The organism is Alcaligenes sp. DN25, from assembly GCF_023674485.1.
In the GTDB taxonomy this organism is placed as follows: domain Bacteria; phylum Pseudomonadota; class Gammaproteobacteria; order Burkholderiales; family Burkholderiaceae_B; genus Alcaligenes; species Alcaligenes phenolicus.
Window position 1 is genome coordinate 1,310,272 of sequence record NZ_CP098408.1, and the last position, 54,512, is coordinate 1,364,783.

58 protein-coding genes, 2 tRNA genes and 1 pseudogene (2 of these 61 only partly in view) are annotated in these 54,512 nt (G+C 55.9%); 39 read left to right on the forward strand and 22 right to left on the reverse strand.

Features of this window, described 5'->3' with window-relative positions; translation table 11 throughout:
• The 7 genes from NBV64_RS05985 to NBV64_RS06015 form a co-directional block, all read right to left on the reverse strand.
• A protein-coding gene (locus NBV64_RS05985) for a TerL (protein WP_250756887.1) crosses the window boundary here: on the reverse strand, positions 1-97 show its start. Its footprint begins 1,334 nt before the window's first position; the window shows 97 of its 1,431 coding nt (coding positions 1-97); its start codon is at positions 95-97; its stop codon lies off the left edge, out of view.
• Positions 94-585: a terminase small subunit gene (locus NBV64_RS05990; protein WP_250756888.1), complete on the reverse strand. Its 492-nt coding sequence runs from the start codon at positions 583-585 to the stop codon at positions 94-96. The genes NBV64_RS05985 and NBV64_RS05990 overlap by 4 nt, the downstream gene beginning before the upstream one ends.
• Positions 582-1,007 carry a hypothetical protein gene (locus NBV64_RS05995; protein WP_250756889.1) on the reverse strand — a complete coding sequence of 142 codons (426 nt, stop codon included), beginning with the start codon at positions 1,005-1,007 and terminating at the stop codon, positions 582-584. Before NBV64_RS05995 ends, NBV64_RS05990 begins: the two co-directional genes overlap by 4 nt.
• The gene (locus NBV64_RS06000) at positions 1,008-1,460 is read right to left on the reverse strand and encodes a RusA family crossover junction endodeoxyribonuclease (RefSeq protein WP_250756890.1); all 453 of its coding nucleotides are present in this window, start codon (positions 1,458-1,460) and stop codon (positions 1,008-1,010) included.
• Between the two features lie 223 nt (positions 1,461-1,683).
• Positions 1,684-2,763 (reverse strand): YdaU family protein, encoded by a 1,080-nt coding sequence (locus NBV64_RS06005; RefSeq protein ID WP_250756891.1) that lies wholly within the window; start codon positions 2,761-2,763, stop codon positions 1,684-1,686.
• Positions 2,760-2,987, reverse strand: coding sequence for a hypothetical protein (locus NBV64_RS06010; RefSeq protein WP_250756892.1), 228 nt, complete (start codon positions 2,985-2,987; stop codon positions 2,760-2,762). Before NBV64_RS06010 ends, NBV64_RS06005 begins: the two co-directional genes overlap by 4 nt.
• Positions 2,988-2,991: 4 nt before the next feature.
• Positions 2,992-3,288, reverse strand: coding sequence for a DNA-binding protein (locus NBV64_RS06015; protein WP_376913186.1), 297 nt, complete (start codon positions 3,286-3,288; stop codon positions 2,992-2,994).
• A 200-nt stretch (positions 3,289-3,488) separates the two neighbouring features.
• Between NBV64_RS06015 and NBV64_RS06020 the strand changes: the two genes are divergently transcribed.
• The gene (locus tag NBV64_RS06020; protein WP_250756893.1) at positions 3,489-3,965 is read left to right on the forward strand and encodes a hypothetical protein; all 477 of its coding nucleotides are present in this window, start codon (positions 3,489-3,491) and stop codon (positions 3,963-3,965) included.
• Positions 3,966-3,972: 7 nt separating this feature from the next.
• On the opposite strand, the gene NBV64_RS06025 is transcribed toward NBV64_RS06020, so the two are convergent.
• On the reverse strand, positions 3,973-4,215 hold the full coding sequence (locus NBV64_RS06025; protein WP_250756894.1) for a transcriptional regulator: 243 nt from the start codon (positions 4,213-4,215) through the stop codon (positions 3,973-3,975).
• Between the two features lie 55 nt (positions 4,216-4,270).
• On the opposite strand from NBV64_RS06025, the gene NBV64_RS06030 reads away from it, so the two are divergent.
• The 3 genes from NBV64_RS06030 (at position 4,271) to NBV64_RS06040 (ending at position 5,974) form a co-directional block, all read left to right on the forward strand.
• Entirely contained in the window at positions 4,271-4,711 is a 441-nt protein-coding gene (locus NBV64_RS06030) for a hypothetical protein (RefSeq protein ID WP_250756895.1), read from the forward strand.
• A gap of 88 nt (positions 4,712-4,799) precedes the next feature.
• On the forward strand, positions 4,800-5,327 hold the full coding sequence (locus tag NBV64_RS06035; protein ID WP_250756896.1) for a hypothetical protein: 528 nt from the start codon (positions 4,800-4,802) through the stop codon (positions 5,325-5,327).
• Positions 5,328-5,797: 470 nt separating this feature from the next.
• Positions 5,798-5,974, forward strand: a complete 177-nt coding sequence (locus NBV64_RS06040) for a hypothetical protein (RefSeq protein ID WP_250756897.1) — start codon at positions 5,798-5,800, stop codon at positions 5,972-5,974.
• On the opposite strand, the gene NBV64_RS06045 is transcribed toward NBV64_RS06040, so the two are convergent.
• Positions 5,955-6,146: a hypothetical protein gene (locus NBV64_RS06045; RefSeq protein WP_250756898.1), complete on the reverse strand. Its 192-nt coding sequence runs from the start codon at positions 6,144-6,146 to the stop codon at positions 5,955-5,957. The two genes, NBV64_RS06040 and NBV64_RS06045, sit on opposite strands and share 20 nt — an antisense overlap.
• 403 nt (positions 6,147-6,549) lie before the next feature.
• Here NBV64_RS06045 and NBV64_RS06050 point away from each other — a divergent pair, with 403 nt between their 5' ends.
• From NBV64_RS06050 to NBV64_RS06070, 5 genes are read left to right on the forward strand one after another with little or no spacing between them, the layout of a single operon-like run.
• Complete coding sequence (locus NBV64_RS06050; RefSeq protein ID WP_250756899.1) at positions 6,550-6,843, forward strand: hypothetical protein; 294 nt, start codon at positions 6,550-6,552, stop codon at positions 6,841-6,843.
• A gap of 13 nt (positions 6,844-6,856) precedes the next feature.
• Entirely contained in the window at positions 6,857-7,672 is an 816-nt protein-coding gene (locus NBV64_RS06055; protein WP_250756900.1) for a RecB family exonuclease, read from the forward strand.
• A gap of 5 nt (positions 7,673-7,677) precedes the next feature.
• The gene (locus tag NBV64_RS06060; protein WP_250756901.1) at positions 7,678-8,811 is read left to right on the forward strand and encodes a hypothetical protein; all 1,134 of its coding nucleotides are present in this window, start codon (positions 7,678-7,680) and stop codon (positions 8,809-8,811) included.
• 5 nt (positions 8,812-8,816) lie between these two features.
• Positions 8,817-9,503 (forward strand): cell division protein FtsK, encoded by a 687-nt coding sequence (locus NBV64_RS06065; protein WP_250756902.1) that lies wholly within the window; start codon positions 8,817-8,819, stop codon positions 9,501-9,503.
• Positions 9,504-9,555: 52 nt separating this feature from the next.
• Entirely contained in the window at positions 9,556-11,280 is a 1,725-nt protein-coding gene (locus NBV64_RS06070; RefSeq protein ID WP_250756903.1) for a hypothetical protein, read from the forward strand.
• Between the two features lie 198 nt (positions 11,281-11,478).
• On the opposite strand, the gene NBV64_RS06075 is transcribed toward NBV64_RS06070, so the two are convergent.
• Positions 11,479-12,165: a hypothetical protein gene (locus tag NBV64_RS06075; protein ID WP_250756904.1), complete on the reverse strand. Its 687-nt coding sequence runs from the start codon at positions 12,163-12,165 to the stop codon at positions 11,479-11,481.
• Between the two features lie 153 nt (positions 12,166-12,318).
• Between NBV64_RS06075 and NBV64_RS06080 the strand changes: the two genes are divergently transcribed.
• From NBV64_RS06080 to NBV64_RS06090, 3 genes are all read left to right on the forward strand, one after another.
• A complete protein-coding gene (locus tag NBV64_RS06080; RefSeq protein WP_250756905.1) occupies positions 12,319-12,798 on the forward strand; it encodes a hypothetical protein in 480 nt (159 codons plus the stop codon).
• A complete protein-coding gene (locus NBV64_RS06085; RefSeq protein ID WP_219235836.1) occupies positions 12,795-12,983 on the forward strand; it encodes a helix-turn-helix domain-containing protein in 189 nt (62 codons plus the stop codon). Before NBV64_RS06080 ends, NBV64_RS06085 begins: the two co-directional genes overlap by 4 nt.
• A gap of 75 nt (positions 12,984-13,058) precedes the next feature.
• Positions 13,059-14,639, forward strand: a complete 1,581-nt coding sequence (locus NBV64_RS06090; RefSeq protein WP_250756906.1) for a recombinase family protein — start codon at positions 13,059-13,061, stop codon at positions 14,637-14,639.
• Here NBV64_RS06090 and NBV64_RS06095 read toward each other — a convergent pair.
• Together NBV64_RS06095 and NBV64_RS06100 are read right to left on the reverse strand one after the other, a co-directional pair.
• A tRNA-Met gene (locus NBV64_RS06095) sits at positions 14,618-14,694 on the reverse strand. The genes NBV64_RS06090 and NBV64_RS06095 overlap by 22 nt on opposite strands.
• A gap of 831 nt (positions 14,695-15,525) precedes the next feature.
• Positions 15,526-15,602 (reverse strand) — tRNA-Met (locus NBV64_RS06100).
• A 132-nt stretch (positions 15,603-15,734) separates the two neighbouring features.
• Between NBV64_RS06100 and scpB the strand changes: the two genes are divergently transcribed.
• The 10 genes from scpB (at position 15,735) to NBV64_RS06150 (ending at position 28,985) form a co-directional block, all read left to right on the forward strand.
• Positions 15,735-16,694 (forward strand): SMC-Scp complex subunit ScpB, encoded by a 960-nt coding sequence (scpB, locus tag NBV64_RS06105; RefSeq protein ID WP_235484337.1) that lies wholly within the window; start codon positions 15,735-15,737, stop codon positions 16,692-16,694.
• Positions 16,695-16,696: 2 nt separating this feature from the next.
• The gene (rluB, locus tag NBV64_RS06110) at positions 16,697-18,514 is read left to right on the forward strand and encodes a 23S rRNA pseudouridine(2605) synthase RluB (RefSeq protein ID WP_250756907.1); all 1,818 of its coding nucleotides are present in this window, start codon (positions 16,697-16,699) and stop codon (positions 18,512-18,514) included.
• A 323-nt stretch (positions 18,515-18,837) separates the two neighbouring features.
• Entirely contained in the window at positions 18,838-19,329 is a 492-nt protein-coding gene (rimP, locus tag NBV64_RS06115) for a ribosome maturation factor RimP (protein WP_009457607.1), read from the forward strand.
• A complete protein-coding gene (nusA, locus tag NBV64_RS06120) occupies positions 19,326-20,810 on the forward strand; it encodes a transcription termination factor NusA (RefSeq protein WP_009457606.1) in 1,485 nt (494 codons plus the stop codon). Before rimP ends, nusA begins: the two co-directional genes overlap by 4 nt.
• 67 nt (positions 20,811-20,877) lie before the next feature.
• Positions 20,878-23,934, forward strand: a complete 3,057-nt coding sequence (gene infB / locus NBV64_RS06125) for a translation initiation factor IF-2 (RefSeq protein ID WP_009457605.1) — start codon at positions 20,878-20,880, stop codon at positions 23,932-23,934.
• Positions 23,935-23,937: 3 nt separating this feature from the next.
• Positions 23,938-24,351: a 30S ribosome-binding factor RbfA gene (gene rbfA, locus NBV64_RS06130; RefSeq protein ID WP_009457603.1), complete on the forward strand. Its 414-nt coding sequence runs from the start codon at positions 23,938-23,940 to the stop codon at positions 24,349-24,351.
• Between the two features lie 33 nt (positions 24,352-24,384).
• A complete protein-coding gene (gene truB / locus NBV64_RS06135; RefSeq protein WP_022983561.1) occupies positions 24,385-25,137 on the forward strand; it encodes a tRNA pseudouridine(55) synthase TruB in 753 nt (250 codons plus the stop codon).
• Positions 25,138-25,140: 3 nt separating this feature from the next.
• On the forward strand, positions 25,141-26,958 hold the full coding sequence (gene typA / locus NBV64_RS06140; RefSeq protein WP_009457601.1) for a translational GTPase TypA: 1,818 nt from the start codon (positions 25,141-25,143) through the stop codon (positions 26,956-26,958).
• Between the two features lie 363 nt (positions 26,959-27,321).
• Positions 27,322-28,512, forward strand: a complete 1,191-nt coding sequence (locus NBV64_RS06145; protein WP_022983562.1) for an NAD(P)/FAD-dependent oxidoreductase — start codon at positions 27,322-27,324, stop codon at positions 28,510-28,512.
• A 14-nt stretch (positions 28,513-28,526) separates the two neighbouring features.
• A complete protein-coding gene (locus NBV64_RS06150) occupies positions 28,527-28,985 on the forward strand; it encodes a DUF1641 domain-containing protein (protein ID WP_009457599.1) in 459 nt (152 codons plus the stop codon).
• A gap of 84 nt (positions 28,986-29,069) precedes the next feature.
• On the opposite strand, the gene hisM is transcribed toward NBV64_RS06150, so the two are convergent.
• The 4 genes from hisM to NBV64_RS06170 form a co-directional block, all read right to left on the reverse strand.
• Complete coding sequence (gene hisM / locus NBV64_RS06155) at positions 29,070-29,771, reverse strand: histidine ABC transporter permease HisM (RefSeq protein WP_022983563.1); 702 nt, start codon at positions 29,769-29,771, stop codon at positions 29,070-29,072.
• Positions 29,771-30,460, reverse strand: a complete 690-nt coding sequence (locus NBV64_RS06160) for an ABC transporter permease (RefSeq protein WP_009457595.1) — start codon at positions 30,458-30,460, stop codon at positions 29,771-29,773. The genes hisM and NBV64_RS06160 overlap by 1 nt, the downstream gene beginning before the upstream one ends.
• Before the next feature lie 16 nt (positions 30,461-30,476).
• Positions 30,477-31,271 (reverse strand): ABC transporter substrate-binding protein, encoded by a 795-nt coding sequence (locus NBV64_RS06165; RefSeq protein WP_009457593.1) that lies wholly within the window; start codon positions 31,269-31,271, stop codon positions 30,477-30,479.
• A gap of 102 nt (positions 31,272-31,373) precedes the next feature.
• Positions 31,374-32,042, reverse strand: coding sequence for an LOG family protein (locus NBV64_RS06170; protein WP_009457591.1), 669 nt, complete (start codon positions 32,040-32,042; stop codon positions 31,374-31,376).
• On the opposite strand from NBV64_RS06170, the gene polA reads away from it, so the two are divergent.
• Complete coding sequence (gene polA, locus NBV64_RS06175; protein WP_250756908.1) at positions 32,041-34,758, forward strand: DNA polymerase I; 2,718 nt, start codon at positions 32,041-32,043, stop codon at positions 34,756-34,758. The genes NBV64_RS06170 and polA overlap by 2 nt on opposite strands.
• A gap of 94 nt (positions 34,759-34,852) precedes the next feature.
• Here polA and NBV64_RS06180 read toward each other — a convergent pair whose 3' ends face one another.
• Both NBV64_RS06180 and NBV64_RS06185 read right to left on the reverse strand, forming a co-directional pair.
• A complete protein-coding gene (locus NBV64_RS06180) occupies positions 34,853-36,517 on the reverse strand; it encodes a Na/Pi cotransporter family protein (RefSeq protein ID WP_026484327.1) in 1,665 nt (554 codons plus the stop codon).
• Between the two features lie 60 nt (positions 36,518-36,577).
• Positions 36,578-37,027, reverse strand: coding sequence for a MarR family winged helix-turn-helix transcriptional regulator (locus NBV64_RS06185; RefSeq protein ID WP_250756909.1), 450 nt, complete (start codon positions 37,025-37,027; stop codon positions 36,578-36,580).
• Between the two features lie 175 nt (positions 37,028-37,202).
• On the opposite strand from NBV64_RS06185, the pseudogene NBV64_RS06190 reads away from it, so the two are divergent.
• The 4 genes and pseudogenes from NBV64_RS06190 to NBV64_RS06200 form a co-directional block, all read left to right on the forward strand.
• A pseudogene (locus tag NBV64_RS06190) lies at positions 37,203-38,382 on the forward strand (transketolase-like TK C-terminal-containing protein); the annotation flags it as partial.
• A 41-nt stretch (positions 38,383-38,423) separates the two neighbouring features.
• Positions 38,424-38,558 (forward strand): hypothetical protein, encoded by a 135-nt coding sequence (locus NBV64_RS19170; RefSeq protein ID WP_425541749.1) that lies wholly within the window; start codon positions 38,424-38,426, stop codon positions 38,556-38,558.
• A gap of 186 nt (positions 38,559-38,744) precedes the next feature.
• Positions 38,745-39,689: an alpha/beta hydrolase gene (locus NBV64_RS06195; RefSeq protein ID WP_250756910.1), complete on the forward strand. Its 945-nt coding sequence runs from the start codon at positions 38,745-38,747 to the stop codon at positions 39,687-39,689.
• Between the two features lie 64 nt (positions 39,690-39,753).
• On the forward strand, positions 39,754-40,212 hold the full coding sequence (locus NBV64_RS06200) for a GNAT family N-acetyltransferase (RefSeq protein ID WP_009457575.1): 459 nt from the start codon (positions 39,754-39,756) through the stop codon (positions 40,210-40,212).
• 133 nt (positions 40,213-40,345) lie between these two features.
• Here NBV64_RS06200 and htpX read toward each other — a convergent pair whose 3' ends face one another.
• Entirely contained in the window at positions 40,346-41,227 is an 882-nt protein-coding gene (gene htpX, locus NBV64_RS06205) for a protease HtpX (RefSeq protein ID WP_009457574.1), read from the reverse strand.
• Here htpX and NBV64_RS06210 point away from each other — a divergent pair.
• The 12 genes from NBV64_RS06210 (at position 41,226) to NBV64_RS06265 (ending at position 50,868) form a co-directional block, all read left to right on the forward strand.
• Entirely contained in the window at positions 41,226-41,384 is a 159-nt protein-coding gene (locus tag NBV64_RS06210; protein WP_155624324.1) for a hypothetical protein, read from the forward strand. The genes htpX and NBV64_RS06210 overlap by 2 nt on opposite strands.
• 89 nt (positions 41,385-41,473) lie before the next feature.
• Entirely contained in the window at positions 41,474-42,382 is a 909-nt protein-coding gene (locus NBV64_RS06215; RefSeq protein WP_250756911.1) for a DMT family transporter, read from the forward strand.
• A complete protein-coding gene (locus tag NBV64_RS06220; protein WP_022983567.1) occupies positions 42,375-43,226 on the forward strand; it encodes a sulfurtransferase in 852 nt (283 codons plus the stop codon). The genes NBV64_RS06215 and NBV64_RS06220 overlap by 8 nt, the downstream gene beginning before the upstream one ends.
• Before the next feature lie 179 nt (positions 43,227-43,405).
• Positions 43,406-43,672 carry an exodeoxyribonuclease VII small subunit gene (locus NBV64_RS06225; protein WP_003802451.1) on the forward strand — a complete coding sequence of 89 codons (267 nt, stop codon included), beginning with the start codon at positions 43,406-43,408 and terminating at the stop codon, positions 43,670-43,672.
• A 1-nt stretch (position 43,673) separates the two neighbouring features.
• Complete coding sequence (locus tag NBV64_RS06230) at positions 43,674-44,582, forward strand: polyprenyl synthetase family protein (protein WP_022983568.1); 909 nt, start codon at positions 43,674-43,676, stop codon at positions 44,580-44,582.
• 113 nt (positions 44,583-44,695) lie between these two features.
• Positions 44,696-46,561: a 1-deoxy-D-xylulose-5-phosphate synthase gene (dxs, locus tag NBV64_RS06235; protein WP_022983569.1), complete on the forward strand. Its 1,866-nt coding sequence runs from the start codon at positions 44,696-44,698 to the stop codon at positions 46,559-46,561.
• Between the two features lie 149 nt (positions 46,562-46,710).
• On the forward strand, positions 46,711-47,514 hold the full coding sequence (folE2, locus tag NBV64_RS06240; protein ID WP_022983570.1) for a GTP cyclohydrolase FolE2: 804 nt from the start codon (positions 46,711-46,713) through the stop codon (positions 47,512-47,514).
• A 143-nt stretch (positions 47,515-47,657) separates the two neighbouring features.
• Positions 47,658-48,056 (forward strand): 30S ribosomal protein S6, encoded by a 399-nt coding sequence (gene rpsF, locus NBV64_RS06245; protein WP_009457573.1) that lies wholly within the window; start codon positions 47,658-47,660, stop codon positions 48,054-48,056.
• Positions 48,057-48,069: 13 nt separating this feature from the next.
• Positions 48,070-48,387, forward strand: coding sequence for a primosomal replication protein N (gene priB, locus NBV64_RS06250; protein WP_009457572.1), 318 nt, complete (start codon positions 48,070-48,072; stop codon positions 48,385-48,387).
• 89 nt (positions 48,388-48,476) lie between these two features.
• The gene (gene rpsR / locus NBV64_RS06255) at positions 48,477-48,749 is read left to right on the forward strand and encodes a 30S ribosomal protein S18 (RefSeq protein ID WP_003802444.1); all 273 of its coding nucleotides are present in this window, start codon (positions 48,477-48,479) and stop codon (positions 48,747-48,749) included.
• Between the two features lie 18 nt (positions 48,750-48,767).
• Positions 48,768-49,223 carry a 50S ribosomal protein L9 gene (rplI, locus tag NBV64_RS06260; RefSeq protein WP_009457571.1) on the forward strand — a complete coding sequence of 152 codons (456 nt, stop codon included), beginning with the start codon at positions 48,768-48,770 and terminating at the stop codon, positions 49,221-49,223.
• A 274-nt stretch (positions 49,224-49,497) separates the two neighbouring features.
• Positions 49,498-50,868 carry a replicative DNA helicase gene (locus tag NBV64_RS06265; protein ID WP_009457570.1) on the forward strand — a complete coding sequence of 457 codons (1,371 nt, stop codon included), beginning with the start codon at positions 49,498-49,500 and terminating at the stop codon, positions 50,866-50,868.
• 144 nt (positions 50,869-51,012) lie between these two features.
• Here NBV64_RS06265 and NBV64_RS06270 read toward each other — a convergent pair whose 3' ends face one another.
• From NBV64_RS06270 to NBV64_RS06280, 3 genes are all read right to left on the reverse strand, one after another.
• A complete protein-coding gene (locus NBV64_RS06270; protein WP_022983571.1) occupies positions 51,013-51,984 on the reverse strand; it encodes a bile acid:sodium symporter family protein in 972 nt (323 codons plus the stop codon).
• On the reverse strand, positions 51,981-52,973 hold the full coding sequence (pdxA, locus tag NBV64_RS06275) for a 4-hydroxythreonine-4-phosphate dehydrogenase PdxA (protein WP_009457568.1): 993 nt from the start codon (positions 52,971-52,973) through the stop codon (positions 51,981-51,983). The genes NBV64_RS06270 and pdxA overlap by 4 nt, the downstream gene beginning before the upstream one ends.
• A gap of 115 nt (positions 52,974-53,088) precedes the next feature.
• Positions 53,089-54,512: the 3' portion of a PhoH family protein gene (locus NBV64_RS06280; RefSeq protein WP_022983572.1), read on the reverse strand. The gene runs 301 nt beyond the window's last position; 1,424 of the gene's 1,725 nt are visible here — the last part of the coding sequence; the start codon falls outside the window, past its right edge — the gene reads right to left on this strand; it ends in the stop codon at positions 53,089-53,091.

The following is a 54,512-nucleotide window of genomic DNA, read 5'->3' on the forward strand; positions in this document are numbered from 1 at the left end:
GTCCCATGATCATCGTACGAGGTGCACGGGAGGCGATGTATTGAGCCAAGGTCTCGCCTTGGGCGGCATAGTCGTAGTGGATCTCTGGCTGACTCATTTTGTGCCGTTTTCCTGCTTTCTCCCCGTCAGGTCGCGCCGGACAACACGAGGCCGCTGCAGGGTGAGTTTGTCATTGAACAGGCCAAGGTGACGCATGGCCATACCGCTGGCATTGAGTTTGTCTGCAAGCTTGAGAGTGAAGTTACCGGCCTTGTCCCATGACCACCCGACTACGCAACGTCGTAGCTCTTCCGGCAGTTTTTCGATGTCGCTCGGTTGATTAATTTCGTAGCGCCCAATTTCGCCAGCGTCATAGAACGTCATGGCCGCCAGCTCGCGCAACACATTGTCGGCGGTAATCTTTGTACGCTCAGAGCGTTGCTTCATGGCTTCCTGTAATGCAGCCTGGACCTCAACATCCTTCAACAGGCGTTCACCTTGAGAGTACGCGGTTCTTGCGCTGTATCCAGCTCGTATAGCGGCTTGTGTGGCGTTCAAATCCTTGATGTATTCCTCGACAAATCGCCACTTCTTCGCGGTCATCATTCTTCAAATCCAGGCAAAGAGAGGTTATGGCCAGCATCGGTACGTCCAGCTGGTTTTTGCTTGGCCAGCATCTGGAGTAGGGCGGGCACAGTTATTCCGTAGGCTTGGGCAACGGCTGGCAGGTGCTCAGTAGGCATCAAAGCTGCTGGGCGTTGTCGTGGACGACGAGCTGTTGTTGCTCTGTGCATTTCTGCAGGACGACGCGGGGCCTTATCGCGTGGCTGTCCTGTTCTTCGTTCCCAGATTTCCAGCAGCATTTCCCCACGCCAGTGAGCGGGTGAAGCGCCAGCCAGATACTGACGTACCATCGCTTCCCCTACAGCGTGGCCCATTTCTCGGGCGATCTCGTTCTGGCCCATCCCTGCACGGCGCAGGTCCAGGATGATTTCAGACCAATCGAAATCGACCAGAACTCCCCGCATTTAGCCCCCACGGTCCAAAGGTGTGATGATGGTTTGCACTCCCGGCATTGCGCCGTAGAGTTTGCGTACGTGCATGTCCACCACCTGGGTATCGTCGTTCCAGACAACACCGTTGATGGCATCGAAAACAGCTTTGACGACGTTGTCCGAATCGGGCTTGCCAGTGGGCAGCACAGAGCCTTCCAACGCCTGGGCTTGTTTCCGTTTTGACCAGGACGCTGCGATAGGCAGCACAATCCGCATAGTGACTTCGACCGGACCCGCGAGAAGGGGCTGTCCCGCCATAGCCTGTTGCGCAGCCAGGGCTACGGTCGATTCATAGGCGACGGTTTCTTTGGGTGTGTACAGCGTGATGTGCTTGCCGCGCTTTGCTGCTCGGGGACGGCCTTTCCCTCGTGGAGGGCCTGGAACGAAGAACGCCACACCGGCGCTTAGATCGGCATGAACTGTCATAGCCCTATCTCCAATCGAAATTTTTGACGCTGGGTTTCCAGCCAGTCCTGACGTGCTTGGACGGTCACACCATCGCTGGCCAGAAACGCCGCGCAGTTTCGGGCTGTATCTGCTCCGAAAAACGTGTGGGGGCGTTGGATGCGCTGGCAGTGTCCGAACCCATGTCGTGCCATGTGGCGAGCGTCACGCAGAGAAAAGTGGGTGCATTTCACGCATTGAACTGTCACAGCGATACCCCCCAGTCCGTACGCAAAGCAGATTTCTCTGTTTCGCTCAGTCCTGCCGCAGAAATCACCCTGGCTTTGAATGCTGGGGCCTGCTCCCCATCGTGCTGCGTGATTCCTAGCTCTTCGCCTTTGGCAACGATCCCAGACCAGGAACATGGCCAGGGTTTTGCTGCCAGCCCGGACTTGGCCAGTGCGCTTTCAGAGCCGGAGGCCGCAAGCACTTTGGCCAGCATGGTGTCAACGAATCCGGCATTGACGGCAGAGCTGTCCCCACTGTTGATGCGGTCAGTCACGGCGAGGTCATAGGCGGCACGCAGTTGGGTTTCACTGATTCCCCGGTCTGCCCACGTGGCAAGTCGAGCATCGTTTGCAGCAGCTTTGCACACCTTTCCTCGCACCAGTTCCCAGCTACGCAGTAGCTCCGCAAAGCGGGCTTGTGGTGTCGTTTGATCGGAAACAGGCAAATCCGGCGGCAGCGCGGTGTCACCCTCGTGCACGCGTGTATGTGCGTGCGTATGCGGGGGAGATGCTGCCGCTGCTGTTTCTTTATTTATTGGTTCTTGGTTATTGGGATTGGTTATTGGGATAGCCGTTGCAGGTGGTGTGACAGAGACGTTGCTGTCACCGCCTGTCACGCGTGACTGGTGCCGTGACAGGAGCGTTTCAAGGTCGGCTGTTTTGGTGTCCCAGGCAGGTACCACATCATGCTCACGTAACGCTGCAAATAACTCTTTGCGACGTTGCCGGTGACGTCTCTGGCGTTCTTTTTCGTTTTCCTTGCGAGCCTCGTCATCGTCACTTTTGTCTTGGTATGACTCAATCTCTTCATCGCAGCGCGTGTGGCGAAAGCCTTCCGGCGTGGCCGTAAAGTATTCGTCCAGAATGATGTCGATCGCTTTACGCTCAGCGGTAGCACTAGCACGGGCGAGCCTGTACACCTGTCGCTTATCAGAAGGAAGTGGCTTCTCATGCAGGTAATACAGGTCGATCAGACGACGGTAGGCCCCGTCCTCGATCATCGAGAGATGCGCTGTGTCTTTGAGGTAATCGCCAATATGGTGGGGGTAATAATTCATGGCAGGAAACCCTTGCTGATTCCAACTTCCTTTCCATAGGCAAACTGCCGCCGCAGCTCATGGAACCTTGCAGCGGCTGCGCCATTGCAATCCAATTCCCGACGGGAGCTAACTCTACAGCGGGTACGGATATGCACAGCGGCGTCCTCGGCGCTGGTAACGCCCAGGTAAGCCTGGAATCGTGGGTTCTGGCAAAGAATGGCGGAAGCAGTGGAGATCTTCATGGGGTCACCGGGTGGAGCAGTCGCCAAGCCCTTCGCGTGCACACCAACATTTCACGCCGGTACCGGCCAGCTCAGTAATTGCTTCAAGATAGCGACGGGTCACCGGGCGCAGACTCAGAGCAGATACGGCTGCATCCAGTTTGTCGATGGTGATTCCGGTATGCCCGGACAAGAAACGGCTGGCTTGGCTGTCGTCCCAGCCCAGAGCCTCGCGCACTTTATGGCGCTCGTCTGGGTCGGTAAGGGCCTCACGAAAAGCACGCTCCATGCTTGGGCGACGTATTGCTGTTTGAACATTCATTGCTATACAACCTTCAACAAAAAGACCTGAATGTCATTGCAGGTCGAATGCCGCACACTGGCGGTATGGAAAAAAACTCAAATATCAGTCGGGCCAATCAGGATCTTGTTGTCCTGGTCTGGCGTAGTAGGAGCGGGAGTCTCCAAATCGGTAGAATCAGTGGTTCCTACACCAGAAGATTCACCAATAGGGAGACCCCCATGGATGTAATGAGCTACCTGACGGGTATTACGCATGCCGTTAGTGCCTACAAAACCGCAGTACAGACACTTGATGATGCAAAGATCACGGCGGCCACCCATGAACTCACTGTTCAGCTCACTCATTTCGGGGCTGAGGTACTGTCCATGCAAAAGGATGGGGTTCAAGCCACCGAGCGCGAACGTGAGCTTTTGACGCGAATTCATAGGCTTGAAGATCAAGTGCAAGAGCTGGAAAAACTTCGCGCTGATCGGGACAGATACAAACTGGTCGAGCTTTCTGCAGATGTCTTTACTCTTGCGCTCAAAGAGGAACACTCGGGCGATGATCCTCCTCACCACCTTTGTCAGCCCTGTATGGATAATCGCGGTAAAAAAGCAGCTCTGCAGCGCACCGTGGAGGGGTTCTCGATCAAACTCGCATGTCCAGAATGTGGATACAAGTACCCTACCGGGAGGTCTGTGAACTTCAGCTAGTAAGCCCTTAAGCATTGATTATTCCGTCTTTCTCAGCCAGCTCGGGCCAGATGTGGTGCCAGTCGTCAGGACGTAGGTCGCGACGAGTTACTGCGCCATTGGTGGCGCGTTCAATTGCGGCGCATCGTTCCACCGGAACTGGGCGCATACCATTCGCCCAGTGATAGACCGATACCGGCGGCACCCCTATTGCACGAGCAATACGAGACTGCGATCCGCGTTCGAGTTGGGTGTATTCGATGAGTTTCATAGCGCCAAGAATAAGCGAATCGCTTAATTAAAGCAATAACTCTAGCGAATCGCTCATGCCTTTTTTAAGCGAAATGCTGTCAAATCACAATATGAAACCAGTTGCTGAAATCCGTTTGGACAATTTAGAACGTCTTGTCTCAGAGGCGGGGACGGCTGACGCCCTTGCTGAGCGAGCTGGAGTGTCGCCGGTTTATTTAAGCCAAATTCGTAGCCGTGCTATTGATGTGAAAACTGGTAGATCCAGGAATTTGGGAAGCGTAGCAGCCAGGAAGTTGGAGGCTGGTATGGGGAAACCGCAGGGATGGATGGACCGAGACAACAATGTCCCAGGTCCCGGCGGGCCTGGGTGGCCATTCCCAAACTTAGACCCTGCTGACTTTGAAAAGCTATCGGACTCTCAAAAAAGTGGCATTGAGGATTGGGTGATTAGTCAGGTTCGAGCATTCCTAGAGCCAGCGAAGATAAAAAGCCAGAACAACAAGACGGCAGCATAAAACAGGGCATTTGAAACTTGTTTGGATAGCTAAGAAGTAGATTTGTGGGCACTGGCCATTAAAAAATGAGGGTTCTAAGGTGATAAAAATGCCGATGCTCATATCGAGCATGTGTATAACATTTATTCTGACGCCAAGTTTATCCAAGGCTGCAGGACCGTCTGATGTGAGTCCAATAGTTTCAGAGGCGACCACTTTAAGCTTAAAAGCTGCCGAAAGATCACAAGTACTGCGAGGAATAACTACAGATAACTCCCTGAATTTCGCCTTACCAGTTGAATATCCGATCTGTTTCCATGCCGCGTCGATTGAAGCTCAGCAGCAAGGTAGGGGCGCCAATGAATATTTGCTGAAGCAAATTGATTTTTTGAAGTCTATAGGTCTGTCTGATGCAGCAATACGAGCTATCAACGCTTATGGCGATGCACTGCTAAGGCATGATTATTTTGTCAAAAATGAACTTGCAATTAATCAGTTAGACAAAGGCACTCAATCAGCATTGATAGTTTTCTCACGTACTGCATACACGGCTTTTGGATGTTCCGAACTTTTCGGTGGCACAGAACTTGATACGTCACTCAAAGAGCTTATTCAGACTGCTATTGGCGCCTTTTGACCCAAACTAGATCAGGGGTTAGGAGGGTTAAACATGCCGTCAGATCGACCTACACAACACCGCCGGAAGGCGGTTTTTTTTAATCTCGCAATAAGCGAATCGCTTTTATTTTAAGCGAAGCGCTTGGCTTATAATAAGCGATACGCTTAATATCATCCCAACACCTCCCAACCAACCCATAACGGCACCAGCCGGGGCAGAGAAGGGACGGGATGAAGGAAGCGCAAGCCCATGCGAGATCAGCAGTACCCGTTAAGACGGATCTGAACTGATGGAGCCGAAAGAGGAATGCCATAGCCCGAGCTGCAATCGGGTGGACGCGTAGAGGCGGGAGTAAACGGAGACCCGCTGAGCCGACAGAGCCGTGAGGTAGTAGCGAACAGCCCATCTGGGGCTACTGCCAACCAAACGCCTGGAAACAGGCCGCTTTGGTAAGCATCAATGGTGGTGCTTATTGAAGCGAGAGGATTATGTATCTGACAGAAGAAACGATCCGCGCCGTTCTGGTTGCGGCTATTAATACTTGCGGTGCTCGCGAGAGTGTTGATGAACTGATTAAAACGACGGTCGGCGCGTTGATTGCTGCCGACCGGGAACTACTTAATCACGAAGAGGTTAACCAGTCCGTTACTTCTGGAGCTCGTTAATTAGCTCTCGGTAAAGAGATCCAATATAAGCAGCATCGGATTTCCCACGATCTTCAGCAACGCGTAGATCGGAGTTTGCCTCAACACCACGCAACTGCAGCTTTCCGTTTTCAGCCAGCGCTATCAATACTCGGTTAGCTAGCCCTTGAGCATCATCAGTATCTAAAGCCATTTTTCCATCCATGTTGAGTTGTAAACGGAATTTCCAACTTAGCACGGAAGGTGACAGCCGGGAATAGACCGGCACTCTTCAAAGGCTATCCCCAAATATCTGCTCCCGACCAGGCGGGCCGCTTCGGCGGATCTCCTCAGGCTCGCGGCGGGCCACCTGGTAAAGCCGAAGCGGCACTGATACTGATCAGCTCCCTCTGCCAGACGAGGGCCTTCCAGCCGCAGCATTCCCATTCCCCTCACTTTTTCGATATCAGTACCGCCCAGGTCTGGGCGGCGGGAGTGCTGCGCCTGGAGGGTTTTGAAGAACTCCGGAAAACATCAACACCGCGCCGGTGCGCAACGGCCGTGACGGTGTGGCCTGCAAGCTTTTTCCCTCCAGCCCTCTAAATAAGGAGCGTTACATGCAAGTTCATTCACCTAACTTTCTGCTGGCGCGTCGTCGTCGGCAATTGCGTGACGCGGCGATTACTGACTCTCCTGCAATTGCCCGTCGCACCTATGGCGCCAACCGGCCCAAAGTAGTCATTGGCCGTCAGTGGCGTGGTGGTGCCATCCAGATCCAGCCTGCAGTATTTCTGCCAGCCCCGGCTGAGCGCTGGAGCTCGCTTCGCAAAGCAGCACGGTTTGCTGCCTGCGCATTCATCCCTGTTGTTGCCACTGTCGGCGGCTGGTTGTCGGCTGGCGGCTCGTTCTGATTTGAGATCCCCTATGCAAAACATCACTATCCGGGCCAGCTCGCTGAGCGACTTGTTTGACTGCCCGCAGCGCTGGTACGCCCGCAACATCCTCAAAATGTGGATGCCAACCAATTTCAAGGCTCGTCTGGGTACGGCCATCCATGCAGGTGCTGCAGCGTTCGACCAGGCGCGGCTGGATGGAACTCCTATCACTGCTGATGATGCTGCAGGCGCTTTGGTAGACACGCTCTATCGCAAGACCGACGAAAGTGGCGAGGACGAGCAGGTTGAATGGGAAGGGGAGGACCCCAGCCGTTACGAGCAAATCGGGTTGGCTCTGCACACCACCTACTGCAATGGCCTGGCGCTGGAGCAGGACTATGTGGCGGTGGAGCTTCGCTGCGAGAACCTGCATTTTCAGGATCTGGGTCTGACGCTCACCGGTACCACGGACCGTGTCTATCGTGACGCCGACGGCAAGCTGGGCATTGCGGACATTAAGTCTGGCGGTACCGCAGTCGCTGCTGATGGCACGGTCAATACAGGTGGGCATAAAGCACAGTTGGGGGTTTACACCGTGCTTGCTGAATATGCCATCGGCCATCCGCTTGACGCCCAGGCCAAGATCATTGGCATGCAAACCGGCAAGACACCAAAGGCCCAGCGCGTAGCCGAAGGGTATATCGACGGCGTCCGCCAAGCCTTGGTGGGCGATGACGATGACCCTGGCTTGTTGGAGCATGCCTCCAATCTTCTTCATGCGGGCAAGTTCTACGGAAATCCCCGCTCCATGCTGTGTAGCGAGAAATTCTGCCCAGCATTCGCAACCTGCAAATTCCGAGGATAAATCCCATGGCAACACAACAATCAGCCTCCACCAGCTTGGCTCAGGCGCGCAACGCCGCTGGCCGAACCGAAGTATCTATGGGCTTCGGTAACTCAGACAGTTTCGAGCTCATGCAACGCGCAGCCAAACTTCTCTCCAGCAGCACACTGGTACCAGCAGCGTATCGATCTGTGATCGAGAAGACCGATCGCTACGGCAATGTCACCGACAGCCGCCAGAACCCCAACGCATTGGCCAATGCTGTCGTTGCACTGAATATGGCTAATCGGATGGGTGCAGACCCATTGATGGTCATGCAGAACCTGTACATCGTTGAAGGCCGACCATCCTGGTCTTCGCAATGGATCATCGCCGCGATTAATGGCTGCGGACGATTCTCGCCGCTCCGATTCGATATCAAGAATCGCGGTAAACGCCAAATCGAGTACGTCACCTTTGTGTGGGAGAACAGACAGCGGCAGGAAGTACGCAACACCATTGAAGTTGAAGACAAGGTGTGTGTGGCCTGGGCCATCGAGAAAGAGACGGGTGAGCGGCTGGAGTCGCCCCCCGTCTCGATTGAAATGGCGGTGAAAGAGGGCTGGTACACAAAAAATGGCAGTAAGTGGCAAACGATGGATGAAGTCATGCTGCGTTATCGCACTGCAAGTTTCTTCGGCAAGCTTTACGCCCCCGAGTTGCTGATGGGCTTGCAGTCTGCTGAAGAAGCTCAGGAGGTTATTGAGGCATCGACTGCCCCCGACGGCACGATCCATGTAGACGTCGGATCTTTGCGGCCTGAGTCTGAACCGCGGGCTGAACAGACTGCAGCCAGTACTGCCAGTGAGAGTGTCACGGACGTTGAACTGTCCGAATCCAAGGACCAGAAGGCTCAGGAAGATAACTCGCAGCCGCCAGCCCAGGACTATCTGGATGCCGAAAAGGTGTTGGCCAACATTCAAGGCTCCAAGGATCACGAAATTCTTGGTCTGGCAGCCGACAACATTCAAGACTGCCATCCGGACGAGCAAGAACGTCTGAGCGCCGCATACCGCCAACGCCTGGACGAGCTGGACGGCGTTGTTCACGTGCCAGTGGATCAACCAACCCAAGCCCCCGCACAAACTCGCACCCGCCGGGCTGCAGCTGATATGGAGTAACCCCGATGACAACAGAGAGCAACATCTTGGAAATGACGGCTGACAGTGTTGGCCGAGACCTGCTGCAGGCCCTGGTGACAGAGTTGAAGCTACTGCCGAAACCATGGGTAGCTCTGACAAAGGCCAAGCAGGACGATGTGATCGACCGCTTACGTTCCCGTGTTGAATACCAGATCAATATGGCGGTCCACGTATTGGCCAGCGATGGCCGCACCACTATCGCTGCTGACCTGGAACAAGTCACTGCCAAGGATGGGATTAAAGCGCAGTTCAAGATTAGCCAAGCCAGCCAGGGCCGTCATGATTTGTTCGACAGTGTGGGACGAGCTTGCTTGATTGTTCTTGCCAATGCCGAAGATCACACCGGCGGCATGAATGATATTCAAGGGGAGCATGATCAGCGTGCTATGGACCTGGGGCGTGAATACACAGACGACGATGGTGACGGCATGCCTGATAGCAATGTGGTGGATGCTGAGGTCCGTGAGGTGCCTGCGATTGAACAGCAGCCATTGCAGGCCGATCTGAATCAAGCATATCTGGATGGCCGTATTGCTGCCGAGGAGGGCAGGGCACAGGCTGATTGCCCTGTAATGGCCGGTCCTCTGTGCATCCAGTGGATCAAGGGCTGGAAGGATTGGCATGCGGAACAACGAGAGCCGGAGGCAAGTGATGAAGATCAGCAAGATTGATGTCCAGGGCCTGCTGGGGGCCCAGCAGGTTACCTTGTCCCTGACCAGCCCCGTGGTGCTGGTCGCTGGCGACAATGCAGCAGGGAAGTCCAGCGTGCGTGAAGCTGTACGGGCAGCGTTTCTCGGTATGCCTGAGCGCGTTCTGAAAAAGAAAGACCTTGGCCAACTGGTGTATGAAGGGATGGCGGCGGGGTCGATCACCGTAGAGTTTGATTCTGGTACAGCCCAGTTCACCGCCCCCGGTGGTGACCAGGAGGTGCAGCATGATTTCAAGCAGCGGCAATGGGAGCAGATCAGTGCCACGCTACCTTATTGCATGGATCCTGCATTGTTTGCGGCCAGTGCATCTGATGATCGACGCAAACTGCTGTTCGGAATTACGGGGGCATCCAGCTCCCGTGAGGAGGTTCAAGCTTTGCTCCAGCAGCGGAATCTGGACCAGGACGTTATCAATGCGGTCATACCCATGTTGCGTTCTGGTTTCCCTGCTGCGGCCAAGTTTGCCGAGGAGCGTTGCCGAGATGCCAAAGCATCGTGGAAGGTAACCACAGGCGAAAATTACGGCCATGTGAAGGCTCAGGCTTGGCAGGCCCCGTTGCCTGCTGATGTAGATTTAAGCGGTCTGCAAGACCTTGAATCCAAGCGCTCGGCCGTTTCCGGCAAGATTGATTCAACTCGCACTCGTTTAGGAGCGGCAGAGCAGAAGCTAAAAGCTTGGTTGGCCTATCAAGAGAGCCGTCAGAATGATCAGGCTATTTTTGATCGCCTACCTAGCTTGGAAAAGAAGCTGGCTTTTGATGAAGCAGAGCTTGAAAAGTGGAAGGCGGAGCTTGAGCGTCTATCCGGCAAAGACGGTGCGAGAAACCGCAAAGGGTTGGTGCACGATTTGGCTCTGGCTTTGTTCGATGCGCTTGAGTTCATCGATGTGAACGGGGGCCAGTTCGAGGGTAAGGATAAAGCGGACGCGCTTCTGTACACATATCAAAGTGAGCACGGAGCATTGCTTGCGTCGGAGCCTACGGAGCCAGAGGATCAGCAGAAACTGCCGCAGGCCATTAAAGCCCATGGCTTGATGGTGACCAGTGTGGCAGCTGACAAGCGGGCTATTGAGTTGGCCAAAGCTGCAGGTTCACGATTGGAAAGCCAAGCGACGGTGGAGCAGGGCAGTGAACGTGAAGTTGAGGCTGTGCAAGCTGAACTGGCCGAGCTGCAGCAGGAGTTTGCAGCGATCAAGGATCAGCTGAAAGCTTTGACCGCAGCGAAAGAGGCTCGGGAAGGTGCAGAGCGAAAAACTCAGCAGGCACAATCTCATCACCAGTTGGCACAGCAATGGCAGGCCGCCATTGATGCACTGTCGCCTGACGGTATCCCGGCCGAGATCCTGGCAAAAGCCATCGGGCCAGTCAATGAGCAGCTTCAGCAGGTCTCTGAAACATTCGACTGGCCATGTGTCTACATTGACGAGGACATGATGGTAAGCGCGGGTGGCCGGGCGTACGTGTTGCTGTCCGAGTCTGAGCGTTGGCGCACCAACACCATTCTTGCTTTGGTGCTGGCCAATCTGTCCGGTGCTCGATTTGTGACTCTGGATCAGGTGGACGTTCTCAGCTTGCCTGGGCGGTCAGAACTGATCGATGGCTTGGATCACCTGGCAGAGTCCGCTTACCTGAACACTGCGCTTCTGTTTGGCACCTTCAAAAAACTGCCGAACTTTGCTCAGTTCCCGCAATGCAGTGGGCATTGGCTTGAGAGCGGGAAACTGCATGTAAGCGTTTAATCGCTACTTGTGGGGGCAAAGTGGATGGTTTTAGCTATTTTTGGGGAAATCCTAGTCTGTAACTGGGTAGGAGTGTTTTTTGAAGGCCTTATCCTGCTCTTTCCCAAACGCCGGTGTGGGTTTAGTCGGTCTTTCTGACTTAGTTAAGCTACCTTGGGTGGAGGCGAAACGGTAAATGTTTTTAATTTAAAATTCAGGTCATGTATATGATTTTAGTTTTTTATTTAGGTTTTTATAAAAAATTAATATCCTTTCTGATCTTTCGGTTAGCTCTTTTTTTAAATTATCAAGGTCCATTGATTCTTTTTCGTTAAGCCATTGGTACGTGTTGTGCTCTTTTCCGTTTGATGGGTCTCTTACTTTTTTTATTTTATTTGATATTTTTTCATTTATTTCCTTAGATATTTTTATTGATCTATAGATGTTGAGCCGAGTTCTTGTGGAGCAAATTAATAAGGTTGAATCTTGAGTGTCGTTTATTTTTATTTTTATTATATCTTCTAAGGATTCTATCATCTTTAGATAGGGTTTTTCGTTTGAGTTGGGTTTGTTGGTTGGTGAGTAGCAAAGTTTTTTCATGTCTATTTCTTTGGTTTCTTCTAGGAACTTTGAAAATGCAAATTCAAATCCCTTGATAACCAATCTGGCATTTTCATTTTTTTCCCTGTTATTTTTTATTGTCCCTAATAGAACTGTATATAAAGCCCCTGCGCTTGCACCTACTGTTCCAAATGCAGTCATTACGTCCCACCATTGTGCCCCATTTACCACGCCCCACTCCCAAAAATAAACTAATAAGGTGAAAGTGATCACCCCGCCAAGTGCTGCTCCAGCTACTAGAGCACCAAGCATTTCGCGTTCACAACTACATTTCTTTTCGCTCATCCACGTCCCCTACTAATTTCCCTTGCCTAAATCCGCAAAGATCATAGTCGATTTGGACATGGGATGTCTTCCCTATGAAGCGTAATGGTTACAGCAACACCTACAACCCCAATTGCCTTACTCAACTGGGGTTTTCTTTTTTTGGACAGTTTTATGAACCGTGAACAGCGACGCCAAGCTGAGCGCATGCAGGCCAGACATAGGGCCACGAGACGGGTTCAGCGTCCTTTGCCAATACCCATGATCGTCAAAGCTGCAACTGTGTTGGGGCCTCTGGAAGAGATTCTTGACCAGTTGGAGGTGAACGGGACCATTAACGTAGATCAATGTGGCCGCCCAATTTTCCTGGCACCGCTTGAGAACGATTGGTTTGCCATGGTGCCAGCGCTGCAGGGCATGGTCGATTTGTTTGAAATGTGGGCGATCCGGCATAACCGGGCCATCGATATGAGTGCGCTGATCCAGTTGGCCAACAAGCTGCACTACAGCATGCCCATTACAGAGTCCGACATCAGCAGCGTTCGGGCTCTGCTTCCCGGAATGCGGAAGGTTGCTGGTCTTCTTCCGCATGACGAAGCTCGTGATCTGATTTTGCAAACACAAATTAAAGAATGCCTGGAGGCCACACCATGACCGCGATTCAGCATATGGCCGCGCAGCTAGCGCGTCTGCAACGCACGCCAGACCGTAAGACTCGCGTGCTGCAGCTGTCTGCCTCTGGGTTCAGCCAGCGACAGATAGCGTTGGAGGTTGGCGTTTCCAGATCCACGGTATTCAACATCATGAAAGCCAATCACAAGGGGGTAGCCCATGAATAAGCCATTGAAACCAGCGCACCGAGCCCTCGTACACTGGCTTGCCCACCAACTTGTTCAAGAGGAACAGAACAGCAAATGGAAATCACAGCAGCCTTCTATGGCCGTTTCTCTACCGACCGCCAACGTGAGACGAGTATTGCCGCCCAGGAGCGTGTCTGCGATGTACGCGCCACCGCAATAGGTTTCCGGATCGTGGTCCGGCACACCGATGAAGGTGTGTCCGGCTCCACGCCGGTGGCCGCCCGCCCAGGTGGAAAGCAACTGCTGGCAGACGCATTGGCTGGGCGGTTTGAGGTTCTTCTTGTTGAAGGGTTGGACCGTTTGTCGCGGGATATGGTGGAGCAGGAGCGCGTCATTCGCCGGCTGGAGCACCGGGGAATCCGCATCGTAGGCGTACTGGACGGTTATGACTCGGACTCATCGGCCCGCAAGCTGCATCGCGGTATGCGCGGCTTGATTAATGAGGTCTATCTTGACGATTTGCGAGCAAAGACACATCGAGGCCTAGCTGGCCAGGTCAGTCGCGGCATGCATGCTGGTGGCCTGAGTTTTGGTTACCGGACTGTTCCCGTTGAGGGTGGTAATCGGCTGGAGGTGAACCAAGAGCAAGCTGGTTGGGTTCGCTGGATTTTCGAGAAGTACGCCAATCATGGATGGTCTGTCCAACGGATCGCCCACGAGCTGAACCGGCTCAAGGTTCCAGCGTTGCGCGGCGGTACCTGGTCGGTATCTGTTGTATATGGGCATCCACAGCGTGGCTCCGGGATTCTTAACAACACTCTATATATAGGGAAGTACATTTGGAACCGCTCGCAGTGGATGAAGGACCCTGACACGGGAAAACGTGTTCGTATCGATCGTCCTGTTGAGGAGTGGATTACTCAGGATCTTCCAGAACTACAGATCGTGTCTGATGAGGCGTGGGAGCGGGCAAAGGCGCGCATGACAAGAACACGTGCGCAGGGTGGGCCTGGCCGGGCACCTATTACGCGCACCTTAATGAGTGGTGTTTTGAAGTGTGGTGTTTGTGGTGGCCCTATCATCGCCTGGAACAAGGTGATGTACGGATGCTCGATTCGGAAGGACCGGGGCAGGGCAGTTTGCACGGGTGTGAGTGTAAACCGAGACAAGGTGGATGATCTGGTGCTGGGGATTGTGCGTGATGAGATCCTTACTCCGGAAGCAATTGACGAACTGGAGCAAGAGGTGCGGCGTTTGATGTCTGCCCAGCGGCGCGAGTCAGTTCAAGCACAGGCGGATGCGCAACGGAAGATCGAAGCCAGTCAGGCAGAGATAGATCGTTTGATCGATGCTATTGCCCAAGTCGGGATATCTCCGGCGCTGGCCAGTCGTCTACAGGCTGCTGAGTCAGAGTTGGCAGTTCTGCAGGCGCCATCGCAGGAACGGCAACAGCCCGAACTCAAAATGCGCAGCATGGCGAACATTGTCGCCCGGTATCGCACGATGCTGGAAAATCTGGACGAGATTCTGGCCACAGATCTTGATCGGGCAAAGGAGCTTTTAAGGGAGATACTGGGACAGCCAGTAATAGAAAAGGATGCCGAGGGCCACGTTTGGGTAACCCTGGATAAAGAAAAAGCCTCAATGCTTTCGCATGAGGCTGATTCTACGTTTGGTTGCGGGGGCAGGATTTGAACCTACGACCTTCGGGTTATGAGCCCGACGAGCTACCATGCTGCTCCACCCCGCGTCAGAAAAGTAACTATAACATAGTTTTTGATTATGTACATAGTGTGGCGTGTTTATTTCATCAATATTTGGCGATTGCCGCTGGAAGGGGCATAAAGGCTGGATAAAACGATCCTCAATTTTCTTGCGTCTTGCTGGTCGCAATGGTGTAATACGAACTGTGCTTACAGGTTCAGCCGGACTGGCATTTCAAAAAGTTCAAACGCGCAAGCGGCTTCCTGTATAGCGACCAGTTCTTGATGGCTGGCATCTGGCTTTGATAGCAGTCGGCTCCCCTACTAGGCGGGATGTCCCGGCAAAACGAATTTCTCTGTTTCTGGCTTTGCTTCAGGTTTAGGCAATCGATAAGCCCTGCGGTGGTCTGTTGGTGCCTTGATGTTGGCATTTGACAATGTAGACCTGTCGCCCCGATCAGTTATTGCCCCAAACGTTGTTGTGCTGTTTTCGCGTTCCGCCAATCAGGAGCGCCAATTCAAATCCAGTCCGATAGGGCTTGCGGACATACTCATCATCAGCATGTGTGCTTACACAACATTTTTAATTGCTTTTAAAGCGGCTGTTTCTGGTTTGAGCCAGGGCGGCGGGCTTGCGTGCGCGTCCGGCCCGATGCAAAAAGGCCCGACGATGGCGACGATGGTGATTCGGATGCGTGCTGCGGCTGCTGTAGTGGCCTTTGCTTGGGCTGGGGTTGTTGCCATAGCGCTGATGGCTGGCCTGCGTGTTCTGACTGTGGGCTGCGCCGCGCGCAAGATTGCAGATCAAAACAGCGGGCAACAAAAAAGCCAGCACAAATTGGCTGGCTTGTTTGATTCTGCTAAGCAGTTCCGGGTGATGGTTGCGGGGGCAGGATTTGAACCTACGACCTTCGGGTTATGAGCCCGACGAGCTACCATGCTGCTCCACCCCGCGCCGGAAAAGATAAATACTAACATGGAATTTTTGCTTTATGCAAGTATCGCCAGAAAGTGAGGCTTCCCAGCAGTGACTGAAAGTGAAATAATCCGAGTCCTGGAGACGGCTTTGCTGTGTGCACAGCAGCCCATGAACAGCGCCGAGTTGCGCAAAATGTTTGTCTCCCCGCCGCTGAGCGCGGATGATCTGCGCCGTTATCTGGCTATCTTGCAATTGGATTGGAAAGAGCGTGGCCTGGAATTGGTTCAGGTTGCCTCGGGTTGGCGCTTTCAAAGTCGCCCAGCCATGCAAGTGTTTTTGTCCCGTCTTAGTCTGGAGCGCGCGCCCAAGTATTCGCGGGCCGTGCTGGAAACCTTGGCGATTATTGCTTGGCGGCAACCTGTTACCCGTGGGGATATTGAGGACATACGTGGTGTGAGCGTATCGACTCAAATTGTGCGTACCCTGGAGGATCGGGGCTGGATTGAAGTGCTGGGCTATCGTGATGCGCCCGGACGCCCGGCATTGCTGGGAACGACCCGTCAGTTTCTGAATGATCTGGGTCTGCGCTCTTTGGATGAGTTGCCTTCGGTTGAAACTCTGGACTCCCTGGATGCCTTGGCTTCCTTGCCAAACGGGCAAGCAGCTGCGTCGGCTGATCAGGAGCAGAACAAAGAATTGGATCAAGAACGGGATCAGCAACAGGATCAACAGCAAGATCAACAGCAGGGCGGGGATCATCAGGATCAGAGCCAGGAGCAAGCGGCAGAGCAGGGTGCAGAGCAAGAGTCTGCATCTGTGGCAGGGCAGCAAACTGGTTCCGAAGCAGGGCAAGAAATAGAACTAGAAGCAGAGCAAGACGCTGCTTTGGAAGTGAGCATGGAGCCGCTACAGGCCTCTGTTGCTCAGCTTGAGCTGGAGTCCGAACTGGATTCCGAGCCAGGCAGTCAGGACGATTTGCTTGAGGCGGTTTCAGAAGCGGAGCTGCCACAAACCGAACAAGCTGAAGTGAATACGACACCGGACCCCGTGGATGAGGCCCAGGCTGCGGCTGGCCTATCGGATATACAGGTACCGGATGAAATAAAAAACTCTGGAGTAAATGATTAAAAATGACTGATTCGCACGAGACGAACACAGCCTCCATGTCGGACGCCTCTGGCGCGGCCGACCCCAAGAATCCCCGCGCGAAGGGCCAGGGGCGCAAGCTGCGCACGCCGTTTCGCCGCCGTCGTGGCGATGCCACGCAAGAGTCGGCTCCCCGCCAGAATGAAGAGGTCCAGGCGGCCGCTCCTGGTGAGGCCAAGGCCCGCCCAGCTCGCCCACAAAACAATCGACGCAAACCTGCGGCTGCTGGTCGTCGTCCAGATACACGCGGTGGCGCCAACAAGCGACCAGGCAACACCCAGGCCGCTCGTTACTCCAACCCTGCTGACGACGCTCCGGTTGTGATTCTGGATGGTGATGATGACATCGCATTCAGCCATCTGGACAAGCAAAGTCGTTTGTCGCAGCGCCTGGGTAAATACATGGGCAGCGACTTGGTGCAGCCTAAATTGCACAAGGTGCTGGCTGAAGCCGGTATCGGCTCGCGCCGCGATATGGAAGAACTGATCGTTGCAGGTCGTGTCTCCGTGAATGGCGAACCTGCCCATATCGGTCAGCGTGTCAGTGCCGATGACAAGGTGCGTATCAATGGTCAACTGATCAATCGTGCCAACACCAAGCGTCCTCCGCGCGTGATTCTGTATCACAAGCCGGCTGGCGAAATTGTCACGCACGACGATCCCGAAGGCCGTGCCACCGTGTTTGGTCGCCTGCCTTCCCTGAAAGTGGGCAAGTGGTTGTCGGTCGGTCGACTGGATTTGAATACCGAGGGTTTGCTGATCTTCACGACATCGGGTGATATTGCCAACCGCATGATGCATCCGCGCTACGGTGCCGAGCGTGAATATGCTGTACGTGTTCTGGGTGAGCTGAGCGAAGAGCAAATGCAATCCATGCGCGATGGCGTGCAGTTGGAAGACGGTGTGGCCAAGTTCGGCATGATCGAATTTTTGGGTGGCGAAGGCAGCAACCGTTGGTATCGCGTCACTATTCATGAAGGCCGTAACCGTGAAGTGCGCCGTATGTTTGAAGCGATGGGTGTGACGGTCAGCCGTCTGATTCGCACCCGTTTTGGGGATGTGGGTCTGCCTAAGAATCTGCGCCGTGGCCGTTGGGAAGAATTGGATGCTGATGTGGTGATGGCATTCATGCTGCGCCTGGGGCTGGTGAAAGAATCGGATGACGAAGGCGCCCACCAGCGTCGCGAACGTCAACCTCTGTCCCACGACAGTGCTTTGCCTCCCGGTTTCGGTACGCTGGAGCACAACGGTCTGAGTGGTGCTCGCATGGGGCGTGGTGGTCGTGTGGCAGGTCGCGGTCGCTCCTCAAATAATGTGCGTGTAAACGAATCCGTCAGCGGTGCCTTGTTCATTAGCGGTGGTCTGGCCAATGGCCATCCTGATGGTGGTCGTCGTGAACACGGTGGTCAAGGGCGTGGTGCTCCACGTAGCGGTCAGGGTGTACGTGGTGGCCAGCAACGCGGTCGCTCGGCGGAAGGGCGTTCTTCGGAAGGACGCGCGCATGAAGGTCGCGGTCGCGAGGGGCGTTCGCAGGAAGGTGCGCGTGTGCACAATGGCCGCCGTCCAGTGCGTGGCGATCAGGCGCGCGGTGAGCAGGCCCGTGGTGGTCACGCTCGCGGTGCTCAGGAAGGACGTGCGCCTTCGGCCCGTCGCGGCGCGTCCGATCGTGCCGGAGCCGGGCAAACGCCCAAGGCTCATGTGAAGAAAACAACGGTGGTGCGCCGTGTCAGCCGTCGTGATGATGACTGGCAACCAGCCAGCTCGGCGGCCCATGAATCCCACCTGGGACGCGGGCGCCGGTAAAGCCAGGACGCACGGACTTTGAGTTTGTGGCCCGAACCCTGCGGTTTGGGCCTGTAAGGCCGTGTGAATGCACGTATTTTCCGGTTTTCTGGTAGAATATAGAACTTGGCTCAGAGACGTTTGTGTCGGCTGGGTCTTTTTTGATGCTGCGCGCCAGCGAATAGGGCGGTCTTTCAAGGCAAAGACCGCGTAGATCATCCGGTTCGGTTGCGCCTGCAACTATCCCGATTTGACGTTGGCAATGCGCAAGACCAGGGCCCGCTTGATTCTCAAGCGTGCATGGTGACCATGGGCTGGCGTACAGCCCATTTTTTTTGGATTTTATGGCAGACATTCTAGCTTTGGCACAAGAGACCCTGGCGGGTACCGAGTACGAACTGGTGGACGTGGAGCGTGCGCCGCTAGGCTTGTTACGCATCGTCATCGATCACCCGGAAGGGGTGCGTATCGAACACTGTGAATGGGTGTCTAAACAATTATCACGCGTTTTCGAAGTGGAAAACGTGGATTACAAGCGCATGGAAGTGGCCTCGCCGGGGATAGATCGCCCCTTGTTGCGTATTGGCGATTACGTGCGCTTTGCGGGCAGTCGGGTGCAGGTGCGCCTGCACGAGGCGCTCGACAATCGGAAAGTGTTTGTGGGTACGCTCCACGCTCCTGAAGGGGCGCTACCGGCTAGTGTTCCGCTGGATACCGTTTTTAGGCTGGAACTGGACGAAGCATCGGGCAAGCTGACGCAGGTCGAATTCACCTATGACCAGGTGGATCGTGCCAAATTGGATCCCGTTCTTGATTTCAAGGGTAAGAAGCGATGAGTCGCGAAATTCTATTGCTGGTCGATGCGCTGGCGCGTGAAAAATCCGTAGCGCGTGATGTCGTGTTCAGCGCGCTCGAGAGCGCCTTGGCCTCGGCCATGAAAAAGCGCTTCAAGGAAGATGTCGATATCCGTGTGGAAATCGACAGGGAAACCGGCGCCCACGAAGGCTTCCGGCGCTGGCTGGTCGTGCCCGACGAGGCCGGTCTGCAAGAGCCCGACAAGCAGGAGATGCTGTCGGACGCCCAGGAGATCGATCCCGAGCTGCAAGTGGACGATTACATCGAAGAGCCACTCGAGCCTATCGAGTTTGGCCGTATCGGTGCCCAGGCTGCCAAGCAGGCCATCCTGCAAAAAATCCGTGATGCCGAGCGCGAGCAAGTGCTCAACGACTTCCTGGAGCGTGGTGAGACCATCGTTTCCGGTACGGTCAAGCGCATGGACAAGGGCGATGCCATTATCGAAATGGGCAAGATCGAAGCACGTTTGCCTCGTTCGGAAATGATCCCCAAGGAAAATATCCGCGTGGGCGACCGTGTCCGCGCCTGGGTACAGAAGGTGGACTACGCAGCACGTGGCCAGCAGGTCATCTTGTCGCGTACAGCACCTGAATTCATTAAAGAACTGTTCGAGAACGAAGTACCCGAGATCGAACAGGGCCTGCTGGAAATCAAGGCCGCTGCCCGTGATGCGGGTGTGCGCGCCAAGATCGCTGTTATTGCTTACGACAAGCGTATCGATCCTATCGGTACTTGTGTGGGCATGCGAGGTTCGCGCGTTACTGCGGTGCGTAACGAACTGGGCGGCGAGCAGGTCGATATCGTGTTGTGGGCCGATGATCCGGCCGAATTCGTGATCGGTGCTCTGGCACCGGCGCACGTCGAATCCATTCTGGTGGACGAAGACAAGCACGCCATGGATGTGGTGGTAGACGAAGAAAACCTGCCCAAGGCGATTGGTTCGCGTGGTCAGAACGTGCGTCTGGCATCGGAATTGACGGGCTGGCAGATCAACATCATGACACCGGAAGAAAGCCGCAACCGTCAGGACGAAGAGCGCGAAGAATTGCGCGCTACCTTCATGTCCCGTCTGGATGTGGACGAAGCCGTGGCCGATATTCTGATCGACGAAGGGTTTACCGGTCTGGAAGAAATCGCTTATGTGCCTCTGCAGGAATTGCAGGACATCGAAGCCTTTGACGAAGAAACCGTCAACGAGCTGCGTGCCCGCGCCCGCAATGCGCTGCTGAGCGAGGCCATCGCCAAGGAAGAATTGGTACAGACCGCGGTCAAGGAGCTGGCAGGAGTCGAGGGCATGACGCCCGAGCTGATCGCCGTACTGGCCGAAAACGAGATTACAACGCTGGATGAACTGGCGGAACTGGCAACGGACGAACTGTCCGAGATGACCGGCCTGGCGCAAGATGCGGCCAGCGAACTGATCATGCGTGCCCGTGCCCACTGGTTTGACGACGAGGCCTGATATGTCTAGCTAGGTCCCGCGCGTTGTATTCATTAAGAATAGTTGTAGTAAAGCAAGAGAGAGTCGAATGTCGAGTAACACTGTCGCCCAGTTCGCTCAAGAACTGAAAATGCCTGCGAATGTTCTGCTGGAGCAGTTGCGTAGCGCAGGTATTGAGCTCAAATCAGTTGATGACGCCATCACTGATTCGGATAAGGCGAAGCTGCTTGAATCGTTGCGCCGCTCGCACGGCAGTCAGGAAGGCAACAAGATCACCCTGACTCGCCGTCAAACATCGGAGATCCGTCAGGATGACGGATCGGGTCGCTCCCGCACGATTCAGGTGGAAACACGCAAAAAACGCGTGTTTGTAAAGCGTGATCCCTCCGAGCTGGTGGCAGAAGCCAATGCGGCATTGGCACAGGAAAATGCAAAGGAGCAAGCTGCTCAGGCCCAGGCGGCCAGTCAGGAAAAACCGGCTGTTGAACAGGCGCCTGCCGCGCCTGTCAGCAAGCCCGTAGATCCTGTGGCAGCAACTCCTGAAGCTCCTGTGAAAGAGCAAGCCCCTGTCGAGTCCAAGCCTGAGCCCAAGCCAGAGCCTGAACCCGAAGTGGTCGCTGCTCCCGAGCCGACTCCTGTTGCCGAGCCTGCGCCCGAACCTGCTGCTCCTGCACAGCCCGTTGAGGCTGCTCAGGAAGATACAAAGAAACCCGAGCCTCAGCCTCAGGAACAAGCACCTGCTGCAACGGAGCCATCCGAAGCTGCGGCAGCGCCTGTTCAGGAAAAGGCCGAATCGGCTCCCTCTCCTACGGCCCAAGAAAAGCCCGTGGAACCTACTAAATCTGTAAACGACGCCCGTCAAGCTAACTCTGTGAATAAAAATCAGCACCCTCAAGGGACTAAAACGCCCACTTCGACTGGAAAACCTCGGGATATGGCCGCTACTGGTCAGCGCCGTGCAGTGCGTGGCCCGGTGATTCCTCCTGTTGCCGCCGATGTGGAGCAAGACCAGGATCGTGATCGCGCCCGTAAGGCCGCAGAGGCCGAAGCCGCTGCGTTGCGCGATATGTTGAACCGTCCTCGTAAGGTCTTGCGTGCTCCCGAGCCAGAGGCTGATAGCAAGGCAGGTGCCAAGGGCGCTCAGAAGAAAGACGCCAAAGGCTCCAAGACCGAGAAGGCCCCGGGCAAACCCGTCAAGACTGACAGCACCCCTGGCTGGACCAGCGATGCCAGCCGCAAGAAGCAGCCTTCCAAGGCTGATGTGGCTTCCGCCGGTGCCGGTGGTGGTCGTGAAGGCTGGAAAGCCAATGCCAAGGCAGGTCGTGGCAAGGGTGGTCGTGGTGGCCGCAACGCTCAGGCCGAGCGCCGTGAACCGCAAGTGGCAGAATTCATTGCCCGTGAAGTGCACGTGCCGGAAACCATTTCGGTCAGCGATCTGGCTCACCGGATGGCCGTCAAGGCTGCCGAGGTGATCAAGCACCTGATGAAGCTGGGTCAGATGGTTACCATCAACCAGGTTCTGGATCAGGAAACAGCCATGATTCTGGTCGAAGAGCTGGGTCACAAGGCGATTGCTGCCAAGCTGGACGATCCTGAAGCCTTCCTGGTCGATACCGATGCTCAGAACGACGCCGAACTGAAGCCCCGTGCTCCAGTGGTAACTGTCATGGGTCACGTTGACCACGGTAAGACTTCGCTGCTGGACTACATCCGTCGTGCCAAGATCGCCTCGGGCGAGGCCGGTGGTATTACACAGCACATCGGTGCGTACAACGTCAAGACAGAACGTGGCACGGCTACGTTCCTGGACACCCCCGGTCACGAAGCCTTTACGGCCATGCGTGCCCGCGGTACCAAAGCCACTGACGTGGTGATTCTGGTGGTGGCCTCCGATGACGGTGTGATGCCCCAGACCCGTGAAGCCATTCACCACGCTCGCGCCGCTGGCGTGCCGCTGGTGGTGGCGATCAACAAGATTGATAAACCTGAAGCTAATCCAGAGCGCGTCAAGCAGGAACTGGTAGCCGAAGAAGTGGTGCCTGAAGAATACGGTGGCGATGTGCCCTTTATTCCTGTGTCGGCCAAGACCGGCCAGGGCATCGACGAATTGCTGGAAAACGTGCTGCTGCAGGCCGAAATGCTGGAGTTGAAGGCTCCGGTTGACGCACCTGCCAAGGGTACGGTTATTGAAGCCCGTCTGGACAAGGGCCGCGGTCCTGTGGCCACCATCCTGGTTCAAAGCGGTACCTTGAACCGTGGTGACAGCGTGCTGGTCGGCGCCTCCTTCGGTCGCGTTCGCGCCATGCTGAACGAAACCGGCAAGTCGCTGAATTCGGCTGGTCCGTCGATTCCTGTAGAAATCCAGGGTCTGACTGAAGTGCCCGCTGCGGGTGATGAACTGGTTGTGATGGCTGACGAACGTAAAGCTCGTGAGATCGCGCTGTTCCGTCAAGGCAAGTTCCGTGATGTGAAACTGTCGCGTCAACAGGCCGCCAAGCTGGAGTCCATGTTCGACAATCTGGGCGAAGGCATGCAAACCCTGTCGCTCATCATCAAGACCGACGTTCAGGGCTCGCAAGAAGCGCTGGTACAGTCGCTGGTCAAGCTGTCTACCGACGAAGTGCGTGTGGTGGTTGTACACGCCGCCGTGGGTGGCATCTCCGAGAGCGACGTCAACCTGGCGATTGCTTCCAACGCGGTAGTGATCGGCTTTAACGTCCGTGCCGAGCAAAGCGCCAAGAAACTGGCTGAAGCCAACGGCATTGATCTGCGTTACTACAACATCATTTACGATGCGGTTGACGAGGTCAAAGCAGCCCTGTCCGGCATGCTGGCTCCCGAGCAGCGCGAAGAAGTCATCGGTATGGTTGAAATCCGCGAAGTCTACAACGTGTCGCGTATTGGTAATATCGCCGGTTGTATGGTTACCGAAGGCGTGGTCCGTCGCGATTCGCAAGTTCGCTTGCTGCGCAACAACGTCGTGCACTGGAGTGGCTACCTGGATTCCCTGCGCCGCTTCAAGGACGACGTCAAGGAAGTGCGTTCCGGCTTCGATTGCGGTATCACGCTGCGTGGCAACAACGACATCCAAGTGGGCGACCAGCTTGAGATCTTCGAGATCAAAGAGATCGCCCGGACACTGTAATTTATGGCACGACACAAGTCCAAACCAAACCCGGGGCGCAACCTGCGCCTGGCCGACCAGATCCAGAAGGATCTGGCGGTCCTGATCCAGCGCGAGATCGACATGACCCGCGCTGGTCTGATTACCTTGACCGGCGTGGAGCTGTCTCCAGACTACGCACACGCCAAAGTGTATTACTCGGTGCTGGGCGCCGAGCCCGAAGTCGCTCAGGCGGCTTTGACCGAGAAGGCCGGTTGGTTGCATTCGCTGCTGTTCAAGCTGCTGCACATCCACACGGTTCCTACTCTGCATTTTCATCACGACCGACAGTTGGAACGCGGCATGGAGCTCTCCAAGCTCATCGACAGCGCCAACCAGGCCGATAGCGAATTGACTGGCTCTGCTTCCAAATCGGACGAGCCAGACGAACAGCCCTGACGCGGCTGTTGTTTCTTCACGGATTGACACACGATGGCTACGCGAAAACGCGGGCAGTTGATTGATGGTGTGCTGCTACTGGACAAGTCCGACGGAATGTCCAGCAACCACGCTTTGCAGCGTGCCCGCCGCACTCTGGATGCCCGCAAAGCTGGCCATACTGGAACCCTGGACCCGTTTGCAACGGGCCTGCTGGTTTGCTGTTTTGGCCGGGCTACCAAGATTTCCGCCACGATGCTGGAAGCAGACAAAGCCTATGAAGCTACCTTGCAGTTTGGGCAGGAAACCGATTCAGGTGACTTGACCGGCAATGTGGTGTCCCAGGCTCCGGCAGATTTTGCCGGTGTCACCCTCGAGGCGCTGGAGGCAGTTCTACCTGCTTTCCGAGGACCCATTACCCAGGTGCCGCCCATGTATTCCGCGCTCAAGCGCGATGGCAAGCCCCTGTATGAATATGCCCGTCAGGGTATAGAGCTGGAACGTGAGGCACGACATCTCGTGATTCACGATTTGCAGGTGCAAGACTTTACGCCGCAATCGGCGCGTTTGTTTGTACGTTGCAGCAAGGGAACCTATATCCGGACCCTGGCGCAAGACATTGGACGTGCTCTGGGGTGTTTTGCCCATCTGACGGCCTTGCGCCGGACAGAATTAGGACCTTTTCATATCGACGACGCCTACACCCTGGACGGGTTGCAGGCGATGGAAGACCCGATGTCGGCCTTGCTGGCCATCGAGAGCTTGCCTACCGAGATTTTGCCCAAAAAACTTCAATCAGAAGGATGAGTTATGAGACGCGCATTGCGCAATGTGGCCATTATTGCCCACGTTGACCACGGGAAGACCACCCTGGTCGATCAATTGTTGAGACAGGCAGGTACGTTCCGTGACAACGAACATATCTCCGAACGTGTCATGGACTCGGGCGATATCGAGAAAGAACGCGGTATTACCATTCTGGCGAAGAACTGTGCCGTTGAATACGAAGGCACCCACATCAACATTATCGACACCCCCGGTCACGCTGACTTTGGTGGTGAGGTCGAACGTGTGCTGTCCATGGTTGACGGCGTGTTGTTGCTGGTGGATGCGGTTGAAGGCCCCATGCCTCAAACCCGCTTTGTGACTCGCAAAGCTCTGGAGCTGGGTCTGCGTCCGATTGTGGTGGTCAACAAGGTTGACCGTCCCGGCGCTCGTCCTGACTTCGCGATCAACGCCACGTTCGACTTGTTCGACAAACTGGGCGCGACCGACGAACAGCTGGATTTCCCCATCATTTACGCATCGGGTCTGTCGGGCTACGCCGGTTTGACCGAAGACGTGCGTGAAGGCGATATGCGTCCTTTGTTCGACGCTATCCTGGAGCATGTGCCCCAGCGTGAGGACGACGTCAACGCACCGTTGCAGTTGCAGATCTGTTCGCTGGACTACAGCTCCTACGTGGGCAAGATCGGTGTAGGCCGTGTGAACCGTGGCCGCGTGCGCGCTGCCCAGGACGTGGTCGTGAAATTTGGTCCTGATGGCGAAGTCATCAAAGGCCGTATCAATCAGGTTCTGAAGTTCAAGGGCCTGGAGCGTGTATCGGTAGATGAAGCTGAAGCCGGCGACATCGTGCTGATCAACGGTATTGAAGAGCTGGGCATTGGTTGCACGGTGACCGATCCTGCTCACCAGGAAGCTCTGCCTTTGCTGCGCATTGACGAGCCTACGCTGACCATGAACTTCATGGTGAACACCTCGCCTCTGGCAGGCCGTGAAGGCAAGTTCGTGACCAGCCGTCAGTTGCGTGATCGCCTGGACCGTGAATTGAAGTCCAACGTGGCTTTGCGTGTTAACGAAACCGACGACGACACCGTATTTGAAGTGTGCGGTCGCGGTGAGTTGCACTTGACCATTCTGATCGAAAACATGCGTCGTGAAGGCTATGAAATGGCCGTGTCGCGTCCACGCGTGCTGATTCGTGAAGAGAACGGCGTCAAGATGGAGCCCTACGAGCAGCTGACCGTGGACGTCGAAGACGGCCACCAAGGCGGCGTGATGGAAGAACTGGGTCGTCGTCGTGGTGACTTGCAGGATATGGTTGCTGATGGCCGTGGTCGTACACGTCTGGAGTACCGTATTCCCGCCCGTGGCCTGATCGGTTTCCAGGGCGAGTTCATGACGCTGACACGCGGTACCGGCTTGATGAGCCACACCTTTGACGAGTTCCGCCCCATGCGCGAAGGCACGGTTGGCGAGCGTCGTAACGGCGTGCTGATCAGCCAGGACGACGGTGATGCCGTGGCCTACGCCTTGTGGAAGCTGCAGGATCGTGGTCGCATGTTTGTGTCCCCGGGTGATGCTCTGTACGAAGGCATGATCATCGGTATTCACAGCCGCGACAACGACCTGGTGGTTAACCCCATCAAGGAAAAGAAACTGACCAACGTGCGTGCTTCCGGCAAGGACGAGCACATTGATCTGGTTCCACCTATTCGTCTGACTCTTGAATACGCCGTGGACTTCCTGGATGACGACGAGCTGGTTGAAGTGACTCCCAAGTCCATTCGCCTGCGCAAGCGTTACCTGAAAGAACACGAGCGCCGTCGCAGCCAACGCGAAAGTTAATTTTTCGGGTTTAGCGATACGAGAAAACGCCTGCTTGATGCAGGCGTTTTTTTTGTCTTACTATGGTTGGCGTCAGCCGGATTTAGAACGCGGTATTAAAAAGCTGGGGTGTATGCATAAGCACCCCAGCTTGATTTTTAAATTCAAGAAAGGGTGTGGGATAAATAAAATTGATTAAGTGGCTTATTGAGTCTGATGAGTTGCTTTAATTTCTGCTTAATACCTGCCTGATACAAACTGGCTGGACACATTACCAAGCTCGCTTTGCAAAGTCTCAGTTGTAGCTGGGCATCTTCTTGTTTTTGAAAAGATTTTTTCATTGCAAGAGCCGGTGCGCAGTTTCCCCCATTAAGGAGAATACTGATGGTGCAGCATATTGTGATTGTAGGTGGTGGTATTGGCGGTACGATGACCGCCAATCATTTAGTGACCAAGCTATACCCGGAAATTCGCTCTGGTAAAGTCCGCATTACCATGCTGTCCAACTCTCCCTGGCATTATTACAAGCCCGCTTTTATGTACGTGGCGTTTGATGCTTTTTTCAGGGACGAGTTGCGACGTCCGCAAATTTCACTTTTGCGCCCCGAAATTGATTTTCAGCTAGAGGAAGTCAGTGGTTTTGACTTCAAGGCCAGCCGCCTGCATTGCACCAGTGGCAAGAAGATTGATTACGACTACCTGGTGCTGTCTACGGGCTGCGTGCCCTCTCCGGAAAAAATTGAAGGTTTGAAAGAGGGCGGTGATCACTTCTATCAGCATGCTCCTGCGCGTCAACTGGCTGACCGCCTGAGCAAGTTGGAAAAAGGCCGCGTACTGGTAACGGTCACCTTCCCCAAAACCCATAACGTCCCTCACCAGTGCGGTATTGCACCGGTAGAAACAACCTTGATGCTGGACGAGTACCTGCGTCGTCGTGGTGTACGCGACAAGGTGGAGATTGCTTATACCTATCCCACGACCTCCCAGCTTTTGCGTAATTGTCTGTTCATGCAGAACGAGGTTTGTCAGGTCTTGCCGCCCATTTTTGAGGATCGTGACATCAAGCATCAACGCGGTTTCACCCTGAGCCGTGTAGACCCTGAACGCAAGATTGCCTATTCCGAAGAAGGCGCAGAAGAGCCGTTCGACCTCCTGATGGCGACTCCTCCCATTACGGCGGTGCCTGCTGTACGTGACTCGGGGATTTCTCAAGCTGCCGACAACGAGGGCTGGGTCCCCACCGATCACCAAACCATGAAGGTGCTGGGGCTGGACAATGTATACGTGCTGGGTGACACGGTGGACCTGCCTATCAGTAAAGCGGGTGGCTCCTGCCATAACCAATCGCCCGTAGTGGTCAACAACCTGGCCTCAGAGTTGCGATTTGGGCGCACCAGCGACGAATACGATGGCCGGGTGGTGGCGGTAGCCCAAATGGGTCTGGAGGGCGGTATGCCCCTCTGGTACGACTACAAGGAGGATGTGCATCCTACGCCGCCCACCAAACTGGGTGGACTGCTGCGCAAGGGTTTTAACCGGGGTATTTACTGGGCCGTGGCCCGTGGCTTGGTCTAATTCAGGAGAGACAGATGAATTCGGTATCGGATAAATCCTTGAATCCCGGTGATGCGGGCGCTGCTCAGAAGTCCCCTTCCGCCCTGGAAAGCCTGCTTGGAGAGGATCCGGGCATCAAGGGCCTGGATGAACTGATCGGCAAGATCGAACCTTTGCTGGCCGGTGGTCGTTTGAATCGGGTGGTGGATGCGGTGTCCCTGCTGGCCGATCTGGTCGATATGAGCGACGACTATATGCTTGAAAAGCTCATGAAGGGCTTTGAGGAGGGTGTAGGGGCTGCCTGGTCGGTTGGAAACGCCGCACGTATGGCTGCGGACCAGGTGAGAGCTACGGAGACCACCCCGACCCTGATGGGGCTTATACGCCTGGCTAAGGAGCCGGAAGTGCGACGTGGCCTGACGTTCTTTCTGATGATGGCCGGTGTGATGGGGCGTCAGATGCGTTATCAGAACCTGGACCATATGGGGGATTGATACGGTAGCTGTATCGCTAAAGAAAAAAGGGCGGCTTGTGAAAGCGGCCCTTTTTTCTTGTTCAGCACCTCAGCACCTCAGCGTTCAGTGATTCAAAAATGCCATTTGGCGCTTTTCCACGATACGGAAAATGCCCACCAGAATGAAGGACACGCACAGGTAAATCAGTGCAGCAATCCCGTAGGAGGTGAAGGTTTGATAGGTGGCCGCATTGGCGTCACGAGCAATCTTGAGCAGATCCGGGACGGTGGCTGTAAAGGCCAGCGAGGTGGCATGCAGCATCAGCACCACTTCATTGCTGTAAGCAGGCAGCACACGGCGCAGGGCTTGCGGCAGAATCACGCGGCGGTACAAGGTCCAGCCGGACATGCCATACGCACGGGCCGACTCGACTTCACCGGGAGGCATGGAGCGGATGGCTCCGGCAAAAATCTCGGTGGTGTAGCCAACAGTGTTCAAGGTCAGTGCCAGAATCATGCAATTGAAGCCGCTCATGAAGAAGGCTTCCAATGCAGGCACGGATTTGACGATGGCCAGCTTGTACATGGCGGTGTAGATCAAAAGGATCTGCACGTACAAGGGAGTGCCACGGAAAAAGTAGGTGAAGGCACCAATAGGGCGCGATAGCCAGGCCTTGCCCGAGACACGGCCAATGGCCATGAAAATCGACAGGAAAAAGCCGATGGCAACCGAGATCACCAGCAGCCAAAGTGTCATGGCCAGACCCGAGAGCTGACCATTGCTTTGGTACAGATAGGCGCGCCAGAATTCGTTCAGAACATCCATTAGAACTGTGCTCCTTTCACGCCAATGTTGTAGCGTCGCTCCAGGTAGCCCAGTCCAATATTGCTGACGGCGGTCAGGCCCAGATAGATCAGGGCAGTGATGCCCACAAAGAGGAAGGAGTTGAAGGTCGCGTTACCGGCATTTTGCGCAATCTTGACCACATCGCTCAGGCCGATCAGGGACACCAGCGCGGTGGATTTGAGCAGGATCTGCCAGTTATTGCCCAGTCCGGGCAGGGCGTAGCGCATCATCTGAGGAATCTGGATGCGATGCAGAACTTGCCAGGCGCTCCAGCCACAGGCTTTGCCCGCTTCCATCTGGCCCTTGGGGATGGCCATCAGGGCGCCGCGGAAGGTTTCGGCGAAGTAAGCACCATAAATAAAGCCCAGCGTGACCACACCGGCTCCGAAGGGATCGATCTCGATCATGTCCCATTCCAGCCAGTCAGTCAGTTCGTTCAACCAGATTTGCAAGCTGAAAAAGAACAACATCAAAAGCACCAGATCCGGGACGCCCCGGATCAAGGTGGTGTACAAACCGCCCACCCATCGCAGCAGCGAGGTGCGGGACAGTTTCATCAGGGCAGCGACCAGACCCAGCACCAGGGAAACCAGCAGCGAGAGCACGGCCAGTTTGATGGTTTCCCAGGTGCCGACCAGCAACTGCGGCCCATAACCGTAAAGCAACATGGTTCAGGTATCCAGGTCAGGGCGCGATGCGAATGTTTTCTTTTTGGAAGTATTTGTCGGCAAAGGTCTGCATGGTGCCATCGGCCTTCATTTCACGCAGAACTTCATCAACAGTTTTCTTGAGTTTCTTGTTGCCCTTGCGAATACCCATGGCGATAGGTTCGTTCAGGATGGGGCTGTCGTCCACGGTGCTGCCGGTCAGCTCAAAGTCGGCACCGGCAGGCTTGGTTAAAAAGCCTTCAACGGCGTTCTGGGCTTCCTGGAAGGTGGCGTCCACGCGGCCACCGGCCAGGTCATTGAAGGCGTCGGTGTAGCTGGGGTAAGCCACGATGGTGACACCGTTGTTGGCCCAGTTCTGGCGCGCATAGGTTTCCATGGTGGTGCCTTGCTGCACACCGACACGCTTGCCTTTCAGGGATTCGGCGGTGGGCTCCAGACCGCTGCCTTTGCGGGCGGCCAGGCGAACCGGCACGATATACATGGGCTCGCTAAAGTCGATCACCTTGGCGCGTGCCTCGGTGGCGGTCATGGTGGAGTTGGCCAGATCGAATTTGCGGGCTTGCAGGCCGGGGATCAAGCTGTCAAAGGACTGATCGATCCACACGCACTTGGCTTGCAGGCGCTTACAGATTTCGTTGCCGATGTCGATGTCAAAGCCTTGCAGCTCGCCACTGGGGTCCAGAAACTCGAAGGGGGGATAACCCGCTTCAGTGGCAAAACGGATTTCGGACGGCCCGGCTGCATGGGCAGCAGCGGGCACCAAGGCACTGCAAAAAGCCACCATCAGGAGGCGGGCAAGCATTTTGTTCATGTGGAGGACTCCGGCAAATATCGACTAGCTTGTGGCATTCAATACAAATTCGGCCCTGCTGATGGAGGGCCGAAGAAAGACTGCAAATTTAACCCGTACGCCTTACTGGGGCAATGCGGGTTCCGCCCTAGGCAGTACGCAGCACTGGTTGATGTAGCCCATGACCTCGTCCAGATCGTCGGTCAGGACCAGCAAATTCAGGTCTTTCGGACCAATCAGGCCCATCTCCATCAATTGGTCACCAATCCATTCGATCAGGCCGGACCAAAAGGAAGTGCCGATCAGTACAATGGGTGCGGGTGGGACTTTGCCTGTTTGAACCAGGGTCATGACTTCAAACAGCTCGTCCAGGGTACCGAAACCGCCAGGCAGGGCAATGTAGGCCCAGCTGTGCATGAAAAAGGTGGCCTTGCGCGAGTAGAAGTACTCGAACTGCAGACTTTGTGTCTGGTAAGGGTTGTTGGTGGTTTCGTGAGGCAAGCGTATATTCAGGCCAATACTTTGCCCGCCTGCTTCGTACGCGCCTTTATTGGCGGCTTCCATCAGGCCAGGGCCACCGCCAGCAATCAGGGTGACGCCCGCTTCGGCCAGACGACGGCCCAGTTCCTGGGCCAGTTCGTAGTAAGGATGACCGGGTTTGATGCGTGCGCTGCCGAAAACACTAACGCCAGCACCCATTTCTTTTAATGTATCGACCGCAGTTTGCAGCTCCTTCATGATGGTAGGAATCTGCTCAGAGGCCGGTAAACGGACGATTTTATTGTTAGACATGAAAAAAACCTTGTTGCTCGTTGATGGTTCCAGCTATCTGTACCGAGCGTACCATGCGATGCCCGATCTGCGAAACGCGCAAGGCCAGCCCACAGGCGCCTTGTACGGGGTCATCAATATGCTGCGCCGTCTGCTACAGGATTATCAAGCGGACTATATGGTATGCGTATTTGATGCCAAAGGCCGCACATTCCGGGACGATCTGTACGATCAATACAAGGCTAACCGGCCCTCCATGCCCGAAGATATGGCGGTGCAAATAGAGCCTATTCATAAAGCGGTACGCGCCATGGGCTGGCATCTGATTTGTCAGCCTGGCGTAGAGGCCGACGATATCATCGGCACGCTTTCCCGTCTGGCGGCAGAAAATGGCATCGAGACCGTGGTGTCTACCGGGGACAAGGACCTGGCCCAGCTGGTCAATGAGCATGTGCAGCTGGTCAACACCATGAGTAACGAGAAGCTGGATGTAGAAGGCGTTACCAGCAAGTATGGGGTACGCCCAGATCAGATTATCGATTATTTGATGTTGATTGGCGACACCTCGGACAATATTCCCGGCGTTCCCAAGGTGGGGCCCAAGACGGCTGCCAAGTGGTTGGGCGAATATGGCAGTCTGGATGAACTGTTGCAGCATGCCGACAAAATCAAGGGGGTGGCCGGCCAGAATCTGCGCGACTTCAGCTCCAACTTTGAACTGACGCGCAAACTGGTCACCGTCAAACTTGATTGCGAAGTGCCTGGGTTTACGGGGGATTTCGAGGCGCTGGAGCCAGAGCCCCGCGACAACGCCGTGTTGCAGGATATCTACGAGACCTTCGGTTTCCGCAGCTGGTTGCGTGAATTGACGGATGATCCCAAACGCGTTCCCGCCCAGGATGCCCGTGTCGAGGCTGAAACACCTGCTGCGCCTGCCGAGCTGGATTACCAGACCGTCACGACGAAAGAACAACTACAGACCCTGCTAAGCCTGCTGGAAAAAGCCGAGCTGGTGGCCTTGGATACTGAAACCACCTCCCTGGACCCCTTGATAGCGCGTCTGGTGGGCCTGTCGGTGTCGGTCAAGGCGGGGCAGGCTTTTTATGTGCCGGTGGCTCATCGTGGCTCGCTGGATGTAGAACAGCTGGATAAAGACTATGTCTTGGAAACGCTGCGCCCCTGGTTGGAAAGCGCAGAGGCGGCCAAGGTCCTGCATAACGCCAAATACGATACCCATGTCCTGCTGAATGAAAAAGTCAGCCTGCGCGGTATTCGCGAGGACACCATGTTGCAGGCTTATGTTCTGCAATCGCACAAGCGTGTCGGCATGGAAGAGCTGGCCTTGCAATGGCTGGGTCTGAAAGGCGCCTCTTACGAGGATATTTGCGGCAAGGGGGCCAAGCAGATCGGCTTTGACGAGGTGGATATTCCCGTGGCCTCGCAATACGCTTGTGAAGACGCGGATTACACCTTGCGTCTGCATCAGTGCCTGCGCCCTCAAGTAGCCAAGGAAGAGGGGCTGGAGCGTATCTATTTGCTGGAAGTGCAGGCGTCGGACGTGCTGACCATTGTGGAGCGCAATGGCGTCAAGATTGATGTGCCTACTCTGGCGCGCCAAAGCCACGAGCTGGGCCAGAAAATGCTGGAACTGGAAAACAAGGCTTACGAACTGGCCGACCAACCTTTCAATATGAACTCCCCCAAGCAAGTGGGCGAGATTCTGTTCGGCAAGCTGGGTATTCCGGTGGTTCGTAAAACCGCCAGCGGTGCCCCCTCTACTGATGAGGATGTGCTGACCCGTTTGGCTCAGGATTACCCCTTGCCCCAGGTACTGCTGGAATATCGTGGCCTGGCCAAGCTCAAGTCCACCTATACGGACAAACTGCCCAAAATGGTGAACCCGGACAGTGGCCGTGTGCATACCCGTTATGCACAGGCTGCCGTCATTACCGGACGTCTGGCTTCCTCCGATCCCAACTTGCAGAACATTCCTGTGCGTACCGCAGAAGGCCGCCGTGTTCGCGCCGCTTTCGTGTCTGAACTGGGCAAAGTGGTGTCGGCTGACTATTCCCAGATCGAATTGCGTGTCATGGCCCATGTATCGGGCGACGAGAATCTGCAGCAGGTGTTTGAGCAGGGTGGGGACGTGCACACGGCAACCGCTGCCGAGATCTTCGGTGTGGATGCCAAGGACGTCAGCTCGGACCAGCGTCGTGCGGCCAAGGCGATCAACTTTGGTCTGATCTACGGCATGGGCGAATTTGGTCTGGCCAGCAATCTGGGCATTACTCGTGATGCAGCCCGTGCCTATATTGATCGCTACTTCGCCCGCTATCCTGGCGTGGCCAGCTACATGACGCGCATCAAGGCGCAGGCGCATGAGCAGGGTTATGTGGAAACCGTGTTTGGTCGCCGTCTGTGGCTACCTGAACTGAAGGGCGCGAAAGGGCCACGCATGGCCGGTGCAGAGCGTGCCGCCATTAACGCGCCAATGCAGGGCACGTCGGCCGACCTGATCAAGATGGCCATGGTGGCTGTGCAGCGCTGGCTGGAAGAAAAAGGGCTGCGCACGCAGATGGTGATGCAGGTACATGACGAGCTGGTATTCGATGTACCCGAAGACGAGCTGGATGTTCTGCGTGAAAACCTGCCGGGCCTGATGTGCAATGTAGCCAAGCTGGATGTGCCGCTGGTGGCTGAAGTCGGCGTGGGTGATAACTGGGAACAGGCTCACTAAGGCTTCCTGGCAAGCTAAAGGAAAAGGCGACCTGATGGTCGCCTTTTTTTTAAGTAGCAGAGCGGCTTGTTTTCACCGCCTGGCTGCAGTCTGTTTATTCCTCGTTGGAGCGCACTCGGTTGGGCAGCAACTCGTCGTGCTTGGCCAGAATTGGATAGGCGGCGGCGCTGACCAGATAGGAGTTGATGGTACGCACGTCGCGCAAAATCTCCAGGTACAAGGAGCCCTGCTCGGCGGAGTCCAGCTGACCGGCCTTGATCTTGCGAATATGACGGTCTCCCGCCGCCACTTCCAGTTCGCGGAAGAAGTCTTTTTCAAAGGCCAGGAAGCGGGCGGTTTTTACATCTTCGGCCACAAACAGGGCTGCTGCCTGACGCTGGTTGCGAATCAGCCTGTCCATGACTTTGCCGATTTCGGCCTGTTCTTCCGATTGCAGTATCCAGCCTTGTTTACGCAGCTTGGCCGTGTGGCTGAGCAAGCCATTGACGCTGATCGTGGCGGCGTGCGAGATATTGGTGGAGAACGTCAGAATATCGTTCAGACGACGGGTATCTTTCTTGCTGAGGTTTTCCTGGTCCATACTGGCCAGATAAGTGGTGATCAGCGGCTCCAGACGGTTGACGGCATTGCTGATATAGCGCGCATGGTTAATGCTTTGGGCGCTATTGTTCAGCATGTTCTGGCGAGCCGTATCCAGGATTTCCTGCAGCATATCGGACAGACGTAACGCCTCACGCGCTGCATTGCCCAAGGCCACGGCAGGCACTTCCTGAGCGGACTGGTCCAGATACAAGGGCAGGCCGGGATCATCCGGGTCGGTGCGGCGGGGCAGATAACGGCTCAGCAGACGCGAATAGGGTTTGAGTAAAGGCAGGAACAAGGCTGCCACGGCCAGGTTGAAGAAGGTATGGAAGTTGGCCACAGCACGAGCTGGATCATTGGTGAACCAGCTCATCAAATCCGGAATCCAGGGCAGCAAAATCATGCCGACCAGACAACCAAACACACGTGTGCCCAAGTTGCCGATGGGCAGACGTTTGTTGGCTGGGTCCTTGGAGCCGCCAGCCCCTTCCAGAATCGGGTTGATGGCGGTACCCACATTGGCACCCAGCACCAATGCGTAGGTCAGTTGCGGGTCCATATGCTGGTGACTGGCCAGCGAGATGATCAGCACCACAATGGCCACACTGGAGTGCGCGGCCCATGTCAGCAGAGCGGCCAGCAGCATGCCCGTCATGGGACTGCCTGCCAGCGCTTCCAGAATGGTTTGCAGCAGGGGGGCGTCCTGAATGGGGGAGAACAAGCCCACCAGTTCATGCAGGGACAGCAGCAAGAGGCCCAGACCAATAAAGACGCGACCCAGGTCACGACGGCGTCCAGGCTCCTGCGAGCGGAACAGCCAGACGCCCAGAAGAATCAGGGCCGGGGCCAGCGCGGTCATTTTGAAGGACAGCAGTTGCACGATCAGCGTCGTGCCCACATTGGCGCCCAGCATGGCGGCCAGGGCTGGAACCAGGGCAACCATGCCAGTGGCGGCAAAGCTGGTAATCATCAGTCCGGTGGCGGTACTGCTTTGAATGGCGGCGGTAATGGCCGCACCCGCAAAAAAGGCGCGGCGGGGGCGGCCCAGGGCATGGCCCATCCAGACGCCCAGCTCAGCACCAAAGGCGCGTTGCACACCGCTTTGCACCATGTGGATACCCCACAGGAGCAAGGCGATATAACCCCCGAAATCGAGAAGTGCGAAGATTTCTTTCATTGCTAAATAATAGCCCAGCGCCTCTTACAAGCGTGAGCCTCAGGTATCAGTTAGACACATCTAGGTGTTGGAGGATTGCCGCGCTTGTCGGGCAGCCTGATCCAGCCCGTGTGCAAACTGCGTTTGTTCCTGATCGGAAAAGGCCGACAGAAACAGCTCCTGCACAGCGCTTTGGTAGATCTGCCACATCTGTTTGCGCAAGGCCCGGCCTTCATCCGTGATGCTGGCAAAGGCGGCCCGACCATCTTCCGAGGAACGACTGCGCTGGACCAGCCCCTGGGCTTCCAGCCGGTCGATCAGTCGCGTCAGGTTATAGCGTTCTATGACCAGTCGATCGGCCAGCTCATGCATGCGACGGGTCCCCTCCGGTCCGCTTTCCAGTCCCCACAACACGTCGTACCAGGCATAGGGTGGCAACTTTTCGGTAGCCAGTCTGCGTTCGATTTCTTTCAGGATGCTGCGGTGCGCGCGCACAAAGGAAAACCACAGATCCGTGTCGGAGCGACTCATCGTTCTTTCCCCCAGGAATTTATTTTTTAGTTGCAATTGCAATCGTATGGGTGAGGGTCTGTCCTGCCCTGCGTCTTGTTCAGGCCGTGAGGACGTCGCGTGGCGGATCCGGCCTATCCACCTGGAGATTGTTATGAATCACGCTTTGCAGATCGCAGATGAGGACCCGCAAGAGACGACTGAGTGGCTGGAACTGGTAGCGGATTTGTCGGACGACGACATCTGGGCCCTGGCCCGTGGTGGTCACGATCCTGACAAGGTCTACGCCGCTTATGCCCAAGCCGCACGTAACAGCCATGGCGGGCCGACCGCAATTCTGGTGAAAACCGTGAAGGGTTTTGGTATGGGCGAGGCCGGTGAAGGCCAGAACATCAATCACCAGCTCAAGCAAATGAGCGCGGATGCCGTGCGTGCTTTCCGGGATCGCTTCCAGCTACCTGTTTCGGACGAGCAACTGGAAGCCTTGCCTTATCTGCGCCCCGAGCCAGGCAGCCCGGAAGCGGTTTACTTGCAGCAACGTCGTGCTGCTCTGGGCGGGTTTGTGCCATCGCGCAGAACTTCCGTTCCGGCCTTGGCTGTTCCCGCACTGGACAGTTTTGCCGCACAGTTGAAGGGTACGGGCGAGCGTGGTCTGTCCACGACCATGGCCTTTGTGCGTATTTTGAGCACCTTGTTGAAAGACCCGGTGCTGGGCAAATTGAGTGTGCCCATCGTGCCGGATGAGTCGCGCACCTTCGGGATGGAAGGTCTGTTCCGCCAGATTGGTATCCACTTTTATTTAGGGCAGTTGTACACGCCGCAGGATGCCGGCCAACCGAGCTATTATAAAGAAGCCAAGGACGGGCAGATCTTGCAGGAAGGCCTGAATGAGTCCGGGGCGATCTCCTCCTGGATTGCAGCAGGCACGGCCTACAGCAATCACGGTGTGCCCACGATTCCGCTCTTTTGACCCCACCTTCTCCTATGAGCTGGCCGTGATCATGCAGGATGGTGTTCGTCGCATGTATCAGGATCAGGAGGACGTGTTCTATTACATTACCGTGCTCAATGAAAACTACCCGCATCCCGAGATGCCGGAAGGGGTGGAGCAGGGCATTATCAAAGGGCTGTATCTCTTGCAGGCGGGACCGCAGCAAAAAGCCAAGGCCCCGCGTGTGCAGTTGATGGGCAGTGGCTCTATCTTGATGGAGGTGTTGGCTGCCGCACAGTTGCTGCAAGAGGACTTTGGTGTGGCCAGCGATGTGTGGAATGCGCCCAGCCTGAACCAACTGCGTCGTGATGGCCTGGATACGGAGCGCTGGAACACCTTGCACCCGGAAAGCGAGCCGCGTATCCCTTATGTGCAGTCTTGCCTGGAAGGGCATGCAGGCCCGATTGTGGTTGCCACGGATTTGAAGTGGACCGGCACTTTATCGTGGTCTCGGCCTTGAAGGCCTTGGCCGACGAAGGTTCGTTGCCACGCTCGCTGGTCAGCGATGCTTTGCAGCGCTATCAAATCAATCCAGAAAAGACCAATCCCATGAAGCCTTGAGTCTTGCCAGTCCGGTCGTCTTTTTGGGCAAATGGCGACCGGCGGCGGGACACCAGCCAGCAAAGGGTGTGATGGCTTGATGTCTCCCCCGGTCAGGTCAGCTCTTTGCTGGCTGGTCCCTTTTCATGGCGGCGAGTCCGCCATTTTTCTCCATCAAATCTTCATCATTCTGTGCCACAGTGCGGCATGGATTATTCAATTTCTCTGGCCCGCCTGGCGGGCCTTGCTATCTCTGGGGTCGTGGGCAGCCAGGCTTATGCTCAAGCGCAGCCACATGAATTGGCGCGTGCAGATGGCAGCACCATTCATTATTACGTCCAGCCTGCCATCGCCCCTCAAGAAGGTGTGCATGAGCTGCTTCTGATTGTGCAAGGCTCGGATTGCAATAGCGTGGCGCACAAGAAAGTTGTTTGGGAAGCCCTGGCCAAGGCTCGTCCACAAGCCCAGGTGCTGGCGGTGGAAAAATATGCGCTGACGGCCGCGCTGCCTGATAGCGACGATCCCGAGCGTAGCGACTGCCCGACAGACTATATTCAGCGCGACCAGCCCCAACAGCGTGTGGCTGATCTGGATGCGGTTTTAAAACAGCTGCAAAGTCAGACCCGCTATGACAAGCTTTTTGCCTTGGGTGGCAGCGAGGGAGCGGTGATTGTTCATTTGCTGGCGGCCCAGACTTCGCATCTGGATGCGGCCATCAGTTTTAATGGCGGCGGGCGCTGGTTCCAGGATGATGTGCTCTATAGTGCCTCGATCCAAGAGATGCCGGCTGCCGACAAGCAAGCCATGCTTGATGGCTTGGGCGAATTTTTGAGGCAGGCCAGGGCCGGCTTGGATACTCGGATGAGCGGACATGGACGCGATTGGTGGCAGCAGATGCTGAATCTGGATCAGGCCGAGGTGCTGCGACGGATTGCTATCCCCACTCTGGTGATTCAGTCCGGGCGCGATACCTCGGTCTCGCCGCAAGCCGCTGCCCAGATGGTGGCACTGGTGGATAACCCGCATGTGGTGTGGCGCAGCTATTCCGATCTGGACCACGTCATGACGCAGGCCGATGGCAGCTCGGCCATGCCCCAGGTCGTGGGCGACATTGCCCAGTGGTTGAGCCAACTCAACACTGACACCCCTTAAGTCTTTTGTATGGTCGATGACGTGATGATTTGCCGTCATTGCCCTTTTTATATTGGAGTAGTGAATGAGCAAGATAGTCTTGCGCGCTGCAGTGCCTGATGACGCCCGCGAATGCCTGCGTATCCGGGGACTGACTCGTGAAAATGCTTTTTCTGAAGAGGATCTGGCCGCCTTGGGAGTTACCGCCGAAAGCTGGGCCGCAGGTATTGAGGATGGTAGTTGCCCCGGCTATGTGGCCCTGGTCGATGAGCAGATGGCTGGCTATTGCTTCGGTGATAGCGAGAGCGGCGAGATCATGGTGCTGGCGCTGTTGCCCGACTATGAAAGCCTGGGTCTGGGCCGTCGTTTGCTGACACAGATGATGCAGGACTTGCAGGGGCGTGGTTTTACGCGCCTGTTCCTGGCTTGTAATAGTGATCCTCAGGTGCGCTCCTATGGTTTCTATCGTCATTTAGGCTGGACCGAAAGCGGCCAGCGTGATGAGTTCGGTGACGATATTTTGGAATATCACTTTGCTGATTAGGTTTGGATCTGTGTGTGGCCCTTTGTCCGGCAGCCGATACGCTAAGTTTGCGCCAATGTATAAAAAACGCCCCAAAAGCCTGTGGGCTTTTGGGGCATTTTATTTGGCTGTGCCGTTCAGGCCGCCTGGGATCTTAGACTGATTGAGCGCTTTGCAAAGCCTGAATACGTGCAGCGATAGGAGGGTGGGAGGCGAAGATCGCACTGATCGAACGACCACCCGAAATACCGGAGGCTTCAAAGTTCTTGGGCAGTTCGCCAGGAGCCATGCCGCCCAGACGGGCCAGCGCGTGAATCATGGGCTGACGCGAACCCAGCAACTGAGCGGAACCGGCATCAGCACGGTACTCACGCTGACGCGAGAACCAGGCCACGATGATGGAGGCCAGCACGCCAAAAATCAGCTCAAACACGAAGACCGAGGCGTAGTAACCCATGCCCACATCGCGATCATTGCGCAGTAGCACGCGGTCAACAAAGTAGCCGGCCAGACGGGCCAGAAAGATCACAAAGGTGTTCACCACGCCTTGGATCAAGGTCAGGGTGACCATGTCGCCATTGGCAATGTGGGCAACTTCGTGGCCGAGCACCGCCATGACTTCTTCTTCGGTCATGCCTCGCAGCAAGCCCGTGGACACGGCGACCAGAGCATCATTCTTGAAAGCGCCGGTGGCAAAGGCATTGGGCTCGCCTTCGTAAATGGCCACTTCGGGGCGGCCAATACCGGCACGGTCGGCCAGTTGGTGCACGGTATCGACCAGCCAGGCCTCTTCGGCATTGGCGGGGGCATTCGGGTCAATGACACGGGCGTTCACGCTTTGCTTGGCCATCCATTTGCTCATCAGCAAGGAGATAATGGCGCCGGTAAAACCGACCAAAGCCGAGAAGATCAGCAATTGAGTCAGGTCCAGACCTTGCGCGTTCAGGTAACGTCCCACACCCAAAATATTCATGGAGGCGCTGAGCACCAGCATGACGGCCAGGTTGGTGATTAAGAAAAGGACAATTCGTTTCATGAATGCGGATTCCGGTGTAACAGAAAAAATCGTGATCGTGAGAACACGATCTGCGCGAATTTTAGCCTTGATTCCAGGCGTGAAAATAAAATATTCAGCTTTTAGTCAGCTTCCGGGCAAGATAGTTTCTTGCGCCGAGGTTCTTGCTGTTGCGTAAGTGGTCTGGATATGGGGTTACCGGTCCACTTTTACAAGGTGGGGAGTATAGTAGTGGCTTTCCCTTATTACTGAACCTGGTTTGATCACATGCAGTCATTATGGATGCTGGTAGCCTGCGCCATGTTTGCCATTATGGGGGCCTGTGTCAAAGTGTCCGCCGATGCCGGGGCGTCGATGGCGCAAATTGTTTTGTTCCGGGGTGTGCCCTCGGTTCTTCTTCTGGTGTTCTGGGCTAAAAGCCGTGGTTTGAGGCTGGCTCCTCAAAGCTGGAAACTGCATATCCGGCGTAATGTCTCCGGGGTCAGTTCCATGTGGCTGGGCTTTCTGGCTCTGGCTAATCTGCCCTTGTCCACCGCGGTCAGCCTGAACTACACCGCTCCCTTGTTTATTGCTTTCTGGATGCTTGCCTGGGGGGGCACCCAGCGTGACCCTGTGCGTCTGATTGCCGTGTTGTTGGGCTTCATGGGCGTGATCGGTGTCCTGCGCCCCAGCATTACGCCAGACCAATGGTGGGCCGCCATGCTGGGCCTGTGTGCCGGCGCCTTGAGCGCGGTGGCCATGATGCAGGTACGCGCTCTGGGGCGCTCTGGCGAGCCGGAATGGCGCACCGTGCTGCTGTTCTCCTGTTTTGTCGTCTGTTCCAGCCTGGTTGGACTTTTGTGGGAAGGCTGGCGCGAGCTGAGCTGGCGCGCGTGGTTGGCCTTGCTGGGCGTGGGCCTGTCCGGTTTGTTCGGGCAATTGACCATGACGCGTGCTTTTGGCTTGGGTTCGGCCTTGTTGACCGCAGCCTTGCAATACACCACCATTATTTTCGCCGCCCTGATTGGCATTGCTTTCTGGGGGGATGTGCCTGACTGGTTAGCCTGGGCAGGTATGGCATTGATTATTGGGTCTGGTCTGTTGTCGGCCTGGCGTACCTACAGCGAGGATCGTATCTTGCGAGGTCAGGCCGCGACAGCGGAGCAGGCTCCCGTCAAGGAGGCAGAACGTGTTTGAATTTCTGATTAGCGCAGAGCAAGTCCAGGCCAATCTGAATAATTCGGAGTGGCTGATTCTGGATGTACGCCATGATTTGGCCGACCACCAGGCAGGGCGACGCGCTTACGAACAGGGGCATATTCCGGGTGCCGTGTTTCTGGATCACGAGCTGGATCTGGCGGCACCCAAGACGGGTCTGAATGGCCGTCATCCTTTACCCAGCCGTCAGGAGTTGGCGCAGCTTTTGCAGAAAAACGGCTTGCGTGATGGTATGCAGGTCGTGGTCTACGACGCCCAAGGTTCTTTATTCGCCAGCCATATGTGGTGGATGCTGCGCTGGTTGGGGCATCCTCAAGTCGCCATTCTGGATGGGGGCTGGCAGGCCTGGCAGCAGTTGGGCGGAGCCGAAGAATGCGGCCCGGCCAGGCCTGTACCAGCAGCTGCTAAATTGAGTGTGCCTGAGCAGGCTGCCATGCCTACTGTGCAGACCGAGCAGGTACTGAAAAACCTGTCCAAACCTATCTTTACCGTATTGGACGCACGTGCTGCCGAGCGATATCGCGGTGACGTGGAACCGATGGACCCGGTCGCGGGTCATATCCCCGATGCGCTTAATCGGTCGCACCTGAATAATCTGGGTGAACAGGGGCGTTTCAAACCGGCCGATCAGCTGCGCCAGGAGTTTCAGGACTTGCTGGGAGCGATTTCGGCAGAGATGGTTGTGCACCAGTGTGGTTCCGGTATTACAGCTTGTCACAATCTTTTTGCCATGGAGTTGGCCGGTTTGTCTGGCTCCAGCATTTATCCCGGCTCCTGGAGTGAATGGGTGAGTGACGCCAGCCGACCTGTTGCGCGCAGCTAGTTCAACGCCCTGAGTTTCTGGTGCTGAGAAAGCCGCTCCGGAGCGGCTTTTTTGCTGTGGAGCGGTCCCAAAGTAGAAAGTACTCCTTGGGAAGGGCAGCAAGCCGCCGCCTCCCGTACAATGCCACTTCCAATTGGGTCTCAGCCAGTCCTGACGGCCCTCATTGATCAGGAATAGTTATGGTTAAATCTCGCGATGATAATCAAAGCGCCCAGGCGCCAGCCCAGCAGGATTTCGAGTCCGCTCTGGCACAACTGGAAGCGCTGGTCGCTCGCATGGAAAGCGGGGCATTGCCGCTGGAGCAGGCTTTGCAAGCTTACGAGCAGGGCGTGGAATTAGCCCAATTGTGTCAGCGCAAGCTGGACCTTGCACAAGAACAAGTCAGCGTATTGCAAGGCAATCTGCTGCGCCCCTTGTCCGGGGATGAAGCTGTTGGAGATAGTTAAGATGAGTTCTACCAGTTTTTCTGATTGGCTGCAGGCGCGGGTTGAGCAGACTGAGACCGTACTGGAACAATTGCTGCCCCCTGTCAGCCAGGAACCTGCTCGTTTGCACGAAGCCATGCGCTACTCCGTGCTGGGTGGTGGCAAGCGCGTGCGCGCTGCCTTGGTGTATGCCGCCGGTGAGGCTGCCTTGCAAGGCAAGCCCATGGCCGCAGCCCAATTGAAAGCATTGGAGTTGGCAGCGGCGGCGGTGGAATTGATCCACGCCTACTCGCTGGTTCACGACGATTTGCCGTGCATGGATGACGACAAATTGCGTCGTGGTCGCCCAACCACTCATGTTCAGTTTGATGAAGCTTGCGCCATGCTGGCTGGCGATGCCTTGCAACCCTTGGCCTTTGAGTTATTGGCACAAATGCCGATTGCCCCTGCGCTGATTGTGCAAGCCATTACCCAGTTGGCGCAGGCCGCCGGCAGTGCCGGTATGGCCGGTGGTCAGGCTATTGATTGCGCCAGCGTGGGCATTGCCCTGGACCGTGATCAGTTGCAAGAGATGCACAGCATGAAAACCGGCGCCATGTTGCAAGCCAGCGTTTTGCTGGGTGGTATTGTGGCGGGTGCTTCCTCTACCGTGCGTAATGGTTTGGAAGAGTACGCCCAGGCTGTGGGTCTGGCCTTCCAGGTCGTGGACGATATTCTGGATGTGACGGCTGATACCGCCACGCTGGGCAAGACGGCTGGCAAAGACGCCGCCGATAACAAGCCCACCTATGTCTCCATCCTGGGTATGGACGGATCGCGCGAGTTGCTCGGTGCTCTGAATGAGCAGGCCCAGTTGGCCTTGCGTCCTTTGGGACCTGCTGCGGCACGTCTGACACAACTGGCTGATTACATCGTGGGTCGCAATCATTAAGCGACGCGGGCCTGTGCTACTTTGGCACAGGCCGCGAAGCGTTTTACAATAGCCGATTGGCGATTGTTTTTAGACAGTCGTTTCACTTATTTGCCCGGATAGACGTCTTTAGTATGACAACCGTTTCCCTAGAGCAGATCCAGTCTCCCGCCGACTTGCGCCAGCTTGATCAACGTGATCTTCCCGAGCTGGCACGACAACTGCGCGAGTTTGTTCTGCAATCCGTATCCAAAACCGGTGGGCATTTGTCGTCCAATCTGGGCACGGTTGAATTGACCACTGCCTTGCACTATGTGTTCGAGACTCCCCACGACCGTATCGTGTGGGATGTGGGTCACCAGTCCTATCCGCACAAGATTCTGACAGGCCGCCGCGATCAGATGAGTGGTTTGCGTCAGCAAGATGGCATCTCCGGTTTTCCCAAGCGCTCCGAGTCCGAGTACGACGACTTTGGTACGGCGCATTCCTCAACCTCGATTTCCGCGGTACTGGGGATGGCCGTGGCCTCGCGCAATGCCGGGATCGAGCGTCAGCACATTGCCGTGATCGGTGATGGCGCGATGACGGCCGGTATGGCGTTTGAAGCCCTGAACAATGCTGGTGTAACGCCCGATGTAAATGTGCTGGTGGTGTTGAACGACAACGACATGTCGATCTCGCCGCCGGTGGGCGCCTTGAATCATTATCTGGCTCGCCTGATGTCGGGCCGGTTCTACGCCGCTGCCAAGAATGTAGGCCGTACTGTCTTGCAGCATGTCCCGCCTGTGCTGGAACTGGCGCGCAAGTTTGAAGGCCACGCCAAGGGGATTCTGTCTCCGGCCACGCTGTTTGAAGAGCTGGGTTTTAACTACGTGGGCCCGATTGATGGTCACGATCTGGATGCGCTGGTCTCTACCTTGAGCAATCTGCGTGATCTGGGTGGTTTGCAGTTCCTGCATGTGGTGACCCGTAAAGGGCAGGGCTACAAGCTGGCTGAAGCCGATCCGGTGCTCTACCACGGTCCAGGCAAATTCGATCCTTCTGTGGGTTTGGTCACGCCTACGACCAAGCCGCGCCCTACCTTTACACAGATTTTCGGTCAGTGGTTGTGCGATATGGCCAGGCAGGATCAACGTCTGTACGGTATTACTCCCGCCATGCGTGAAGGCAGTGGCATGGTGGAGTTCGAGCAACAATTCCCCCGTCGTTATTTTGATGTGGGCATTGCCGAACAGCACGCCGTGACCTTTGCCGGTGGCTTGGCCTGTGAAGGGCAGAAGCCGGTTGTGGCGATTTACTCTACCTTTTTGCAGCGCGGCTACGATCAACTGATTCATGATGTAGCCCTGCAGAATCTGGATGTCACTTTTGCGCTGGATCGCGCCGGTATTGTGGGCGCAGACGGGGCAACGCATGCCGGTAATTACGACATCGCCTTTCTGCGCTGCATTCCGAACATGGTGGTGGCCACGCCGTCGGACGAAAACGAAACCCGCTTGTTGCTGACCTGTTGCTATCAGCACCCAGGGCCCAGCTCGGTGCGCTATCCGCGCGGAGCGGGTATCGGTGCTGAAGTGGATCAGGAGCTCCATACCGTGCCGCTGGGCAAGGCCAATCTGCGCCGTCAGGGCAAGAATCTGGCCATTCTGGCTTTTGGTCCCGTGTTGCACGAGGCGCTGAAAGCAGCCGAGGTTCTGGATGCCACCGTGGTAGACATGCGTTTTGTAAAACCTATGGACGAAGCCTTGCTGCAAGAGCTGGCACAAGGCCATCAGGCATTTGTTACCGTGGAAGAGGGCTGTTTGATGGGGGGCGCAGGCAGTGCGGTGCTGGAGTTTGTCAGTCGTGAAGCGCTGGTGATGCCGGTATTGCAACTGGGCTACCCCGACGAATTCATCGACCACGGCGATCAGAAGAAAATTGCTCAGGATCTGGGTCTGGATGCCGCCGGCATCGAGCGCTCCATTCGTGCACGTTTCTCAAGTTTGCTTGAGGCGTGAGGCAATTTCTGCACAGTTTAGGGTTTAAATACCCCAATATGCGCGTTCTTATTAAGGTTATCGAACCTCGTGTGCGATAAGCGTAAGATAATAATTCATTATTGTTTTTATTTACGGTTGCGGCTCTGTCGTAGCTGAACCTGATGGATATGAATACAGTGTCGGAATCGCCTTTGGCCATGCCAGATGTGCAAAGCAGCACGGATACACGCCGTGTTGCGATTCAGCGCGTGGGTGTGCGCGGGGTGCGGCATCCGATGATGCTGGACCTGCAGGGGCAGGCCGTGCCCACCGTGGCGCAATGGGAGTTGACGGTGGCCTTGCCGCCCGAAGAAAAAGGCACCCATATGTCGCGCTTTGTCGCTTTGCTGGAAGAGTACCGCCGTCAAGCCATGACGCCCGCCGGTTTTGTGCAGATGGCCCAGGCCATGTTGCCTTTGCTCAATGCCGGACGTGGCGACATGACAGCCACCTTCCCCGTTTTCCTGGAAAAAGTGGCGCCCGTATCCGGTGTGGCCAGCCTGATGGATTACACCGTCAGCTGGACAGCACGTGTCGGTGTGGATGCCCAGCCCGAATTTGAGTTGTCCGTACTGGTTCCGGTTACCAGCCTGTGCCCGTGCTCCAAGGCCATTTCGGAGTACGGTGCGCATAATCAGCGCTCGCACGTTACCGTGCAGGCCGTGTTTGCGGATCCGGCTACGCTGGACTTGCCTACGCTGATCAAATCGGTTGAAGAGCAGGCGTCCTGTCAGCTGTGGGGCTTGCTCAAGCGCACTGACGAAAAGTACGTTACCGAATACGCGTACGACAATCCCAAATTCGTCGAAGATCTGGTGCGTGATGTAGCCGTCAGCGTGCGCAGCTTGCCCGGAGTGTTGCGTTATAGCATCGAAGCCGAGAATTTTGAGTCGATTCATAATCACTCTGCCTACGCAAGCGTGCAGGGCTAAGGCTTTCGGCTTGTCAGTCAGCCTTTCTTGGTGCTAGTATCTATGGTTTCTTGCTCGACCCGGATTGAATGGGCGGGCTGTCGCGCTTGGTGCCTGACTGGTTTTACAGCGGGTAGTAGGCGATATCCACAAGGAGTTGTTCCATGCGTCACTACGAAGTAGTGTTCATTGTGCATCCCGATCAAAGCGAGCAAGTGCCCGCCATGATCGAGCGCTATTCGGCGATTGTTACTTCCGAAGGCGGTGCTATTCATCGTCTGGAAGACTGGGGCCGCCGTCAACTGGCTTACCCAATCCAGAAACTGGTCAAGGCTCACTACGTGTGCCTGAACATCGAATGCGGTCAGTCCACCCTGGACGAGCTGGAGCATTCCTTCCGCTACAACGACGCTATCTTGCGTTACCTCATCGCTGGCACGAAGAAAGCCCCTGAAGGCGCTTCGGTCATGATGAAGTCCGTCGAACGCGAAGAAGCACGTAAAGCAAGTACTGAAGCCAGCGCTCCTGCAGCCGCTGAAGCCGAAGCTCAAGCTGAAGAGTAATAGCTCCGACTACGTGAACCAGTTCTCTCTTGCCGGTCAGCTTGTCGACATTAAGCCCTTGCGTTATACGCCGGCTGGTGTCCCAGCTCTGGAATTGGTCCTGGAACACGAATCTTCCGTAATGGAAGCCGGTCACTCCCGGCAAATCGCTTTGACGATGCAGGTAGTGGCTTTGGGAAATAATGCATTGGGTCTGGCAGACACTCCTTTGGGAGCCCGTTTGCAGCTACAAGGTTTTATTGCCCCAGCCCGTAAAGGTTCGACGCGTCTGGTGCTGCATGTACAGCAATATCAGCGTCACTTTCCGGGACAAGGCTCTGTTACGGTTTGACTGGTCTGGCTCGATCGTCGCGAAGTGTTCAACACCTCGCTTCACACTGAATTCTTCCGGGTATAGCCCGGTTACTAACGAGGCACAAAATGGCTTTCCGTAGAGGCAAAGACAAAAAACGCAAATTTGCACAACAGAACCCACTGTTCAAGCGCCGCAAATTCTGCCGCTTCACCGTCGCTGGCGTTGAAGAAATTGATTACAAAGATCTGGACACCCTGCGTGATTTCATCCAGGAAAATGGCAAGATCATCCCTGCACGTTTGACGGGCACCAAAGCTCACTACCAGCGTCAGCTGGACACCGCTGTCAAGCGCGCTCGTTTCCTGGCTCTGTTGCCGTACACCGACAACCACAAATAATCCAGAGGAACCTTAGTCATGCAAGTTATTTTGCTCGAAAAAGTCGCCAACCTGGGTAATCTGGGTGACGTTGTGCGCGTACGTGATGGTTACGCCCGTAATTTCCTGCTGCCACGCAAAGTTGCTCGCCGTGCTACGGCTGCCGCTCTGCAAGAGTTCGAAGCACGCCGTGCCGAACTGGAAAAGCTGCAAGCTGAAAAGCTGGCCGCTGCTCAGGCTCAGAACGAAAAGTTGAACGGCCAAGCTTTCACCCTGGTTCAAAAAGCCGGCGTGGACGGTCGTTTGTTTGGTTCCGTGACCACCATGGACATCGCCAATGCATTGCAAAATGCCGGCTTTGCCGATCTGGTCAAGACTCAGGTTCGTCTGCCAGACGGTCACCTGAAAGCCATTGGCGAGTACCCCGTTCAGGTTGTTCTGCACCCTGACGTGATCGCTGAAATCAACGTTGTGGTTCAAGGCGACGTAGCCTAAGACTAGCGCGTTGACGCATGGTACATTCTTTCATGGAGTGTATCTGCCAAGCTCAAAAAAGCCGGTGCAAGCCGGCTTTTTTGTTTTCTCTTCATTCTGTTTGAAGAGAGCCAGCACGCCTGCGGCGTGACTGTATTGCCGCATTCGGTCCTGTCAGCCCAGCACGCTGTTGAGCCTGACTGTTCTGACCCCAGATACACATACTGTTCAAGCCCGCACAACACATTCTGTTGGCTGCGGCGTCGATTTTTTTCCTTGATTTGAAGGTATATGCATGGAAAGCAAGTCAGCCAAATCCGATTCAACGCTGGATTACCTCAGGGTCCCGCCTCATTCCATTGAGGCGGAGCAGTCGGTGCTCGGTGGCTTGTTGCTCGATAATGCCGCGTTTGACCGGGTGGCCGATATTGTCACCGACGAGGATTTTTATCGGTTTGATCACAAGCTGATCTGGCAACACATTACCCGCTTGATTGGTCTGGCCCGTCCTGCTGACGTCGTCACGGTCTTTGAGTCCCTGTCGGTTGCAGGCAAGCAGGAAGAGGTGGGTGGGCTGGCCTATTTGAATGCGCTGGCTCACAACACGCCATCGGCTGCTAACATTCGTCGCTACGCCGAAATCGTGCGCGAGCGTTCCACTCTGCGCAAGCTGGTCACCGTGGCTGATGATATTTCCTCGGCCGCCTTCAATCCGCAGGGCAAGGAGGCCCGGCAGATTCTGGACGAGGCGGAAACCCGTGTGTTTCAGATTGCCCAGGAAGGGGCGCGTGGCTCGCAAGGCTTTCTGGAAATCCAGCCCCTGCTAAGCCAGGTGGTGGAACGTATTGACGAGCTGTATCACCGCGAAGGCGACTCGGAAGTAACCGGGGTGCCAACTGGCTTTATTGACCTGGACAAGATGACGTCAGGCTTGCAGCCAGGCGACCTGGTGATTGTGGCGGGTCGTCCTTCCATGGGTAAAACTTCGTTCTCCATGAATATTGGCGAGCACGTTGCGATTGCCCAGGGTTTGCCCGTTGCCGTGTTCTCCATGGAAATGGGCGCGGTACAGTTGGCCATGCGTATGGTCGGTTCGGTCGGTTTGCTGGACCAGCACCGTATGCGTACCGGCAAGCTGACAGCCGACGATTGGCCACGTCTGACACATGCCGTGCAGCAGGTGCAGGAGGCCCAGATTTACATTGATGAAACGCCCGGCCTGTCGTCCATGGAAGTGCGTGCACGGGCTCGACGTCTGGCACGACAGTGTGGCCAACTGGGCTTGATCATCATCGACTACTTGCAGCTGATGTCCTCAAGCGGTGGCGAGAACCGGGCAACGGAAATTTCTGAAATCAGTCGTTCCTTGAAAGGTCTGGCCAAAGAATTGAATTGTCCCTTGATTGCTTTGTCGCAGTTGAACCGAAGCCTGGAGCAACGGCCCAACAAGCGCCCAGTGATGAGTGACTTGCGCGAATCCGGCGCTATTGAGCAGGATGCTGACTTGATCTTGTTTATTTACCGTGACGAGGTCTACAACCCGGACTCGCCCGATAAAGGCACGGCTGAAATTATTATTGGTAAACAGCGTAACGGTCCTATTGGTTCGGTTCGCTTGACCTTCGCCGGAGCCAGCACGCGCTTTCTGGATTACATGCCCAATTAAAAAGCACAGTGGCTGCTTCAGTGCGCGGGCTTGTGAGGCCGTTTGCCAGATGTCAGGACAAAAAAGAGGCATACCTTGGTATGCCTCTTTTTTATTCATCGTTCAGCGTGTATGGGTAGTCAGGCGAGGAGGTTCGTCGTTCTCTTAGTTTTCACTCCGGGCCGCCAGCCGTTTCGCCAGCCATGCACACACCAGTAGCTGCCACTGGTGAAACAACATGATCGGCAAGATGATAGGCCCGACCATGGCACTGGGGAAAATGACATTGGCAATCGGGATGCCGCTGCTCAGGCTTTTATTGGAACCACACATCAGCAGGCTGACACGGTCCTCAAAAGAAAAGCCCAGCCAGCGCCCCAGGTTCCAGGCCAGCACTTGCGCCAAGGTCAGCAGAACGGCGTTGGACAGCACAATCAGTCCCAAGGCACTCAATGGGGTGGAGGACCACAGACCGCCCACCACCGCGCCTGAAAAAGCCGTATACACCACCAGCAGAATCGAGCCTTGATCCACGACTTTCAGTAGTTGCTGACGCTTCATGACCCAGGCCCCGATCACGGGACGCAGCATATGCCCGAAGACAAAGGGGAAAAATAGCTGCAGCATGATCTTGCCCACCGCCTCCAGCGACACGGTGGCCTGGGCGCTGGTGGCACCCGCCAGCATGATGCCGACCAGCAAGGGAGTGATGAACACGCCCAGCAAGGTGGAGGCCGAGGCGCTGCAAATCGACACCGGCACATTCCCTCTGGCCATTGCGGTCAGCGCCACGGCAGACTGCACGGTGCTGGGCAGGCAAGCCAGAAACAGTATTCCCAGGTACAGATTGTCGGTTAGCCAGGGACGCAGCACAGCCGCCACGCCGCTGCCCAGAATAGGGAAGAGCACAAAGGTGACGGACAGAATCAACAGGTGCAAACGCCAGTGGGACAGGCCGCCCCAGATAGCCTCACGAGACAGGCGGGCACCATGCAGAAAGAACAGCAGGGCAATCGCGATCTGCGTGATGTGTTGGAACAGAGGCACGCCCCAACCTTGGGCAGGCAGCAGACTGGCAAGTGCAACCGTGGCAAACAGCTTCAGCAAAAACGGGTCAATCGGTAAGCGCTTGATCATGCTTGATGCGCGCTCATGGAAAGAGCCATACGGTAGGCATAGCCCAGGGAGGAGGCATCAGCCTTGCCCTGTCCGGCAATGTCGTACGCGGTGCCGTGGTCGACACTGGTGCGGATAAAGGGCAGGCCCACTGTCACGTTCACGCCTTCGTCCAGACCCAGCAGCTTGATGGGAATCAGCCCTTGGTCATGGTACTGGGCCACCACAATATCGAACTCCCCTTGGCGAGCCCGCATGAAGATCGTGTCGCCGGGCCAGGGGCCGCTGGCCTGGATGCCTTCGGCGCAGGCTTGTTCAATGGCCGGTGTGATCTGCTCAATATCCTCAGAGCCGAATTTGCCACTCTCACCGGCATGGGGGTTCAAGCCTGCCACCGCCACACGGGGCTTGGCGATCCCGGCCTGGGTGCAGGCCAACTGTGCCAGCCGGATGGTTTGCAAGACGCGTTCTTTAGTAATCAGGGAGGGGACACGGGCCAGCGGTTCGTGAATGGTGACCAGAATGGAGCGCAAGTGTTCGTTAGCCAGCATCATGGCGTAGTGCTCGGTGTGGCTGCGCTCGGCCAGAATCTCGGTGTGGCCAGGGGCATCGATACCGCCTTTTTGCATGGCCAGCTTGTTCAGTGGGGCGGTGACGATGGCACGGATCAGACCGGCTTGGGCATCATCAATAGCGTGGCACAGGTATTCGTAGGCGCCGCGTCCGGCCTGAGCGTTAACTTCGCCATAGGGCAGATCGTCGGGCAGGGCTTGCCAGCGATTCAGGACGGCAATGAGCCCCTTGGGTGTGCAAACAGGCTGCTCCACCTCCTCGACGTGCCAGTCCTGGTCGGCGCCAATCAGTGTCAGGGCACGGCGCAGCGCACCCGCATCGCCATAGACTACGGCGGGGTGGGGCAGGCCTTCAACAATCAGGCGGGCAATAATTTCCGGGCCTATGCCAGCGGCATCGCCCATGGTAAGCCCGATGGGCTGTGCAGTACGTTTCATAACAGTCAATAAAAATCCCCCACGCTGCGTCTTTGCTGTGCTTGTTGGCCTTGATGCAGCCTGGCGAAAAAAAAAACCGGGTCCTGGACCCGGTTTGAGTGAGTAGCGATTCGGTTTAGAGTGCGTCGCTGGCGTAGTCGGCCAGACGGGAGCGCTCACCACGTTGCAAGGTAATGTGGCCTGCATGCGGCCAGCCTTTGAATCGGTCTACTACGTAGGTCAGCCCCGAACTGCCCTCGGTCAGGTAGGGCGTGTCGATCTGGGCAATATTGCCCAAGCAGACAATTTTAGTTCCTGGACCGGCGCGCGTCACCAGTGTTTTCATCTGCTTGGGCGTCAGGTTCTGCGCCTCGTCGATGATCAGGAACTTGTTCATGAAGGTACGACCGCGCATGAAGCTCAGGGATTTGACCTTGATCTTGGAGCGCACCAGTTCCATGGTGGAGTTGCGCGGAGCCTCGGTGCCTTGTGGGTTGTTCAGGTTGCTGGAGGACTTGCCGGTGCCCAGGTGCAGGACTTCCAGGTTGTCTTCCAGCGCACCCATCCAGGGCTGCATTTTTTCTTCCTCGGTACCGGGCAGGAAGCCAATGTCATCTCCGACAGGCACGGTGGCACGGGTGATGATGATCTCGTTGTAGCGCTTGGTCTCCAGGGTTTGGGTCAACGCACTGGCCAGGGCCAGCAGCGTTTTACCCGTACCGGCATGGCCCAGCAGGGAGACGAAATCAAAATCCGGGTTCATCAACAGATTCAGGGCAAAGTTCTGTTCGCGGTTGCGAGCCGTAATGCCCCAGACGTTGTTCTTGCCGTGACTGTAGTCGCGCAAGGTGGCCAGTACGGCGGTATTGCCAGCGGTTTCGCGTACCTGGGCGTACAAGGGATCGTCGCCTTCGGTAAATACGAACTGGTTGACCATGAACTGGCTGCACAGCGGCCCGCTGATGCGGTAGAAGGTGGTGCCACCCTGTTGCCAGGACTCCATGTTCTTGCCGTGCTTGGTCCAGAAATTGTCCGGCAAGGGCATGACACCGTCATACAGCAGGTCGGAGTCATCCAGAACGTGATCGTGGCGGTAGTCTTCGGCCAGCAGGCCCAGTGCCTTGGCCTTCAGACGCATATTGATGTCTTTGGACACCAGCACCACTTCGCGTTTGGGCATGCTCTGGGTCAGGGCATTGACCACGGCCAAAATGGCGTTGTCCGCCTTGCCCAGCGGCAGCTGGATAGGCAGGGTGGTATCCAGAGCGCTGGTCTGGAAGGTGACGGCGCCACGCGCTTCGGTATTGCCGATGCCATCCAGATTGATGGGCTTGTCCAGACCATGATCGCCCACCAGACCTTCCAGGGAGCGGCTGACCTGACGCGCATTGCGAGCCACTTCAGACAGGCCCTTTTTCTGGTGATCCAGTTCTTCCAGCACCATCATGGGCAGGAAGATGTCGTGCTCTTCAAACTTGAACAGCGAATTGGAGTCGTGCAGCAAGACGTTGGTATCCAGCACAAACAATTTGCGCTGGGTGGGGGCCAGACGGGTGCGTT

What these genes read in the sequence shown, in the direction of transcription:
- NBV64_RS05990 (WP_250756888.1), bottom strand. Translation starts at nt 585, where the DNA reads ATGATGACCGCGAAGAAGTGGCGATTTGTCGAGGAATACATCAAGGAT.
- NBV64_RS05995 (WP_250756889.1), bottom strand. Translation starts at nt 1,007, where the DNA reads ATGCGGGGAGTTCTGGTCGATTTCGATTGGTCTGAAATCATCCTGGAC.
- NBV64_RS06000 (WP_250756890.1), bottom strand. Translation starts at nt 1,460, where the DNA reads ATGACAGTTCATGCCGATCTAAGCGCCGGTGTGGCGTTCTTCGTTCCA.
- NBV64_RS06005 (WP_250756891.1), bottom strand. Translation starts at nt 2,763, where the DNA reads ATGAATTATTACCCCCACCATATTGGCGATTACCTCAAAGACACAGCG.
- NBV64_RS06010 (WP_250756892.1), bottom strand. Translation starts at nt 2,987, where the DNA reads ATGAAGATCTCCACTGCTTCCGCCATTCTTTGCCAGAACCCACGATTC.
- NBV64_RS06015 (WP_376913186.1), bottom strand. Translation starts at nt 3,288, where the DNA reads ATGAATGTTCAAACAGCAATACGTCGCCCAAGCATGGAGCGTGCTTTT.
- NBV64_RS06020 (WP_250756893.1), top strand. Translation starts at nt 3,489, where the DNA reads ATGGATGTAATGAGCTACCTGACGGGTATTACGCATGCCGTTAGTGCC.
- NBV64_RS06025 (WP_250756894.1), bottom strand. Translation starts at nt 4,215, where the DNA reads ATGAAACTCATCGAATACACCCAACTCGAACGCGGATCGCAGTCTCGT.
- NBV64_RS06030 (WP_250756895.1), top strand. Translation starts at nt 4,271, where the DNA reads ATGCCTTTTTTAAGCGAAATGCTGTCAAATCACAATATGAAACCAGTT.
- NBV64_RS06035 (WP_250756896.1), top strand. Translation starts at nt 4,800, where the DNA reads ATGCCGATGCTCATATCGAGCATGTGTATAACATTTATTCTGACGCCA.
- NBV64_RS06040 (WP_250756897.1), top strand. Translation starts at nt 5,798, where the DNA reads ATGTATCTGACAGAAGAAACGATCCGCGCCGTTCTGGTTGCGGCTATT.
- NBV64_RS06045 (WP_250756898.1), bottom strand. Translation starts at nt 6,146, where the DNA reads ATGGCTTTAGATACTGATGATGCTCAAGGGCTAGCTAACCGAGTATTG.
- NBV64_RS06050 (WP_250756899.1), top strand. Translation starts at nt 6,550, where the DNA reads ATGCAAGTTCATTCACCTAACTTTCTGCTGGCGCGTCGTCGTCGGCAA.
- NBV64_RS06055 (WP_250756900.1), top strand. Translation starts at nt 6,857, where the DNA reads ATGCAAAACATCACTATCCGGGCCAGCTCGCTGAGCGACTTGTTTGAC.
- NBV64_RS06060 (WP_250756901.1), top strand. Translation starts at nt 7,678, where the DNA reads ATGGCAACACAACAATCAGCCTCCACCAGCTTGGCTCAGGCGCGCAAC.
- NBV64_RS06065 (WP_250756902.1), top strand. Translation starts at nt 8,817, where the DNA reads ATGACAACAGAGAGCAACATCTTGGAAATGACGGCTGACAGTGTTGGC.
- NBV64_RS06075 (WP_250756904.1), bottom strand. Translation starts at nt 12,165, where the DNA reads ATGAGCGAAAAGAAATGTAGTTGTGAACGCGAAATGCTTGGTGCTCTA.
- NBV64_RS06080 (WP_250756905.1), top strand. Translation starts at nt 12,319, where the DNA reads ATGAACCGTGAACAGCGACGCCAAGCTGAGCGCATGCAGGCCAGACAT.
- NBV64_RS06085 (WP_219235836.1), top strand. Translation starts at nt 12,795, where the DNA reads ATGACCGCGATTCAGCATATGGCCGCGCAGCTAGCGCGTCTGCAACGC.
- NBV64_RS06090 (WP_250756906.1), top strand. Translation starts at nt 13,059, where the DNA reads ATGGAAATCACAGCAGCCTTCTATGGCCGTTTCTCTACCGACCGCCAA.
- scpB (WP_235484337.1), top strand. Translation starts at nt 15,735, where the DNA reads ATGAACAGCGCCGAGTTGCGCAAAATGTTTGTCTCCCCGCCGCTGAGC.
- rluB (WP_250756907.1), top strand. Translation starts at nt 16,697, where the DNA reads ATGACTGATTCGCACGAGACGAACACAGCCTCCATGTCGGACGCCTCT.
- rimP (WP_009457607.1), top strand. Translation starts at nt 18,838, where the DNA reads ATGGCAGACATTCTAGCTTTGGCACAAGAGACCCTGGCGGGTACCGAG.
- nusA (WP_009457606.1), top strand. Translation starts at nt 19,326, where the DNA reads ATGAGTCGCGAAATTCTATTGCTGGTCGATGCGCTGGCGCGTGAAAAA.
- infB (WP_009457605.1), top strand. Translation starts at nt 20,878, where the DNA reads ATGTCGAGTAACACTGTCGCCCAGTTCGCTCAAGAACTGAAAATGCCT.
- rbfA (WP_009457603.1), top strand. Translation starts at nt 23,938, where the DNA reads ATGGCACGACACAAGTCCAAACCAAACCCGGGGCGCAACCTGCGCCTG.
- truB (WP_022983561.1), top strand. Translation starts at nt 24,385, where the DNA reads ATGGCTACGCGAAAACGCGGGCAGTTGATTGATGGTGTGCTGCTACTG.
- typA (WP_009457601.1), top strand. Translation starts at nt 25,141, where the DNA reads ATGAGACGCGCATTGCGCAATGTGGCCATTATTGCCCACGTTGACCAC.
- NBV64_RS06145 (WP_022983562.1), top strand. Translation starts at nt 27,322, where the DNA reads ATGGTGCAGCATATTGTGATTGTAGGTGGTGGTATTGGCGGTACGATG.
- NBV64_RS06150 (WP_009457599.1), top strand. Translation starts at nt 28,527, where the DNA reads ATGAATTCGGTATCGGATAAATCCTTGAATCCCGGTGATGCGGGCGCT.
- hisM (WP_022983563.1), bottom strand. Translation starts at nt 29,771, where the DNA reads ATGGATGTTCTGAACGAATTCTGGCGCGCCTATCTGTACCAAAGCAAT.
- NBV64_RS06160 (WP_009457595.1), bottom strand. Translation starts at nt 30,460, where the DNA reads ATGTTGCTTTACGGTTATGGGCCGCAGTTGCTGGTCGGCACCTGGGAA.
- NBV64_RS06165 (WP_009457593.1), bottom strand. Translation starts at nt 31,271, where the DNA reads ATGAACAAAATGCTTGCCCGCCTCCTGATGGTGGCTTTTTGCAGTGCC.
- polA (WP_250756908.1), top strand. Translation starts at nt 32,041, where the DNA reads ATGAAAAAAACCTTGTTGCTCGTTGATGGTTCCAGCTATCTGTACCGA.
- NBV64_RS06170 (WP_009457591.1), bottom strand. Translation starts at nt 32,042, where the DNA reads ATGTCTAACAATAAAATCGTCCGTTTACCGGCCTCTGAGCAGATTCCT.
- NBV64_RS06180 (WP_026484327.1), bottom strand. Translation starts at nt 36,517, where the DNA reads ATGAAAGAAATCTTCGCACTTCTCGATTTCGGGGGTTATATCGCCTTG.
- NBV64_RS06185 (WP_250756909.1), bottom strand. Translation starts at nt 37,027, where the DNA reads ATGAGTCGCTCCGACACGGATCTGTGGTTTTCCTTTGTGCGCGCGCAC.
- NBV64_RS06195 (WP_250756910.1), top strand. Translation starts at nt 38,745, where the DNA reads ATGGATTATTCAATTTCTCTGGCCCGCCTGGCGGGCCTTGCTATCTCT.
- NBV64_RS06200 (WP_009457575.1), top strand. Translation starts at nt 39,754, where the DNA reads ATGAGCAAGATAGTCTTGCGCGCTGCAGTGCCTGATGACGCCCGCGAA.
- NBV64_RS06210 (WP_155624324.1), top strand. Translation starts at nt 41,226, where the DNA reads ATGAATGCGGATTCCGGTGTAACAGAAAAAATCGTGATCGTGAGAACA.
- htpX (WP_009457574.1), bottom strand. Translation starts at nt 41,227, where the DNA reads ATGAAACGAATTGTCCTTTTCTTAATCACCAACCTGGCCGTCATGCTG.
- NBV64_RS06215 (WP_250756911.1), top strand. Translation starts at nt 41,474, where the DNA reads ATGCAGTCATTATGGATGCTGGTAGCCTGCGCCATGTTTGCCATTATG.
- NBV64_RS06225 (WP_003802451.1), top strand. Translation starts at nt 43,406, where the DNA reads ATGGTTAAATCTCGCGATGATAATCAAAGCGCCCAGGCGCCAGCCCAG.
- NBV64_RS06230 (WP_022983568.1), top strand. Translation starts at nt 43,674, where the DNA reads ATGAGTTCTACCAGTTTTTCTGATTGGCTGCAGGCGCGGGTTGAGCAG.
- dxs (WP_022983569.1), top strand. Translation starts at nt 44,696, where the DNA reads ATGACAACCGTTTCCCTAGAGCAGATCCAGTCTCCCGCCGACTTGCGC.
- folE2 (WP_022983570.1), top strand. Translation starts at nt 46,711, where the DNA reads ATGAATACAGTGTCGGAATCGCCTTTGGCCATGCCAGATGTGCAAAGC.
- rpsF (WP_009457573.1), top strand. Translation starts at nt 47,658, where the DNA reads ATGCGTCACTACGAAGTAGTGTTCATTGTGCATCCCGATCAAAGCGAG.
- rpsR (WP_003802444.1), top strand. Translation starts at nt 48,477, where the DNA reads ATGGCTTTCCGTAGAGGCAAAGACAAAAAACGCAAATTTGCACAACAG.
- rplI (WP_009457571.1), top strand. Translation starts at nt 48,768, where the DNA reads ATGCAAGTTATTTTGCTCGAAAAAGTCGCCAACCTGGGTAATCTGGGT.
- NBV64_RS06265 (WP_009457570.1), top strand. Translation starts at nt 49,498, where the DNA reads ATGGAAAGCAAGTCAGCCAAATCCGATTCAACGCTGGATTACCTCAGG.
- NBV64_RS06270 (WP_022983571.1), bottom strand. Translation starts at nt 51,984, where the DNA reads ATGATCAAGCGCTTACCGATTGACCCGTTTTTGCTGAAGCTGTTTGCC.
- pdxA (WP_009457568.1), bottom strand. Translation starts at nt 52,973, where the DNA reads ATGAAACGTACTGCACAGCCCATCGGGCTTACCATGGGCGATGCCGCT.